The sequence below is a fragment of the Streptomyces sp. NPDC026575 genome, from assembly GCF_055567415.1.
Genome location: NZ_JBVHQM010000028.1, coordinates 1 through 57,360, shown reverse-complemented (window position 1 = coordinate 57,360; position 57,360 = coordinate 1). Strand labels below are relative to the sequence as shown.

General features: G+C 72.5%; 48 protein-coding genes, 1 tRNA gene and 1 rRNA gene (1 of these 50 only partly in view). 19 read left to right on the top strand and 31 right to left on the bottom strand.

Going from position 1 to position 57,360, the window contains the following annotated elements:
- The 5 genes from ACZ4NB_RS30975 to miaA all read right to left on the bottom strand — a co-directional run.
- Nucleotides 1-1,061 carry the 5' portion of a M1 family metallopeptidase gene (locus ACZ4NB_RS30975; protein WP_467666354.1) on the bottom strand. 490 nt of this gene lie to the left of the window's left edge, so 1,061 of the gene's 1,551 nt are visible here — the first part of the coding sequence; it begins with the start codon at nt 1,059-1,061; the stop codon falls past the left edge of the window.
- Between the two features lie 154 nt (nt 1,062-1,215).
- A complete protein-coding gene (locus ACZ4NB_RS30970; RefSeq protein WP_467666353.1) occupies nt 1,216-3,408 on the bottom strand; it encodes a RelA/SpoT family protein in 2,193 nt (730 codons plus the stop codon).
- 194 nt (nt 3,409-3,602) lie between these two features.
- Nucleotides 3,603-4,478 carry a diaminopimelate epimerase gene (gene dapF / locus ACZ4NB_RS30965; RefSeq protein WP_467666352.1) on the bottom strand — a complete coding sequence of 292 codons (876 nt, stop codon included), beginning with the start codon at nt 4,476-4,478 and terminating at the stop codon, nt 3,603-3,605.
- A 112-nt stretch (nt 4,479-4,590) separates the two neighbouring features.
- Nucleotides 4,591-5,115, bottom strand: coding sequence for a hypothetical protein (locus tag ACZ4NB_RS30960; RefSeq protein WP_467666392.1), 525 nt, complete (start codon nt 5,113-5,115; stop codon nt 4,591-4,593).
- A 108-nt stretch (nt 5,116-5,223) separates the two neighbouring features.
- The gene (gene miaA / locus ACZ4NB_RS30955) at nt 5,224-6,162 is read right to left on the bottom strand and encodes a tRNA (adenosine(37)-N6)-dimethylallyltransferase MiaA (protein ID WP_467666351.1); all 939 of its coding nucleotides are present in this window, start codon (nt 6,160-6,162) and stop codon (nt 5,224-5,226) included.
- Nucleotides 6,163-6,410: 248 nt separating this feature from the next.
- Between miaA and ACZ4NB_RS30950 the strand changes: the two genes are divergently transcribed.
- Complete coding sequence (locus tag ACZ4NB_RS30950; RefSeq protein WP_467666350.1) at nt 6,411-6,845, top strand: hypothetical protein; 435 nt, start codon at nt 6,411-6,413, stop codon at nt 6,843-6,845.
- Between the two features lie 87 nt (nt 6,846-6,932).
- On the opposite strand, the gene ACZ4NB_RS30945 is transcribed toward ACZ4NB_RS30950, so the two are convergent.
- On the bottom strand, nt 6,933-7,643 hold the full coding sequence (locus ACZ4NB_RS30945) for a class III extradiol dioxygenase subunit B-like domain-containing protein (RefSeq protein WP_467666349.1): 711 nt from the start codon (nt 7,641-7,643) through the stop codon (nt 6,933-6,935).
- Between the two features lie 271 nt (nt 7,644-7,914).
- Nucleotides 7,915-9,435 (bottom strand): tRNA (N6-isopentenyl adenosine(37)-C2)-methylthiotransferase MiaB, encoded by a 1,521-nt coding sequence (gene miaB, locus ACZ4NB_RS30940; RefSeq protein WP_467666348.1) that lies wholly within the window; start codon nt 9,433-9,435, stop codon nt 7,915-7,917.
- Between the two features lie 130 nt (nt 9,436-9,565).
- Between miaB and ACZ4NB_RS30935 the strand changes: the two genes are divergently transcribed.
- On the top strand, nt 9,566-10,561 hold the full coding sequence (locus ACZ4NB_RS30935; RefSeq protein ID WP_467666347.1) for a TAXI family TRAP transporter solute-binding subunit: 996 nt from the start codon (nt 9,566-9,568) through the stop codon (nt 10,559-10,561).
- Nucleotides 10,562-10,602: 41 nt separating this feature from the next.
- Here ACZ4NB_RS30935 and ACZ4NB_RS30930 read toward each other — a convergent pair whose 3' ends face one another.
- From ACZ4NB_RS30930 to ACZ4NB_RS30915, 4 genes are all read right to left on the bottom strand, one after another.
- A complete protein-coding gene (locus ACZ4NB_RS30930) occupies nt 10,603-12,012 on the bottom strand; it encodes a DEAD/DEAH box helicase (RefSeq protein WP_467666346.1) in 1,410 nt (469 codons plus the stop codon).
- A gap of 161 nt (nt 12,013-12,173) precedes the next feature.
- Nucleotides 12,174-12,377 carry a cold-shock protein gene (locus tag ACZ4NB_RS30925; protein ID WP_033267390.1) on the bottom strand — a complete coding sequence of 68 codons (204 nt, stop codon included), beginning with the start codon at nt 12,375-12,377 and terminating at the stop codon, nt 12,174-12,176.
- 197 nt (nt 12,378-12,574) lie between these two features.
- A complete protein-coding gene (locus ACZ4NB_RS30920) occupies nt 12,575-13,990 on the bottom strand; it encodes a sensor histidine kinase (protein ID WP_467666345.1) in 1,416 nt (471 codons plus the stop codon).
- 16 nt (nt 13,991-14,006) lie between these two features.
- Complete coding sequence (locus tag ACZ4NB_RS30915) at nt 14,007-14,744, bottom strand: response regulator transcription factor (RefSeq protein ID WP_467666344.1); 738 nt, start codon at nt 14,742-14,744, stop codon at nt 14,007-14,009.
- A gap of 273 nt (nt 14,745-15,017) precedes the next feature.
- Here ACZ4NB_RS30915 and ACZ4NB_RS30910 point away from each other — a divergent pair, with 273 nt between their 5' ends.
- From ACZ4NB_RS30910 to ACZ4NB_RS30870, 9 genes are all read left to right on the top strand, one after another.
- The gene (locus ACZ4NB_RS30910) at nt 15,018-15,803 is read left to right on the top strand and encodes an amino acid ABC transporter ATP-binding protein (protein ID WP_384434408.1); all 786 of its coding nucleotides are present in this window, start codon (nt 15,018-15,020) and stop codon (nt 15,801-15,803) included.
- Nucleotides 15,804-15,858: 55 nt separating this feature from the next.
- Nucleotides 15,859-16,770 carry a glutamate ABC transporter substrate-binding protein gene (locus ACZ4NB_RS30905; protein WP_467666343.1) on the top strand — a complete coding sequence of 304 codons (912 nt, stop codon included), beginning with the start codon at nt 15,859-15,861 and terminating at the stop codon, nt 16,768-16,770.
- 129 nt (nt 16,771-16,899) lie between these two features.
- On the top strand, nt 16,900-17,547 hold the full coding sequence (locus ACZ4NB_RS30900) for an amino acid ABC transporter permease (protein WP_399150055.1): 648 nt from the start codon (nt 16,900-16,902) through the stop codon (nt 17,545-17,547).
- A 73-nt stretch (nt 17,548-17,620) separates the two neighbouring features.
- Nucleotides 17,621-18,556 (top strand): amino acid ABC transporter permease, encoded by a 936-nt coding sequence (locus ACZ4NB_RS30895; protein WP_467666342.1) that lies wholly within the window; start codon nt 17,621-17,623, stop codon nt 18,554-18,556.
- A 185-nt stretch (nt 18,557-18,741) separates the two neighbouring features.
- Nucleotides 18,742-20,574: an FAD-dependent monooxygenase gene (locus ACZ4NB_RS30890; protein ID WP_467666341.1), complete on the top strand. Its 1,833-nt coding sequence runs from the start codon at nt 18,742-18,744 to the stop codon at nt 20,572-20,574.
- Nucleotides 20,567-20,653: a putative leader peptide gene (locus tag ACZ4NB_RS30885; RefSeq protein ID WP_311044721.1), complete on the top strand. Its 87-nt coding sequence runs from the start codon at nt 20,567-20,569 to the stop codon at nt 20,651-20,653. The genes ACZ4NB_RS30890 and ACZ4NB_RS30885 overlap by 8 nt, the downstream gene beginning before the upstream one ends.
- Before the next feature lie 81 nt (nt 20,654-20,734).
- Nucleotides 20,735-21,277 carry a cupin domain-containing protein gene (locus ACZ4NB_RS30880; RefSeq protein ID WP_467666340.1) on the top strand — a complete coding sequence of 181 codons (543 nt, stop codon included), beginning with the start codon at nt 20,735-20,737 and terminating at the stop codon, nt 21,275-21,277.
- Complete coding sequence (locus tag ACZ4NB_RS30875; protein ID WP_467666339.1) at nt 21,274-21,471, top strand: hypothetical protein; 198 nt, start codon at nt 21,274-21,276, stop codon at nt 21,469-21,471. The genes ACZ4NB_RS30880 and ACZ4NB_RS30875 overlap by 4 nt, the downstream gene beginning before the upstream one ends.
- Nucleotides 21,468-21,848, top strand: a complete 381-nt coding sequence (locus tag ACZ4NB_RS30870; RefSeq protein WP_467666338.1) for a rhodanese-like domain-containing protein — start codon at nt 21,468-21,470, stop codon at nt 21,846-21,848. The genes ACZ4NB_RS30875 and ACZ4NB_RS30870 overlap by 4 nt, the downstream gene beginning before the upstream one ends.
- 351 nt (nt 21,849-22,199) lie before the next feature.
- Here the strand turns inward: ACZ4NB_RS30870 and recX are convergent, their stop codons facing one another.
- Nucleotides 22,200-22,853 carry a recombination regulator RecX gene (gene recX, locus ACZ4NB_RS30865; protein WP_467666337.1) on the bottom strand — a complete coding sequence of 218 codons (654 nt, stop codon included), beginning with the start codon at nt 22,851-22,853 and terminating at the stop codon, nt 22,200-22,202.
- 6 nt (nt 22,854-22,859) lie between these two features.
- Complete coding sequence (gene recA / locus ACZ4NB_RS30860; protein WP_467666336.1) at nt 22,860-23,984, bottom strand: recombinase RecA; 1,125 nt, start codon at nt 23,982-23,984, stop codon at nt 22,860-22,862.
- A gap of 367 nt (nt 23,985-24,351) precedes the next feature.
- Here recA and ACZ4NB_RS30855 point away from each other — a divergent pair, with 367 nt between their 5' ends.
- Nucleotides 24,352-25,497, top strand: coding sequence for a GDSL-type esterase/lipase family protein (locus ACZ4NB_RS30855; protein ID WP_467666391.1), 1,146 nt, complete (start codon nt 24,352-24,354; stop codon nt 25,495-25,497).
- A gap of 131 nt (nt 25,498-25,628) precedes the next feature.
- The gene (locus ACZ4NB_RS30850; RefSeq protein WP_467666335.1) at nt 25,629-25,904 is read left to right on the top strand and encodes a hypothetical protein; all 276 of its coding nucleotides are present in this window, start codon (nt 25,629-25,631) and stop codon (nt 25,902-25,904) included.
- Between the two features lie 40 nt (nt 25,905-25,944).
- Here ACZ4NB_RS30850 and ACZ4NB_RS30845 read toward each other — a convergent pair whose 3' ends face one another.
- Together ACZ4NB_RS30845 and ACZ4NB_RS30840 are read right to left on the bottom strand one after the other, a co-directional pair.
- A complete protein-coding gene (locus ACZ4NB_RS30845; RefSeq protein WP_467666334.1) occupies nt 25,945-27,255 on the bottom strand; it encodes an AI-2E family transporter in 1,311 nt (436 codons plus the stop codon).
- A gap of 110 nt (nt 27,256-27,365) precedes the next feature.
- Nucleotides 27,366-27,560 carry a DUF3046 domain-containing protein gene (locus tag ACZ4NB_RS30840; protein ID WP_467666333.1) on the bottom strand — a complete coding sequence of 65 codons (195 nt, stop codon included), beginning with the start codon at nt 27,558-27,560 and terminating at the stop codon, nt 27,366-27,368.
- A gap of 78 nt (nt 27,561-27,638) precedes the next feature.
- Here ACZ4NB_RS30840 and ACZ4NB_RS30835 point away from each other — a divergent pair, with 78 nt between their 5' ends.
- Nucleotides 27,639-28,562 (top strand): hypothetical protein, encoded by a 924-nt coding sequence (locus tag ACZ4NB_RS30835; protein ID WP_467666332.1) that lies wholly within the window; start codon nt 27,639-27,641, stop codon nt 28,560-28,562.
- A gap of 88 nt (nt 28,563-28,650) precedes the next feature.
- On the opposite strand, the gene ACZ4NB_RS30830 is transcribed toward ACZ4NB_RS30835, so the two are convergent.
- The 3 genes from ACZ4NB_RS30830 to ACZ4NB_RS30820 all read right to left on the bottom strand — a co-directional run bounded on the left by ACZ4NB_RS30830 (nt 28,651) and on the right by ACZ4NB_RS30820 (nt 30,769).
- Entirely contained in the window at nt 28,651-28,959 is a 309-nt protein-coding gene (locus tag ACZ4NB_RS30830) for an AzlD domain-containing protein (RefSeq protein WP_467666331.1), read from the bottom strand.
- The gene (locus tag ACZ4NB_RS30825) at nt 28,956-29,795 is read right to left on the bottom strand and encodes an AzlC family ABC transporter permease (protein ID WP_467666330.1); all 840 of its coding nucleotides are present in this window, start codon (nt 29,793-29,795) and stop codon (nt 28,956-28,958) included. The genes ACZ4NB_RS30830 and ACZ4NB_RS30825 overlap by 4 nt, the downstream gene beginning before the upstream one ends.
- An 89-nt stretch (nt 29,796-29,884) precedes the next feature.
- Entirely contained in the window at nt 29,885-30,769 is an 885-nt protein-coding gene (locus tag ACZ4NB_RS30820; protein WP_467666329.1) for an AraC family transcriptional regulator, read from the bottom strand.
- Nucleotides 30,770-30,905: 136 nt separating this feature from the next.
- Here ACZ4NB_RS30820 and ACZ4NB_RS30815 point away from each other — a divergent pair, with 136 nt between their 5' ends.
- From ACZ4NB_RS30815 to ACZ4NB_RS30805, 3 genes are all read left to right on the top strand, one after another.
- A complete protein-coding gene (locus ACZ4NB_RS30815) occupies nt 30,906-35,702 on the top strand; it encodes an Lhr family helicase (protein ID WP_467666328.1) in 4,797 nt (1,598 codons plus the stop codon).
- A 69-nt stretch (nt 35,703-35,771) separates the two neighbouring features.
- Nucleotides 35,772-36,590, top strand: a complete 819-nt coding sequence (locus ACZ4NB_RS30810) for an Fpg/Nei family DNA glycosylase (RefSeq protein ID WP_467666327.1) — start codon at nt 35,772-35,774, stop codon at nt 36,588-36,590.
- Between the two features lie 59 nt (nt 36,591-36,649).
- Complete coding sequence (locus tag ACZ4NB_RS30805) at nt 36,650-37,426, top strand: SDR family NAD(P)-dependent oxidoreductase (protein WP_467666326.1); 777 nt, start codon at nt 36,650-36,652, stop codon at nt 37,424-37,426.
- Here ACZ4NB_RS30805 and ACZ4NB_RS30800 read toward each other — a convergent pair.
- From ACZ4NB_RS30800 to ACZ4NB_RS30755, 10 genes are all read right to left on the bottom strand, one after another.
- Complete coding sequence (locus tag ACZ4NB_RS30800; RefSeq protein WP_467666390.1) at nt 37,374-37,652, bottom strand: hypothetical protein; 279 nt, start codon at nt 37,650-37,652, stop codon at nt 37,374-37,376. The genes ACZ4NB_RS30805 and ACZ4NB_RS30800 overlap by 53 nt on opposite strands.
- A gap of 176 nt (nt 37,653-37,828) precedes the next feature.
- Nucleotides 37,829-38,302, bottom strand: coding sequence for a Dps family protein (locus ACZ4NB_RS30795; RefSeq protein ID WP_467666325.1), 474 nt, complete (start codon nt 38,300-38,302; stop codon nt 37,829-37,831).
- 240 nt (nt 38,303-38,542) lie between these two features.
- Nucleotides 38,543-38,926, bottom strand: coding sequence for a helix-turn-helix domain-containing protein (locus ACZ4NB_RS30790; RefSeq protein WP_046925688.1), 384 nt, complete (start codon nt 38,924-38,926; stop codon nt 38,543-38,545).
- Nucleotides 38,927-39,020: 94 nt separating this feature from the next.
- Nucleotides 39,021-39,557 carry a CinA family protein gene (locus ACZ4NB_RS30785; protein WP_467666324.1) on the bottom strand — a complete coding sequence of 179 codons (537 nt, stop codon included), beginning with the start codon at nt 39,555-39,557 and terminating at the stop codon, nt 39,021-39,023.
- A complete protein-coding gene (gene pgsA, locus ACZ4NB_RS30780; RefSeq protein WP_467666323.1) occupies nt 39,554-40,222 on the bottom strand; it encodes a CDP-diacylglycerol--glycerol-3-phosphate 3-phosphatidyltransferase in 669 nt (222 codons plus the stop codon). Before pgsA ends, ACZ4NB_RS30785 begins: the two co-directional genes overlap by 4 nt.
- Entirely contained in the window at nt 40,219-41,709 is a 1,491-nt protein-coding gene (gene rimO, locus ACZ4NB_RS30775) for a 30S ribosomal protein S12 methylthiotransferase RimO (protein WP_467666322.1), read from the bottom strand. The genes pgsA and rimO overlap by 4 nt, the downstream gene beginning before the upstream one ends.
- A gap of 105 nt (nt 41,710-41,814) precedes the next feature.
- Nucleotides 41,815-42,624, bottom strand: a complete 810-nt coding sequence (locus tag ACZ4NB_RS30770) for a helix-turn-helix domain-containing protein (RefSeq protein ID WP_467666321.1) — start codon at nt 42,622-42,624, stop codon at nt 41,815-41,817.
- 223 nt (nt 42,625-42,847) lie between these two features.
- Nucleotides 42,848-45,619: a DNA translocase FtsK gene (locus ACZ4NB_RS30765; RefSeq protein WP_467666320.1), complete on the bottom strand. Its 2,772-nt coding sequence runs from the start codon at nt 45,617-45,619 to the stop codon at nt 42,848-42,850.
- Between the two features lie 92 nt (nt 45,620-45,711).
- The gene (locus tag ACZ4NB_RS30760; RefSeq protein WP_467666319.1) at nt 45,712-46,368 is read right to left on the bottom strand and encodes a response regulator; all 657 of its coding nucleotides are present in this window, start codon (nt 46,366-46,368) and stop codon (nt 45,712-45,714) included.
- 256 nt (nt 46,369-46,624) lie between these two features.
- The gene (locus ACZ4NB_RS30755) at nt 46,625-52,141 is read right to left on the bottom strand and encodes a HAMP domain-containing protein (RefSeq protein WP_467666318.1); all 5,517 of its coding nucleotides are present in this window, start codon (nt 52,139-52,141) and stop codon (nt 46,625-46,627) included.
- A gap of 258 nt (nt 52,142-52,399) precedes the next feature.
- On the opposite strand from ACZ4NB_RS30755, the gene ACZ4NB_RS30750 reads away from it, so the two are divergent.
- On the top strand, nt 52,400-55,072 hold the full coding sequence (locus tag ACZ4NB_RS30750) for a SpoIIE family protein phosphatase (RefSeq protein ID WP_467666317.1): 2,673 nt from the start codon (nt 52,400-52,402) through the stop codon (nt 55,070-55,072).
- Nucleotides 55,073-55,226: 154 nt separating this feature from the next.
- Nucleotides 55,227-56,270 carry a YncE family protein gene (locus tag ACZ4NB_RS30745; RefSeq protein WP_467666316.1) on the top strand — a complete coding sequence of 348 codons (1,044 nt, stop codon included), beginning with the start codon at nt 55,227-55,229 and terminating at the stop codon, nt 56,268-56,270.
- Nucleotides 56,271-56,337: 67 nt separating this feature from the next.
- Here ACZ4NB_RS30745 and ACZ4NB_RS30740 read toward each other — a convergent pair.
- From ACZ4NB_RS30740 to rrf, 3 genes are all read right to left on the bottom strand, one after another.
- Nucleotides 56,338-56,413: transfer RNA gene (locus ACZ4NB_RS30740), tRNA-Thr, on the bottom strand.
- Nucleotides 56,414-56,474: 61 nt separating this feature from the next.
- A complete protein-coding gene (locus tag ACZ4NB_RS30735) occupies nt 56,475-57,152 on the bottom strand; it encodes a DegT/DnrJ/EryC1/StrS family aminotransferase (RefSeq protein WP_467666315.1) in 678 nt (225 codons plus the stop codon).
- Nucleotides 57,153-57,268: 116 nt separating this feature from the next.
- Nucleotides 57,269-57,360 (bottom strand): 5S ribosomal RNA (gene rrf / locus ACZ4NB_RS30730); the annotation flags it as partial.

The following is a 57,360-nucleotide window of genomic DNA, read 5'->3' as shown; positions in this document are numbered from 1 at the left end:
CGCCGCGGGCTGACGCTGTTGCCGAACCACTGGTGGGCCAGCTCGTGCACCATCACGGACTCGACGTACCACGTGGGCAGCTGCGCGTTGGTGAACAGGCCCTTCTCGAAGAGCGAGAGGGTCTGGGTCTCCAGCTCGAAGCCGGTCCGGGCGTCGGCGATCAGCACCCCGTACGCCTCGAAGGGGTACGGGCCGAGCTTGCGCTCCATCCAGGAGACGTGGTTCGGGGTCTTGGCCAGCCACTTCTCCAGATGGCGCCGGTCCACGGTCGGTACGACGTCGCGGATCGGCAGGCCGTGCGGCCCGTGCCGCAGCAGCACGCTGGACTTGCCGATGGAGACCTGCGCCAGCTCGGTGGCCATCGGGTGGCCGGTGCGATAGGTCCAGGTGCGCCGCGCCGACCGGCGGGCCGAGCCCTCCGGCAGCCCGTTGGCGACGGCGGTCAGCTCCTGGGGCACGGTGATGTGGAAGGTGAAGAGCGCCTTGTCGGAGGGGTGGTCGTTGCAGGGGAAGACGCGGTGCGCGGCGTCCGCCTGGTTGGCCATCGCCAGCCCGTCGGAGGTGCGGATCCAGCCCCCGTCGCTCTTGCCGCGCGGGTCGCTGGTGTGCTGGATGGCGATCTTCACCTGCTGGCCCCGGGACAGGTGGGAGGCCGGGGTGAGCACGAGGTCCTCGCCGTGCTGCTCGTGCTGGGCGGGCTTCCCGTCGATCTTCACATCGCTCACGGCGCCACGGGCGAAGTCGAGGTTGAGGTGGTCGAGCTCGGTGGTGACCTGGGCGGTGATCTCGGTGGTGGCCTTCAGCGGCTGGTCGTTGCGGCCCGAGTAGTCCAGGGAGACGTCGTAGGACGTGACGTCGTAGCCGGTGTTGCCGAGCGTGGGGAAGAGCCGGTCGCCCAGGCCCTGCGGCCCCACGGGCTGCGGCGCGGCCACGCCGAGGGTGGCGACGGCGGCCAGCCCCAGGGCGGCGGCCCGGCGGCCGGTCCAGCGGACCCGGCCGCTCGGGGCCGGGGGCAGGGGGCGGTCGGAGTCGGCGGACGGTCGACGCGAGTCAAGGGACATGCACTACGGCTACCAACGCGGCCGCCTCCGCCGTGGGCAAGGCGGCAAACGACACCCGAACGGGCGGCGGATCGTGCGTCCGTCTCAGGGTCTGTCCGAGGGTCGGGCCCCAGGGCGCGTTCCCCGCGGCCGGTCACCGGGCGGGCGGTGGGCCTCAGGGGCGCAGGGCGGCGGCCTGGCGGGTGCGGCCGGCCCGCAACACGTCGAAGACGCCGGGCACTTGGCGCATGGCCCGCATCAGGGACGGCAGGCCGGCGGCGTTGGGCAGATGGAGCGTGTACGTATGGCGGACCCGCTGCTCGTGCGGGGGTTCGACGGCGGCCGACACCACCGCGGCGCCCTGGGAGGCGATCGCTTCGGTGAGGTCGGCGAGGAGGTGCGGGCGGCTGAATGCCTCGGCCATCAGGGTGACCCGGCAGCCGTGGCCGCCCTGGCCGGCGCCCCGCCAGCGCACCTTGACCGGCTGACGGCCGGTGGCCGCCATCCGGGCCACCACGGGGCACAGGGCGCGGTGGACGGTGACCGTGCCGCCGCGTACCGCGAATCCGGTGACGGTGTCCGGTGGCACCGGGGTACAGCAGCCGGCCAGCCGGACCGCGGCGCCGGGCAGCTCCGCCACCGCCAGCACCGAGCCGGGGGTGGCCTGGGCCGCCTCGGAGCGGTCCGGGCCGGCGGCGGGGCGGTCGGCGGGGGGCTCCGCCGCGGGGACCGCCGGGCGGACGGCCGACTCCCGCTCCCCGGCGAGCCACCGGGCGATGGCCAGCCGGGCGGCGGGGGTACGGGTGTGGTCGAGCCATTCGGGCGAGGGGCCGGCCGCGGAGTCCGGGGCCATCAGCAGCTGCAGGCTGTCGCCGTCGTGCAGGACGGTGGCGAGCGTGGCGAGCCGGCCGTTGACGCGGGCGCCGATGCAGCAGTGCGCCGCCTCGCCGTGCCGCTCGTACGCCGCGTCCACGCAACTCGCCCCGGCGGGCAGGCCGATGGCGCCGCTGCCGGTTCCGGGCGAGCCCGCGGCGCGGCCCGTATCGGCGTCGACGCAGAAGACCGTGATCTCCCGGTCCTGGGCGAGGTCGTCGCGCAGTGACGTCCAGAACGCGTCCGGGTCGGGGGTGGTGCGCTGCCACTCCAGCAGCCGGGAGAGCCACCCGGGGCGGGTCGGGTCGGCGCGCTCGCCCTCGGGGGCGTCCGCGCCGTCGGTGGGGGCGTACGGATTGCCCAGTGCGATCACCCCGGCCTCGGCGACCCGGTGCATCTGGTGGGTGCGGATCAGCGCCTCGGCGATCTCCCCGGACGGGCCGGTGACGGCGGTGTGCAGCGACTGGTAGAGGTTGAACTTGGGCGCCGCGATGAAGTCCTTGAACTCGGAGACGACCGGGGTGAAGCAGGTGTGCAGCTCCCCCAGGACGGCATAGCAGTCCGCGTCCTCCGCCACGAGCACCAGCAGCCGCCCCAGGTCCGCGCCGGTCAGTTCGCGGCGGGCCAGCCGGACGCGGTGCACGGAGACCAAGTGCCGCGCCCGGACGAGGACTTCGGCGTCGATGCCGGCCTCGGCCAGGACCGTGCGCACCCGCTGCGCGATGGCGGCGAGCGGATCGGTCCGGGTGGCGTACTCCTGCACCAGGGCCCGGGTCGTGGAGTACTCCTCCGGGTGCAGGATCGCGAAGACCAGGTCCTCCAGCTCGGCCTTGAGCGCCTGGACTCCGAGGCGCTCGGCGAGCGGGATCAGCACATCGCGGGTCACCTTGGCGATCCGGGCCTGCTTCTCGGGCCGCATCACCCCGAGGGTGCGCATGTTGTGCAGCCGGTCGGCGAGCTTGATGGACATCACCCGGACGTCGTTGCCGGTCGCCACCAGCATCTTGCGGAAGGTCTCCGGTTCGGCGGCCGCGCCGTAGTCGACCTTCTCCAACTTGGTGACGCCGTCGACGAGGTAGCTGACCTCGGCGCCGAACCGTTCCCGCACCTGATCGAGCGTCACCTCCGTGTCCTCGACGGTGTCGTGGAGCAGGGAGGCGGTCAACGTGGTGGTCTCCGCGCCCAGTTGGGCGAGGATCAGGGTCACCGCCAGCGGGTGGGTGATGTACGGCTCGCCGCTCTTGCGGAGCTGGCCGCGGTGCGAGGACTCGGCGAGCTGGTAGGCCCTGGCGAGGGTGTCCAGGTCGGCGTCGGGGTGATGGCCGCGGTGCACCTTGGCGACGTGCTCCAGGGCGTGCGGGAGGCCGTCGCGCGGGGCCGGGCCGAGCAGCGCGGCCCGGCCGATGCGGCGCAGACCTCTGAGTTCCAGTCGGCGACGGCCGCGCCTGCGGCCCGCGGCTCCAGCGTTACCAGGGTCAGTGGCCTCTGCGCTCATGGGCACCTCCGGCAGCGTCGACCGGCGGCCGGACGCGTCAGTTCGGGCGCCCGGGCCGGTGCTTGATGCTATCGAGCCCATCACGCAGCGCTGTCCGCCTCTCGCTCAGAGTGATACGGATCACCCGTTCGAGCGAATCTTTTGGCTGGAACCGTTGCCGGTGGGGTGGTCGGGCCGGATCCGTTCCGGTCCCGTCAGGCGAGCGCGCCGGTCAGCCAGGCGGGCTCGAAGGTGCCCTCGGCGACGATCTCGGCCGGTCCGGTCATCTCGACCGTGCCGTCGGGCAGCTCGGTGATCGCCAGGCTGCCGCCGAGCACGTCGACCGTGTACGTGACGGGCGTGCCGGTCCGCGCCGGGTCCAGGCCGTCCCTGCGGGCGGTGGCGACGGCGACCGCGCAGGCGCCGGTGCCGCAGGAGCGGGTCTCGCCCGAGCCGCGCTCGTGGACCCGCATGGCCACGTGGCGCGGGCCGCGGTCGACGACGAACTCGATGTTGACGCCGTCGGGATAAACCGCCGCTGGGCTGAACGGCGGTACGGCCAGCAGGTCACCGGCGTGCGCCAGATCCTCGACGAACGCGACGGCGTGCGGATTGCCCATGTTCACGTTGCGGGCCGGCCAGCTGCGGCCGCCGAGGGTCACGACGACGCCCTCCTCGGGCAGCTCGGCGCGGCCCATGGAGACCGTGACATCGCCGGTCTTGGCCAGATGCACACGGCGGACGCCGGCGCGGGTGGCGAGGGCGAGGTCGCCGGCCTCGACCAGGCCGGCGTGCAGCAGATAGCGCGCGAAGACCCGGGTGCCGTTGCCGCACATCTCGGCGATCGAGCCGTCGCCGTTGCGGTAGTCCATGAACCACTCGGCCTCGTCGGCCTGGGCGCGCGCCTCCGGGTGCGCGGCGGACCGTACGACGCGCAGCAGCCCGTCGCCGCCGAGCCCGGCCCGCCGGTCGCAGATCCGGGCGACGGCGCTCGCGGACAGATCGAGGCGGCCGTCCGGGTCGGGGACGATCACGAAGTCGTTCTCGGTGCCGTGGCCCTTGAGGAAGGCGATGCGCTCGGTGCTGGTCACTCCTGCATGGTACGGGGGTGACGGGGGGAACGGCTTGACGGGGGCGGGGAGAGCGGCGTCCCAGAGGGAGCCGGGGCCGGGATCGGCGGGAGCCGCGCGGTACCGCGGCCGCTCAGCGCAGTCGGGCCACGCGCAAGATGGCGAGCGCGGCGGGGACGGCCACCACCAGGGCATACAGGAGGACCACGCGCCAGTTGGCGCGGCGGCCGGAGCCGCGCGCCGGGAGGCCGGGCCAGGTGTGGCCGATGCGGCGGGCCGCCATCATGCCCCAGCCGGCGGCGCAGCAGCACAGCAGCAGGCCGAGCATCGCGATCACCGCGCCGCCGTCACCACCGAACTCGAAGGCGAGCGGGAAGGCGAACATCAGCGAGCCGACGGCTCCGAGCCCGACGATCGGCGCGAGCTGCCACAGGCGCAGCCGGCGCGGCGGGCGCAGCTCCCGGAAGGACTCGCCGCCCTCACCGGGTCCGTCGGCGCCGGCGTCCGGGCCGTCGGAGACGTCCAGGGCATCCGGGTCGGCGAGCGGGCCGATGCCGGCGGACAGGGCGTCCTGGGCGTCCGGCCCGTCGTCGGCGAGCCGTGCCGTGTCAGCGCCGTCGTCCGACTGCTGTGCTCTGTTGCGAGGGCCGGCCTCCATTGCCACGCGCCCTCCCCACTGCAGACTGCACGCCTCGATCGAAGGTCGATGATGACACGCCCTCAGCGGCCCGGATGACGGCCGGAGCGTCCCGATGCCATGACGTGATCAGGCTGTGACCGGTCGTTCGAGCAACGCCAGGGCCCGCCGGGGAAGCTCCGCGCGGTGGTCGGCCGCGCCGCTGAGCCAGTGGACCCGGGGGTCCCGGCGGAACCACGAGTCCTGGCGGCGCGCGAAGCGCTTGGTCGCGCGCACCGTCTCGTCGCGCGCCTCCTGCTCGGTGCACTCCCCCGCCAGCTGGGCGAGCACCTGCTGGTAGCCCAGCGCCCGGGAGGCGGTGAGGCCCTCGCGCAGCCCCTCGGCCTCCAGCCGGCGCACCTCCTCGACCAGTCCCGCCTCCCACATCCGGTCGACCCGCCGCGCGATCCGCTCGTCCAGCTCGGGGCGCTCGACGTCGACGCCGATCTGCAGGGTGTCGTAGACCGAGTCGTGGCCGGGGAGATTGGCGGTGAAGGGGCGGCCGGTGATCTCGATGACCTCCAGGGCGCGCACGATGCGGCGGCCGTTGCTGGCCAGGATCGCCCGGCCGGCCTCGGGGTCGGCGGCGGCCAGGCGGGCGTGCAGGGCGCCGCTGCCCCGTTCGGCCAGTTCGGCCTCCAGCCTGGCGCGCACCTCCGGGTCGGTGCCGGGGAACTCCAGGGCGTCGATGGCGCCGCGTACATACAGGCCGGAGCCGCCTACCAGGACCGGCGTGCGGCCCTCGGCGAGCAGCCGGTCTATCTCGGCGCGGGCCAGCCGCTGGTACTCGGCGACGCTGGCGGCGCGGGTGACGTCCCAGATGTCCAGGAGGCGGTGCGGTACGCCCTGCTGCTCCTCGGGCGTGAGTTTGGCGGTGCCGATGTCCATGCCCCGGTAGAGCTGCATGGAGTCGGCGTTGATGACCTCGCCGCCCACGTGTTGTGCGAGCGCGACGCCCAGATCGGACTTTCCGGCCGCGGTGGGGCCGACGACGGCGATGACCCGCGGAGCGGGAACAGCGGTGTTCACCCCGTCAGTCTCGCAAACATCACGCCCCCATCTCGAACGAGCGACGTGACGGGCCACCGATGAGGGTCGTTGCCTGTTGCGAGGTCCCGAGAGCCGGTGCAGCACCGGCGCCCGCGGGCGGCACAACGGTCCGCTCCGGGCGGCCTGGGATTTCGCCCAACATGAAGAGCGTAGGAGCAGTTATGGGCGTGTTTTCGCGGTTTCGCCGCCGCAAGTCCGAAGCATCGACGGAGGAGGCTGCCGCTGCGGTGGTGACGGCTGAGGCGGAGGAGCCGGCGGAGTCGGCGGAGTCGGCCGCTGAGAACGCCGAGAGCGCCAAGAACGCCGAGGAGACCGCGGACGCGAGGGAGACCGCGGACGCCGGGGAGGCCGGAGGCACGCAGGGCGCCGGGCGGAGTGGCGCCGCGCAGGCCGGGCAGACCGAGGAGGCCGAGGAGGCCCCGGGTGGCGGCGAAGCCTCGCAGGACGCGGCGGCCACGGCGGAAGCAGGGGACGTGGCCCAGGATGCGGCTCCCGAGGCTTCCGGGGACACGACCGGGGACGCGGCCCCCGAGGACGGCCCGGAGGCCGCCGGCGACGGCGAGCCCCGCGCCGAGAAGGCCGCCGAGAGCGCCGGCATCCCCCGGCAGCAGTCGGCACAGGCCGTGGCGGACCGGGAGTCCGGCGAAGGCGCACGGCAGTAGACCCGCCGGGCCCGGAGCGGGCCCGGTACGGCGGCCGCGGGGTGGCTCGACCCCGCGGCCGCCGTCGTGTCCGCGGGGCGTCGCCGGCTACGACCAGGTGGCGACGGAGTAGCCCACGCCGTACGGGGCCTCCTCGCGCAGCAGGCGGCCGGTCAGGCCCGCGCCCTCGGCGGCGCCCGCCAGGACCTGCCAGGAGGACCGTCCGGACGCCTGCAGGGCGGCGGCGAGCTCGGCGTCGAGCGCGGTCAGCGCGGGGAGGTCGGCGGCCCCCAGCGCGCGGCTCGCCGCGGCGTCGAAGCCCTCGGCCCGCTCGTCGAAGTAGCCGGGCGCCTTCACCGTCCGGCAGGAGCTGCCGTCGCCCATCACCAGCAGCGCCACCCGGGGCGCGGCGGCGGCGATGTCCCGGCCGGCGGCCAGGCACCGCTCAGGGGGCAGCGACTCCCCCACGCCCAGGCCCTCCACGGGCGCGTCGTCCCAGTCCGTACGGGACAGCAGCCAGGCGCCGACGGCCAGCGACGGCGGGAGCTCCCCCTCGGGCGCGTGCTCGGCGGCTCCCAGGGAGACCTGGAGGTCCACCCCGAAGCCGCGGAAGGAGCCGACGGCGCCCTGCGGGTGCGGGCCCCGGCCGGACTCCCGCGCGGGGCCGAGGACCACCAGCCGGTCCGGGCGGGCCGCCGCCAGTACACCGATCGCGTCCAGGCAGGAGGCGCGCAGCGCGTCCAGCTCGGGTGCGGCGCCGGCGGCCACCTCCGGGACGAGCAGGGGCGGGCAGGGGCAGATGGCGGCGGCTACGAGCATGCCACGCAGCGTAACGCCCCTCGGGGTGTCTTCCCGCTCTCCGTGGGCCTGCGACGCTCCCCCAGCTCACGCCGCGAGGTGCCCCCAGGCGCCGCACCTCGCGGCGTTGTCGCCTCACCCCCGGACACCCAGTCCGAGAGCGACGCTCCGCCTCGCGCTCCGCCTCGGCTCTTCATGCGACCTCCGGATGCCGAGCCGCACGGCACCAGACGCCGCGGGCTCATCCACGCAGGTCGGAATGACAGCCCCAAGGCCGTTCGTTCTCGGCGGGTCAGTCGCAGCCGCAGCCGGCCGCGGGTGCCGGGCCGGGCGCCGGGGCCCCGATGGTGGGCAGGCCCAGCAGCACGCCCTTGGGCTTCTCCGCCGGGGCGGCGTTGCGCTTCTCCCAGGCGTCGCCGGCGCGCGTGCGGCGGACGGCCTTGGCCTGGCCCTCGGCGAGGAGGTGGTGCGGGGCGGCGTAGGTGACCTCGACGGTCACCACGTCGCCGGGCCGGACCGGCTCCTCGGGGCGGGTGAAGTGCACCAGGCGGTTGTCGGGCGCCCGGCCGGACAGCCGCCGGGTCGCGTCGTCCTTGCGGCCCTCGCCCTCGGCGACCAGGACTTCCAGCGTGCGTCCGACCTGCTTCTTGTTCTCCTCCCAGGAGATCTCCTCCTGGAGGGCGACCAGGCGCTCGTAGCGCTCCTGGACGACGGCCTTGGGGATCTGGCCCTCCATGTCGGCCGCGGGGGTCCCGGGGCGCTTGGAGTACTGGAAGGTGAAGGCCTGCGCGAAACGGGACTCGCGGACCGTGTGCAGGGTCTGCTCGAAGTCCTCCTCGGTCTCGCCCGGGAAGCCGACGATGATGTCCGTCGAGATCGCGGCGTCCGGCATCGCGGCGCGCACCTTGTCGATGATGCCGAGGAAGCGCTCCTGGCGGTACGAGCGGCGCATGGCCTTCAGCACGCGGTCGGAGCCGGACTGCAGCGGCATGTGCAGCTGGTGCATCACGTTGGGCGTCTCGGCCATGGCGGCGATCACGTCGTCGGTGAAGTCGCGCGGGTGCGGCGAGGTGAAGCGGACCCGCTCCAGGCCCTCGATGGAGCCGCAGGCGCGCAGCAGCTTGCTGAACGCCTCGCGGTCGCCGATGTCGGAGCCGTAGGCGTTGACGTTCTGGCCGAGCAGGGTGATCTCGCTGACGCCCTCGGCGACCAGGGCCTCGACCTCGGCGAGGATGTCGCCGGGCCGGCGGTCCTTCTCCTTGCCGCGCAGCGCCGGGACGATACAGAAGGTGCAGGTGTTGTTGCAGCCGACCGAGATGGAGACCCAGGCCGCGTACGCGCTCTCGCGGCGGGTGGGCAGGGTCGAGGGGAACGCCTCCAGCGACTCGGCGATCTCGACCTGCGCCTCCTCCTGGACGCGGGCGCGCTCCAGCAGGACCGGCAGCTTGCCGATGTTGTGGGTCCCGAAGACCACGTCGACCCAGGGGGCCTTCTTGACGATGGTGTCGCGGTCCTTCTGGGCGAGGCAGCCGCCCACGGCGATCTGCATGCCGGGGCGCGCGGCCTTCTTCGGGGCGAGCTGCCCGAGGTTGCCGTAGAGGCGGTTGTCGGCGTTCTCCCGCACCGCGCAGGTGTTGAAGACGACGACGTCGGCGCCCTCGCCGCCCTTGGGCGCCGGTACGTACCCGGCCTCCTCCAGCAGCCCGGACAGCCGCTCGGAGTCGTGGACGTTCATCTGGCACCCGTAGGTGCGGATTTCGTAGCTCTTGGGTTCCTGAACGTCCACTGCCTGGCTCCGGTCACTGCTGGTCATACGACAAGGGTAGGCGGTGCCGGGAGTACCCCGGTCCCCGGCGGCCCGGAGGGCGGCGCGGCCGGCGGTGACCCTTCGGATACCGGCCCGCCCCTCCCCAGAAGGCCGCGCGGCTGGCAGGATCCCGCCCATGTTCACAGCACTCTCCCGTACCGGCCGCCGGTCCCTGGTGGCGGCGATCGCGGCGCTGGTCGCCCTCGGACCGGCGCTGTGGTGGCTGGTGTCGATGGGCGGCGAGCCCACCCCGGGCGGGCGGGTGACGCTGGCGACGGGTGTGCCGACCGGGGTGTACGCGCGCTACGGGGAGCTGCTGAAGCAGGATCTGGCGCACGACATGCCGGAGGTGGATCTCCGGCTGGCCCGCAGCGAGGGGTCGATCGACAATCTGCGGCAGTTGGTCGCCGGGCGCGCGCAGTTCACCATCGCGACGGCGGACGCGGTCGCCACCTACCGCGGCCGGGGCGAGCCCGGCGCGGACCGGCTGCGGGCCTGTGCGCGGCTGTACGACGACTACATACAGCTGGTGGTGCCGAAGAAGTCCGCGGTGCGCTCGACGAAGGACCTGCGACGGCTGCGGGTGGGCGTGGGCGCCGACGGCTCCGGCGTCCAGCTGATCACCCGGCGGCTGCTGACCGCGGCCGGGCTGGACTTCGACAAGGACATCACGCCCGTGCGGGTGGGCATCGACCGGATGCCGAAGCTGCTGGAGCGGGGCGAGCTGGACGCCTTCTTCTGGTCGGGCGGGCTGCCGACGACCGCGGTGCAGCTGCTCGCGCAGCGGTTCCCCATCCGGCTGGTCCAGCTCGGCGATCTGGCCGAGGGGCTGCACCGGCAGGGCGAGCGCACCCGCTACTACCGCGCGGCGGTGATGCCCGCCGACGCCTATCCGGGTGTCCAGGACGGACAGGCGGTGAAGACGATCGCGGTGGCGAACCTGCTGGTCACCACGGACCGCGCGGACGCCGCCCTGACCCAGGGCATCACCCGGACCGTCATCGACAGCCGGGACCGGATCGGGCGCGAGGTGCACGCCGCGCAGAAGGTGGACCTGCGGACGGCGGTGTTCACCGATCCGCTGCGGCTGCACGAGGGCGCCCGGCGCTATTACGTGTCCGTCAAGCCCTGACACCCGCCCCGGGCGCCGCCTCGTGCGGCCCGCGCGGCCGGTCAGGCGCGCGGGGCCCCCGCGGTACGGCGCGCGGGCCTGCTCCGGCGGGGACGGCGCCGGCGACCGCCACCGGCGCCACTGCCACTGCCACTGCCACTGCCGCCACCCGCACCGTTCGCTCCGGTGCGGGCACCCGAGCCGGGCGCCGGGGCCGGTGCGGCCGGCTGGACCGGGACGCCGCTCGGGGTCCGCGCGCCGGTGATCCGCGCCAGCTCGGCGTCTCCGGGCCGGACCTTCGCGGTGGCCGGGGTGATCTTCGCCTGGCGCATCAGCCGGGTCATCTCGCGGCGCTCCCCCGGTGTGACGAGGGTGACGACGGTGCCGGACTCGCCGGCCCGCGCGGTCCGGCCGCCGCGGTGCAGGTAGTCCTTGGCCTCGGTCGGCGGATCGACGTTCACGACGAGGTCGAGGCCGTCGATGTGGATGCCGCGGGCGGCGACGTTGGTGGCGATCAGCGCGGCGGCCTGGCCGGTGCGGAACTGCTCCAGGGTGCGGGTGCGCTGCGGCTGGGTCTTGCCGCCGTGCAGCGCCGCGGCGCGCACGCCCTGGGCCAGCAGGTGCTTGGTGAGCCGGTCGGCGCCCCGCTTGGTGTGCACGAACATGATCACGCGTCCGTCGCGGGCGGCGATCTCGGCGACGGTGGCGCGCTTGTCGGCGTCGTCCACGTACAGGACGTGGTGGTCCATGGTGGTGACGGTCGCCGCCGACGGGTCCACGGAGTGGGTGACCGGATCGGTCAGGAAGCGACGTACGAGCTTGTCGACGTTGCGGTCCAGGGTGGCGGAGAACAGCATCCGCTGCCCGTCCGGGTCGACCTTCTCCATCAGCCGGGTGACCTGCGGCAGAAAGCCCATGTCGGTCATCTGGTCGGCCTCGTCGAGGACCGTGACGGCGACCTTGTCGAGCCGGCAGGCGCGCCGGTCGAGCAGGTCGGCGAGCCGGCCGGGCGTGGCGACGAGCACCTCGGCGCCCTTGCGCAGCGTGTCGGCCTGGCGGTTGATCGAGGTGCCGCCGACGACGGTGGCCGTGCGCAGCCCCAGGGCCTCGGCGTACGGGGCGAGCGCCTCGGTGACCTGGCCGGCGAGTTCGCGGGTGGGCACCAGCACCAGCGCCAGCGGGCACTTGCTCTCGGCGCGCCGGCCCGCCGTGCGGCTGAGCAGCGCCAGCCCGAAGGCGAGGGTCTTACCGGAGCCGGTCCGCCCGCGCCCGAGCACATCGCGGCCGGCGAGGGTCGCGGGGAGGGTGGCGGCCTGGATGGGGAACGGCCGGGTGACGCCCTGGGCGCGCAGCGCGGTGAGGAGGGCCGGTGCCAGCGGGAACTCGTCGAAGGAGCCGGCCGGCGTGGGTGCGGACTCCGGTGCGGACGTCCGGGGGGCGGCGCTCGGTCGCGATGCGGTCGCTCGTGTCACGGAAAACCCTTCAGGGGAGGGAGTGGTGGGGTCGTGCCGGCCTCGCACTCTCCCGTGGGGCGGCACTCGGTGACCGAGGGGACGGGGATGCGCTGCCTCATACGGGACGGGGCCCGCACCGGGCTGGCCGGTGCGGGCCCCGTCCGCGGGACGCGAGGGCGTCAGGCGGGGATGATGTTCTCCGCCTGCGGGCCCTTGGGGCCCTGGGTCACGTCGAAGGTGACCTTCTGGCCCTCAAGGAGCTCACGGAAGCCCTGAGCCTGGATGTTCGAGTAGTGGGCGAAGACGTCGGGGCCGCCGCCGTCCTGCTCGATGAAGCCGAAGCCCTTTTCCGAGTTGAACCACTTGACGGTGCCGGAAGCCATGTTTCTCTCCATTCATGGGGCAGAGGACCGCACTTCGCGGCCTCCTCGTCGCCGAGATGATCGCCCCACACCGGAAACCTCCGGAAAACAAGGAACGCCCGGGGCTACAAGCCTCCGGGCGCACACAAAGTTCATGGGTACCACAACTGCAACTCCGTTCACGGTAGCACAGGTGCGCGGAGCCCGCGGCCGCCCGGTCAGGGGGCGCTGCGCGGCACGGTGACGGTGACCTTCAGCCCGTGCGGCGGGTGCGGGGCGTAGGCGATGGACGCGCCGCCCGCGGCGAGCAGGGCGCGGGTGATCGACAGCCCGAGCCCGGAGCCGGAGACGTTCTGATGGCGGCTGCTGCGCCAGAAGCGGTCGCCGACCCGTGCCAGCTCGTCGTCGGTCAGGCCCGGCCCGCGGTCGGCCACGGTGATGTGCACGACCTCCCCGTCCGGCGCCACGCCGACGGTGACGGGCTGGTCGGCCGGCGTGAACTTCAGGGCGTTGTCGACGACCGCGTCCAGGGCGCTGGAGAGGGCGACCGGATCGACCCAGCCGGTGACCGCGCTGTGCCCCTCGTAGGTGAGGCGGACGCCCTTGTCGTCGGCCAACGGGCGCCAGGCGTCGACGCGTTCGGCGGCCAGCGCCGCGACATCGGTGAGCTGGAGGTCGGCGGCGGTGTGCTCGGCGAGCGCGAGGTCGAGCAGGTCGTCCAGGACCCGGGCCAGCCGCTTGCCCTCCGTGCGGACCGAGGCGATCTCCTCGTTGCCGTCGGGGAGTTCGAGGGCCAGCAGCTCGATCCGCAGCAGCAGTGCGGCCAGCGGGTTGCGCAGTTGGTGGGAGGCGTCGGCGACGAAGGCGCGCTGCTGCTCCAGCACGTCCTCGACGTTGTCGGCCATCTCGTTGAACGAGCGGGCCAGCCGGCGCAGTTCGGGCGGGCCCGCGGTGCCGGCCACCCGGGACTTCAGCCGGCCGGTGGCGATGTCGTGGCTGGCCGCGTCCAGGACCCGTACGGGGCGCAGCACCCAGCCGGTGAGCCGGATGGCCGCGGCGACCGCGACCAGCATCGCGGCGCACTCGCCGGCCGCGATCAGCAGCCAGCCGTGCAGGATGCGCGCCCGCATCTGCCCGGTGGGCGAGTCGGTGACGACGACGGCGACGACATCGCCGTCTCGGATGACCGGTGAGGCGACCGGGATGCGGCCGTCCTCGTCCCAGGGCCAGATCTGGTGCGGATCGTGGCTGCGGCGGCCGGCCAGCGCCTCGCTGAATGCCTGGGCGCCCTCGCCGTCGCGGGGCACCGGCAGGCCGTGCGGGGCGGCGGCCATCGGGGTGCGGTCGCGGTAGAAGACGCCGGCGCGTATCCCGTAGAGGCCGTGGTAGCGGGCCAGTTCGGTGCCGAGGGTGGTGCGCCGCTCGTCCTCCTCGGGGGTCTTGTTCCGGTCGTCCGCGTCGGGGCGGGCGGTGACGAACTGGGCGAGGGAGGCGAAGCGGGCGGCGTCGTCGATCCGGTCGACGACCACCCGCTGCTGCTCCACACCGGCGGTGATGACGGCGAGCGGGATGCCGAGCGCGAGCAGCACACCGGCCATCAGGACGATGAGGAGCGGGAGGAGTCGGGTGCGCACGGGTCGGCGGCGGCCTTCAGGAGGCCGGGGAGGCGGGTCGGCCGGGGGCGGGGACGACGAGGCGGTAGCCGACGCCGCGTACCGTCTCGATCAGGGCGGGCATGCGCAGTTTGGCGCGGAGCGAGGCGATATGCACCTCCAGCGTCCGGCCGGTGCCCTCCCAGCTCGTCCGCCACACCTCGCTGATGATCTGCTCCCGGCGGAAGACCACCCCTGGGCGCTGGGCGAGCAGCGCCAGCAGGTCGAACTCCTTGCGGGTGAGCGGGACCGCGGCGCCGTCCACGGAGACCTGGCGGGTGGGGAGTTCGACGGTGACGGCGCCCAGGTGCAGCGCGTGGCCGGCGGTGGACTCGTCGGCCGACGGCTCACCGCCGCGCTCCGACGGGGAGACCGTGCGCCGGCTGACCGCGTGGATGCGGGCCAGCAGCTCGCCGGTGTCGTACGGCTTGACGACATAGTCGTCGGCGCCCAGGTTGAGGCCGTGGATGCGCGAGCGCACATCCGCCCGCGCGGTGACCATGATCACCGGGGTGGTGCAGATCTTGCGGATCCGGCCGCACACCTCGAAGCCGTCCTGGTCGGGCAGCCCGAGGTCGAGCAGCACCACCGCGAAGGGCTCGGCGTCGTCGGGCAGCAGGGCCTTGAGCGCCTCCTCGCCGTTGCGTGCGTGGACGACGGCCAGGCCGTGCCGGGCCAGCACCGCGGACAGGGCCGCGGCCACATGATCGTCGTCCTCGACGAGCAGCAGTCTCATCAGGCCTCCTCCCGGGTGCGTGCGTACAGGCCAAAGGGCATCTACGGCGATAAGCGGCATGCCCGTCAAGAGGGGGCCGCCTCCGGGCCGCCATCCGTTATCCAGCCGGTACGACCCCGGCGCCTTCCCCCGCCGCCGACCGTCACACGTCTTCACGCAGAGTACTTCCGCTGCGACCGTTTCGTTATCCTCAAGTTCCCCTCAGATGTAATGACGCTGGTCGTAGGGCGTCCTAGGGTCCTCCCCAACCGAGGAGGACGGAGCTGTACGCCGATGAGCGAAGTATCGGTGACCAAGAACGCCGAGGGTCCCGCGCAAGCGGGAGACCAGCTGGTCGTGCTGGACAACGTGAACAAGCACTTCGGCGCGCTGCACGTGCTCCAGGACATCGACCTGACGATCAACCGGGGTGAGGTGGTCGTCGTGATCGGGCCCTCGGGGTCCGGCAAGTCGACGCTCTGCCGCACGATCAACCGCCTGGAGACCATCGACTCCGGCAGCATCACCATCGACGGGAAGCCCCTGCCGCAGGAGGGCCGCGAGCTGGCCCGCCTCCGCGCCGACGTGGGCATGGTCTTCCAGTCCTTCAACCTCTTCGCACACAAGACGGTGCTGGAGAACGTGATGCTGGGCCAGACCAAGGTCCGCAAGACGGACAAGGCGGCCGCCGAGCAGAAGGCCCGCGCCCTGTTGGACCGGGTCGGCGTCGGCACCCAGGCGGACAAGTACCCCGCACAGCTCTCCGGCGGTCAGCAGCAGCGCGTGGCGATCGCCCGCGCGCTGGCGATGGACCCCAAGGTGATGCTGTTCGACGAGCCGACGTCCGCGCTGGACCCGGAGATGATCAACGAGGTGCTGGACACGATGCAGCAGCTCGCCCGGGACGGCATGACGATGGTCGTGGTCACCCATGAGATGGGGTTCGCGCGCTCCGCGGCGAACCGGGTCGTCTTCATGGCGGACGGCCGCATCATCGAAGAGGCCGAGCCGAACCAGTTCTTCAACAACCCGCGCAGCGACCGCGCCAAGGACTTCCTGTCGAAGATCCTTCATCACTGAGCCCGCAGTTGGGCCTCATCATTGCCAACACTTGTTGAACCAAAGGATGTTCACCATGAGGATGCTTAAGACGGCTGCGGCAGGTGCGGTGGTGCTCGCACTGGCGGCTACGGCTACCGCGTGCGGCGGCGAGAAGGGTTCGGCGGGCGACAAGCCGGCCGGCGGCGAGGTCTACAGCGGTACGTACAAGGTCGCTTCGGACGTCAAGGTCGACTCGGCGGTGCTGAAGAAGGCCCAGAAGGCCAAGAAGATCGTCGTCGGCGTCAAGGCCGACCAGCCGTTCCTGGGTTTCAAGGACCCGGCCACCAACAAGTACTCCGGCTTCGACATCGAGATCGCCAAGATGGTCGCGGCCGACCTGGGCTTCTCCGAGAAGCAGATCGAGTTCAAGACGATCGACTCCAACGTCCGTGAGACCACCATCTCCAAGGGCGACGTCGACTTCTACGTCGGTACGTACACGATCAACGACGAGCGCAAGAAGCAGGTCGGCTTCGCGGGCCCGTACTACACCGCCGGCGCGGACCTCCTGGTGCGCAAGGACGACAAGACCATCACCGGACCGGAGACCCTCAAGGGCAAGAAGGTCTGCTCGATCGCCGGCTCCACTCCGCTGCAGGAGATCAAGAAGGAGAAGTACGGCGCCAAGACCACCGAGCTGTCCAAGTACTCGGACTGCGTGAAGTACCTGCTGGACGGCCAGGTCGACGCGGTCACCACCGACGACGCGATCCTCAAGGGCTACGCCGCCCAGCGTCCGCAGAAGCTGCGGGTGGTGGAGAAGCCCTTCACCAAGGAGCCCTACGGCGTCGGCATGAACAAGGACGACAAGGCCCTGCGCGACGCGATCACCACCGCGCTGGAGAACCACATCAAGAACAAGGACTACGAGAAGGCGTACAAGGGCACGCTCGGCAAGTCCGGCTCGAAGTACACCGCCCCGGAGACGCCGCTGCCGCGGTACTGAGGCGCTCGCGCACTCACCGGACCGCGCCGCCCCGTACGCCCGCCGCGGCGGGTGTACGGGGCGCGGTGTCTTCCCCGCCCGTGACCCTCTTCCCGCCGTCGACCCGATGACCGCTACCGCGGAGACCCCATGAACGTACTCCTCGATTATCTGCCCGAGTTCCGGGACGGATTCCTCGGAACCCTGGCGATCACCGCGTCCAGCGGCCTGCTCGCGCTGGTGCTCGGCGTGCTCATAGCCGGCTTCCGGGTCTCCCCGATCCCGCCGCTGCGCGCCTTCGGGACGGCCTGGGTCACGGTGCTGCGCAACACGCCGCTGACGCTGCTCTTCCTGGTCGCCTTCTTCGTCGTACCGCAGATCCTCTTCCAGGGTGCGAGCCCGTACGTGCTCGCCACACTGGCGCTCGGCTTCTACACCTCCTCCTTCGTGTGCGAGGCGGTGCGGTCCGGTATCAGCACCGTGCCGATGGGGCAGGCGGAGGCCGCGCGCAGCCTCGGCATGACGTTCACCCAGACGCTGCGCATGATCGTGCTCCCGCAGGCCACGCGCACCGTGCTCCCGCCGCTGAGCAGCATCTTCATCGCACTGACGAAGAACTCCGCGATCGCCGGCGCCTTCAGCTACGGCGAGCTGTTCAACGTCTCCAAGCTGCTCAACGACAAGGGCTACGCGATCGCCTGGATCTTCCTGTGGACCGCGCTCGCCTACCTCATCATCACCTTCGCCATCAGCGGCCTCTTCCGGCTGCTGGAGCGCCGGATGGAGGTGGCCCGATGAGCGGACGCGACGGGTGGAACAGCACGACGGGGATGCCGCGCGCGGGCGGGGCGGAACGAAGCGAGGTAGTGGCATGAGTGGGGCCAGCGTTCTCTACGACGTACCGGGACCGAAGGCAAGGGCACGCAACCGTGTCTACACCGTCGCCGGATCGCTCGCGGTACTGGCGCTGATCGCGTTCGTCGTCATGCGGTTGAGCGCCAAGGGCCAGCTGGAGCCCGAGGTGTGGAACATCTTCAACTACGCCGGTGTGCGGACCGGCATCCGCGACGGCGTGCTGACGACGCTCCAGGTCTTCGCGGTCGCGGCGGTGCTGTCGCTGGCGCTGGGCGTGCTGCTCGCGGTGGCCAGGCTGTCGGACCACAAGCCCGTCCGCTGGTTCGCGACCGGGTTCATCGAGCTCTTCCGCGCGGTACCGCTGCTGATCACGATCTACGCGCTGTGGGTCATCCTGCTCAGCAACCGCGAGAGCCTCGGCCTGACCGGCAGCCAGCCGCAGTTCTGGGCACTGGTCATCGGGCTGACGGTCTACAACGGCTCGGTGCAGGCCGAGGTGCTGCGAGCCGGCATCAACGCCGTGCCGAAGGGCCAGCGCGAGGCCGCCTACGCCCTGGGCATGAGCAAGACCCAGGTCATGACGACGGTGCTGATCCCGCAGGCCGTCCGGGCGATGCTGCCGACCATCATCAGCCAGCTCGTGGTGACCCTGAAGGACACCTCCCTCGGCTACATCATCACGTTCGAGGAACTGCTCTTCACCGCCCGCCAGATGAGCACCAACATCATCGTCAACGGCAACGACACCTACGTCCCGGTCATCATCGTCACCGGCACCATCTACGTGGCGATGTGCCTGGCGCTGTCCGGCCTCGCCAACTGGATCGAGCGGCGCGGCCGGCGGGCCAAGACCGGCATCGGCGTGGCCTCGGCCGCCGAGCCGGTGGCCGCCACCGACGCGATGGAGGTCGCCGACGCGGCGCCCGACGGCCCGGCGGCCAAGAAGGACTGACGGGACGAGCGGCCACCGCGTGGCTCATAGGGGACCGTCCGGAGGCGGTGGCAACGGCGCCACCGCCTCCGTCACTTGACGCGAGCGGCCGCAGTGGGTTGCATACGCTGTGTGATCACGCACCGGGCTCCAACTGCCAGTTCCCGCATGTCCCGTACGTACCAGCGGTCCCGGGGAGCTGCGCCGTGGACCCGGTGATCGTCGTCGGGGCCGGGCCGGTGGGGCTCTCGCTCGCCCTCGCTCTCGCCCGGCTCGGCGTCCCCTCCGTCGTCCTGGACGAAACCGCGGGCCAGGAGGACACCCGCCCCGCCCGCACGGCCGTGCTCCGGCCGGACACCGCAGCCTTCGTCGGCCGGCTCGGCTGTGCCGACGCCCTGGAGAGCGCCGGCACCCGCTGGGCGGCCTGGCGCATCATGCGCCGCCGGCGCCTGGTGGAACGGGTCGCGTTCGCCGCACGCACCCCGGACGACGCGGCCGGACCCGCGCCCGTCTCCCCCGTGCACCTCCCCCAGCACGCGCTCACCCGTGCCCTGCGCGCCGCGCTGGCCCACGAGAAGCTCGCCGAGATCGTCACCGACAGCCGGCTCGTCGACGTCGAGCAGGACGAGCACGGCGTGAGCGCACACACCCGCGGCACCAACGGGACGTGGTGGCGCGGGAGTTACCTCGTCGGCTGCGACGGTCCCCGGTCGACGGTCCGCAAGCTGCTGGACATCCGCTTCCCGGGCCGTACGGCCGTCGAGCGGCATGCGGTGGCCGCGCTGCGCTGCGAACTCCCCTGGCCCGGCGAGGCGCTGCTGCACCGCTCGCCGCCCCGGCACGGCGGCGGGCCAGGGCCGGAGGTCTCGGCCCGCCCACTGGCCGACGGCATGTGGCGGCTGGACTGGCTGCTGCCGCCGGGGCGCGAACTGGTCACCCCGGACGCCCTGGTCGCCCGGATCCGCGACTCCCTGGCCGGCTGGACCACCGAGTCGCCGGCGGAGCCCGGCACCCCTGCGGGCCCGGGAGAGGACGGGACACGGGGGCACGGCCACGGCCGGCTCGTCCCGCCGTACGAACTCCTCGACACCGGCGTGCACACCGTCCACCACCGGCTGGCCCGCTGCTGGCGGCAGGGCCGCGCCTTCCTCGCCGGGGATGCCGCGCATCTGCTGGGCGCGCTCGGCACCCAGGGCCTGGACGAGGGCCTGCGGGATGCCGAGAACCTCGCCTGGAAGCTCGGCCTGGCCTGGCACCACGGCGCCTCGGAGCTGCTGCTCGACAGCTACCAGGCCGAGCGCCGGGGCGCGGTCGCGGCCCGGCTGCGCGCCGCCGACCAGGCGCTGCCGCTGCTGCGGGACGGCCGGTCGGCCCGCTGGCGCACCGTCCTGCCGGGCGCGGCGCGCGGCCGCAGCACCCTGCTGACCGACGGCCATCTGGGCCGCGGCCCGCTGGGCGCACCACCGGTCTACGCCCGCACCCCGCTGGCGCCGCCCGTCGAGCACGCCGACGGCCCGCTGGCCGAGACGCTCCCCGGGGCGCCGGTCGCGAATGTCGCGGTGACCGCCTCCGACGGCTCGGTGGTCAGGCTGCGCGACCGCCTCGGCCGCGGCCTGCTGGTGGTACTGGTGGCGCCCGGCACCACCGTCTGGGACCGTCGGCACTGGCAGTCGGCGGGCCTGATGCCCAGCCTGACCAGCGCGGTCGCCGGCCTGCCGATGCCCGCCGAGATCCTGGTCACCGAGTCCTACCCGGGCTCGGCCGCCCACACCGTCCTGCTCGTACGCCCGGACGGCCATCTGGTCACGGCGCTGGCCGGCGTCCGCCCGGCGGAGCTGACCGCGTGCGCGGAGGCCGTACGGGGCGGGGCTCATGGGCACGGATCGGGCGCGGGCCGCCGGGCCCGCCCGGCCGGGGACCCGGAGGCGTCGGGAACTTCTCAGGTGTCGCAGGCGTCGCAACCGTCGCAGGCGTCCGAGGGAGAGCCGTCCCCTGTTGACCCTGTGGGATCCTCCATGCTTCACTCCGAGAGTGACTGATCACAGCTCGCGATTCTGGCGGAGGGTCCATCTGGACCTGGTCCGCTATGCGGGCTGCATGTGTCGTCCGTCCTGCTGATCCGCAGTTTCCCTTCCACGCGGCCGCCCGCCTCTGCCCGGCAGCCGCGCCTCTTCGCGATCATCACCCAGGACGGTTTCCGTGCCCGACGTACGTGCCTTTGCGCACCCGCATGCCGCCGCCGATGCCGACGGCCCCAGCGCATCCGAACTCCTCGACTTCGTCCGCCGCACCGCCGAGGACGCGGCGCTCATCGCCTCCCTCCCGCTCGACCCCGAAGGCCGCACCTGGATCCGGCTGAACGGGCCGGGCAGAGCCGAGTCCTGGCTGATCGGCTGGCCGCCGGGCACCGGCACCGGCTGGCACGACCACGGCGGCTCACGCGGCGCCTTCGCGACGGCCACCGGCGAGCTGACGGAGCAGTCGCTCGCCGCCCAACTGCCCACCGAGGGCTGGAAGACCCTGGAACTCGCCGATGGCGTGGACCGGGAGCGCAGGCTCGGCGACGGCCGGGGCCGGGCGTTCGGCCCGCACCATGTCCACCAGGTCCTCAACCTCTCCCCTGACACCCATGCGGTGTCGGTGCACGCCTACTACCCGCCACTGCCGCTGATGCGCCGCTACAGCCGCACCGGTCAGGTACTGCGCCTCGAAGAGGTCGAGCGCCCGGAGGAGTGGACATGAGCGAGCGGTTCGGGAGCGGCGAGCGGTTCGGGGGCAGGGAGCGGTTCGGGAGCAGGGAGCAGTTCGGGAGCAGGGAGCAGTTCGGGAGTAAGGAACCTGTCGGAGGCGGCGAGCGGTTCCGGGCCGGCGAGCGATTCGGGGGTGCGCCGCGCGGGGGCGCGGGCGCGGTCGAGTACGGAGAGGTGCCGGTATGAGTGCCGTCGACGAACTGCTGGCTCGTGCCCGACGCGAGCTGGGCCGACGGGCGGAGCCCGAGGACGCCGCCGCCGTCCAGGAGGCCGGCGGTCTACTGGTGGACATCCGGTACGCCGAACTGCGGGAGCGTGACGGCACCATCCCCGGCGCCCTGGTCGTGGAACGCAACGAACTCGAATGGCGCCTGGACCCCACCGGCGCACACCGGGCCCCGGAGGCCACCCACCACGACCTGCCGGTCATCGTCATCTGCAACGAGGGCTACGCGTCCACGCTCGCCGCCCTCTCCCTCCGCCAACTGGGCCTCCACCGGGCAACCGACCTGGCAGGCGGCTTCCAGGCCTGGCGAGGAGCGGGCCTACCGGTACAGGCGTGACCTTGGGGGCTGGGCTGGGCTGGGCTGGGCTGGGCTGGGCTGGGCTGGGCTGGGCTGGGCGAGCTTGCCTAGTGGGGCTGGCTTGGTGGGTCGGGCTCGCCGGACTGGGCTAGCGGGGCGGACTGGCCTGGCTACGCTGGCGGGTCGGCCTGGGCGGGCTGGGTTGGCGGGGTCGGCCTTGCCGGGCGGCTGGCGGGGCCGGCCCGTCGGCCGGCTTGGGCCCCGCTCCCCTACCCCCTGGGCTCCGGTGACATCGTCGTCGGGCTGCCTGGTCCATGGCCCCGACCGCCCGGTCACCCCCGTCACCCCGTCACCCGGCGGTCACCCGGTCGCCCGCACCTGATCACCCGGTCAATCGTCCGGCAGGTGGTACTCCAGCAGTTCCGGATCCTCGCCTTCCTCCTCCAAGGCCCGTTTGACGACGCGGAGGGCGAGGCCCTCCGGGTAGCCCTTGCGGGCCAGCATTCCGGCCAGGCGGCGGAGGCGCTTCTCCCGGTCCAGCCCCCTGGTCGCGCGCAGCTTGCGGTCGACCAACTCGCGGGCGGTGGACTCCTCCTGCTCGGAGTCGAGGCGGCCGACGGCCACATCGATCAGGGCGGAGTCCACCCCCTTGGTGCGCAGTTCGCGGGCCAGGGCGCGCCGGGCCAGGCCGCGACCGTGGTGGCGGGACTCCACCCAGGCGTCGGCGAAGGCGGCATCGTCGATCAGCCCGACGTCCTCGAAACGCGACAGCACCTCTTGGGCGGCCTCGTCGGGGATGCCCCGCCGGCGCAGGGCGTCCGCCAGCTGCTTGCGCGTACGCGGATTCCCGGTGAGCAGGCGCAGGCAGATGGCCCGCGCCTGCTCCTCGGGCGTACGCGGTGGTCCCGGCTCGGCCCTCGACGAGGCGGAACCACCGCTGTTCTCATGGCCATCACGGCCTCTGCGGCCGCTACGGGTCTCGGCGTCACCGGCAACGCGGCTGGTGCCGTCCTCGCTGTCCGGCCATTCCGTTCGCCGTGTCATGGCGGGCTAGCTCTTGGCCGCGGCGGCCTTGGAACCCTTGGCGCCCTTGGCCGCCGGTGCCGGGGCGGCGGCGGCGAGCGGCTCGGCGGCCGCGCCCGCGGCGTCCGCACCGGCCTCCGCAGCCGGGTCCTGCGGCTTGACGCCGATCCCGAGCTTCTCCTTGATCTTCTTCTCGATCTCGTTGGCGAGATCCGGGTTGTCCTTGAGGAAGTTGCGGGCGTTCTCCTTGCCCTGGCCGAGCTGGTCGCCCTCGTAGGTGTACCAAGCACCGGACTTGCGGATGAAGCCGTGCTCCACGCCCATGTCGATCAGGCCGCCCTCACGGCTGATGCCCTGGCCGTAGAGGATGTCGAACTCGGCCTGCTTGAAGGGCGGGGAGACCTTGTTCTTGACGACCTTGACGCGGGTGCGGTTGCCGACCGCTTCCGTGCCGTCCTTGAGGGTCTCGATACGGCGGATGTCGAGTCGCACCGAGGCGTAGAACTTCAGCGCGCGGCCACCGGTCGTGGTCTCCGGCGAGCCGAACATCACGCCGATCTTCTCGCGGAGCTGGTTGATGAAGATCGCGGTGGTCTTGGACTGGTTGAGCGCGCTGGTGATCTTGCGGAGGGCCTGGCTCATCAGCCGGGCCTGGAGGCCGACGTGGGAGTCGCCCATCTCGCCCTCGATCTCGGCCCGCGGCACCAGGGCGGCGACGGAGTCGATCACGATGAGGTCGAGCGCGCCGGAGCGGACCAGCATGTCCACGATTTCCAGGGCCTGCTCGCCGTTGTCCGGCTGGGACAGGATCAGGGCGTCGGTGTCCACACCGAGCTTCTTCGCGTACTCCGGGTCCAGGGCGTGCTCGGCGTCGATGAACGCCACGGAGCCGCCGGCCCTCTGCGCGTTCGCGACGGCGTGCAGGGTCAGGGTCGTCTTACCGGAGGACTCCGGTCCGTAGACCTCGATGACGCGGCCGCGGGGGAGGCCGCCGACGCCGAGCGCGACGTCGAGGGCGGTGGATCCGGTGGGGATGACCTCGATGGGCTCCTTCGACCGCTCCCCCATGCGCATCACGGCGCCCTTGCCGAATTGCCGTTCAATCTGTGCGAGCGCGGCGTCCAGCGCCTTCTCGCGGTCAGTGCCTGCCATGGGTTCCACCCGATTTGCTTGAGTCGATCGCTTCACGTCCATGACGCTAACGCCTGCCACTGACAATGCGCCCGGACCCGGCTCCAGCCTGTGGATAACTCCGCGAAAACCCCGGAATCACGGGCCGGACACCCCATAAGAATGGATGTTCGATTTTGCTGTCAAGCGGCACCGCCACTCCGCACGCCGCTACCCGGCGCCCCGTACCGACGGCGGTTGATCGTTGTCATCGGGGCTGACGGCGGTGCGCTCATGGCGGCGAAACCCGGTGGCGCGCAGACCTGCTGTGCCAGGGTTGCGGTGGGGGAAGTCGCGGGTGCGCACCCGCATCCGGACCCGAGAGCGCTGAGGAGCGGTGACGGTGACGATGCGGGCGGTTCCGCTGGTGGGCGGGCCGGTGGAGGTGCGGGGTGCGCTGGACCTGGAGAGCACGCAGGCGGGGGTGATGCCGCGCCGGTTGCCCGCCTGGACCAAGGAGCAGTATCAGGACCCGTCGGTCTACGGGGTGACCTTGATGCCCTCGGGGGTGCGGCTGGTGTTCCGCACCGATGCGCGGGAGCTCGAATTCGAGGTGCTCACCTCCACGGGGCAGCTCGACACCGAGCCCGGGCCCCGCCCGACGGGGATGCTGGAGCTGGTGGTGGACGGCGCCCCGGCCGGGCGGCAGGAGGCGCCGGTGGGCAATGTGCTGCGGATGGCGGGCCCTGGGGACGTGCGGCAAGTGATCCCGGGGAAGCCGGGGACCGTACGGTTCGCCGGGCTGCCGGCCGGCATGAAGAACGTCGAGCTGTGGCTGCCGCAGCAGACCCCCACGGAACTGGTGGCGCTGCGCGCCGACGGCGAGGTGCTGGCGCCGCTGCCGGACGGGCGGCGCCGCTGGGTGCACCACGGCAGCTCCATCAGCCACTGCCTGGAGGCCGACGGCCCGACCGGCACCTGGCCGGTGGTGGCGGCCGCGCGCGCAGGAGTGGAGGTGATCAACCTCAGCCAGGCGGGCAACGAGATGCTGGACCCGTATGTCGCCCGGACGATCCGCGATATGCCCGCCGACCTGATCAGCCTCAAGGTGGGGATCAACATCGTGGGCCTGGCCGCCTTCCGGCTGCGGACGTTCGGCCCGGCGGTGCACGGCTTCCTGGACACGATCCGGGACGGGCACCCGGACACCCCGCTGCTGGTGATGTCCCCGGTGAGCTGTCCGGCGCTGGAGGAGTCCCCGGGCCCGACGACGATGGGCCCGGACGGGAAGATCGCGGCGCTGGGCGACCCGGCGGAGGTGGCCGACGGGGCCTTGTCGCTGACGGTGGTCCGCGCCGAGCTGGCCCGGATCGTGGCGGCCCGGCGGGCCCGCGATCCCCGTCTCCACTATCTCGACGGACGCGAGCTGCTCGGCCCCGACGAGGCGGACGACCTGGCCGACGGCCTCCACCCCGGCGCCGCCGCATACCGCCGGATGGGCAGGCGCTTCGCCGCCCGTGCCTTCGCGGACGACGGGCCCTTCCGGCCCTGCTGAACCCGTGGGAGCCGCTCCCGGCTCGGACGCGCGCCCCTCGGCGGTGCCGGGCGGCGCCATCGGGAGGATCCGGTCGGCCGGACGCGGTGCGGTTGAGCGCGCCCGGGCACGCGGACGCCTAGCGTGTGACCGTGGCGCTGGACGACGATCTGGACCGGCTGAGCCGGGACGAACTGGCGGCCGAGGTGCGGCGGTTGCGCAGCGGCATCCGTGCGCACCGGGACAGTTCGGGGCACGACCTGTGCTGGCACCACCCCGGGCTGTGGGGCCTGCTGCCGGAGGGCGTGGAACCGGAGGTGGCGGTGCCGCCGTGGCCGCGCTTCCTGCGCGGCTGCGTCCGCTACCGGGAGTCCCTGGACAGCCAGCTGCCGAACGCCCCGGTCGACGACCGGGAGTACGGCGGGTAGGCGCCGGCCCGCGCACGCCCTCCGCCGTCAGCAGGGGGCCTCAGCGAGCGCTCCGGCCGTCCTGCCCGTCCTGGGCGGGGGTGGTCTCCGCGTCCCCCTGGGCGACCGCCGTCGCTGGGGCCTCCTGCGAGGACGAGGACGAGGGCGGTGCACCGTGCGGGCCGCGGCGGATGCGGGCGAGGAGGCGGGCGCCGCGCCTGCGGCGGGTTCTGCCGTGGACCCGCAGGTCGTCGGGGACGTCGTAGCGCTTGACGTAGGCGCCGAGGAATGCCTGCAGGGTCGCCGTCGCCGGGATGGCGATGAGCGCGCCCACCGCGCCCATCAGGGCCGTACCGGCGACGACCGATCCGAAGGCGACGGCGGGATGGATGTCCACCGTCTTGGCGGTGATCCTCGGCTGGAGGAGGTAGTTCTCGAACTGCTGGTAGATCACGACGAAGCCGAAGACCCACAGGGCGTGCCAGGGATCGACGGTGAACGCGATCAGGATGGGCAGCGCGCCCGCCAGATACGTGCCTATGGTCGGTATGAACTGGGAGACCAGGCCCACCCACATGCCCAGGGCGGGGGCGTACGGGACGCCCATCAGCTCCAGCAGGACATAGTGCGCGACGCCGGATATCAGCGCCATCAGACCGCGGGAGTAGAGATATCCGCCGGTCTTGGCCACGGCGATCTCCCAGGCGCGCAGCACCTCCGTCTGGCGGCGCGGCGGCAGCACCGAGCACAGCGCGCGGCGCAGCCGGGGGCCGTCGGCGGCGAAGTAGAACGAGAACAGCGCCACCGTCAGGAGGTTGAACAGGCTGCCCAGCACCGTCGCGGAGACGGCCAGGACGTTGTTGGCGCTGTCCTGGACGTACTTCTGCAGCCAGTCGGACCGCAGCAGGTTGTTCTGCACCTCGACCCGTGACAGGTGGGTGTGCAGGGTGTTGTTGATCCAGCTGATGACGGAGTCCAGATACTGCGGGAACTCCTCGACCATCGTGGCTATCTGGCCGGCGAGCATGGAGCCCAGCAGCGCGAAGAAGCCGGCCGCGGCGACGAGGATGCCCAGGAACACCAGCCCCGTCGCCAGCCCGCGCCGCATGCCGCGGGCCGCCATCCAGTCGACGGCGGGCTCGACGGCCAGCGCGAGGAAGAACGCGATCAGCACGTTCAGCAGCAGCGTGATCAGTTGGTGGAATCCCCAGATGGCGAGCTGGTAGCACCCCACGAGGGCGAGCGCGAGCACCATGGCGCGCGGCAGCCAGCGCGGCATCCGCGCATCGGACCACGCGGCCTCGGGCGGGTCCGCGCGCCGGCCCTCGGGCCGTGGAACGTCGTTGCTGGTGATCTCATCAGACACGGGCACGCAGCCCAGTGTCGCGTACCGCGCCGACAATCACGGTTCCGGGCCGTGGCCGCGTCCGCGATGCCCGGCCTTCGGGGCCTTCCCACCAGGCCGGAGCCCGGCCCGTCCGCTCAGCGCTTGTCGTGCGGTACGTCCATCGCCGAGCAGACCACCCGCCACACCTCTTTGGCGCTCCAGCCCGCGTCCAGCGCCTCGTGGACGGTTCGGCCGCCGAGGCCGGACATCACATGATCGCGCGCGAAGGAGTCGGCGTAGCCCGCGCCGAAGTGATCCGCCATCCGCTGCCAGAAGACCGTCAACCGCATGCCTCCAGTATCCCGCCCTGGGAGGGCAGCAGTACGCGAGCCGGTGCCACCGGGAGATTTCGGCCCTACCGTCGGGCCATGGCCGAAAACGCAAGCCCCACCTCGACCCCCCTGGCGCGCGCCGAGCGCTTCGTCTGGCTGACCGCCCGGGTACTGGAGCAGCGGCTCTTCGAGTACCACTTCCTCGGCGGCGGGGCGGACCCGGTCGAGACCGCGCTCGCCGCGTACCGCAACGACGACGACGGCTTCGGCCACGCCCTGGAGCCCGATCTGCGCGGCCCCGTCAGCCAGCCGCTGCACACCGCGCACGCCCTGAAGGTCCTCGACCAGATCGGGCGCTGCGACGGCCGCCAGGTGGAGCGGATCTGCCGCTATCTGACGAAGATCTCGACGCCGCAGGGCGCGCTGCCCGCGCTGGACCCCTCGCTGCGGGGCTATCCGGCCGCGCCGTGGATCCCGGTGGTCGACGATCCGCCGAGCGCGTTGCTGGCCACCGGGCCCGTGGTGGGGACGCTGCACCGCAACGAGGTGTGGCACGCCTGGCTGTTCCGGGCCACGGACTACTGCTGGGCGGCCGTGGAGTCCTTGACGGAGACCCATCCGTACGAGGCGGAGGCGGCGGTGGCCTTCCTGGACGGTGCCCCGGACCGGCCGCGGGCCGCCGCGGCGGCCGAGCGGCTGGGCCGGCTGGTACGGGAGCAGGGCCTGGTGCTGCTGGACCCGGAGCGCGCCGCGGACGTCCCGGTGGCGCAGGGGTACGCCCCCGGGGAGCACCACCTGGCATGCGACTTCGCGGCGGCGCCCGGCTCGCTGGCCCGCGGCTGGTTCACCGACGAGGAGATGGACCGGGCCCTGGACCACCTCGCCGCGCTCCAGGAGGAGGACGGCGGCTGGCCGGTCAACTGGCGGGTCTGGGCTCCGGGGACGGCGCTGGAGGGCCGCCCGATGGTGACGCTCAAAGCACTGCTGACCCTGCGGGCCTACGGGCGGCCCCTCGGCTGAGCGCCCCGCCCAGGGGTGCCGGGCCGCCGGTGGTGGGCCTCCGGGCCCCGACCCGCCCCCTCCACGGCAGGCCCCCGGCCGAGATCGATCAGCCGGTCAGTGCCCGCACCCCGGCCGTGACCACCACGGCGGCGCCGACGACCAGCAGGAACGGCGCCCGAAGGACGAGCGCGACGGCCGCGGCGGCCAGGCCCGCGGCCCTGGCGTCGAGCATCAGGTACCGGTCGTCGCTGAAGGTCTGCTGGGCGGTGAGCGCGGCCAGCAGGGCCACCGGCAGCAGCGCGGCCAGCCGCTTGACGAGCGGGCGCTCCAGTACGCCGGCGGGCGCCGACAGGCCGAGGAACTTGACCAGGTAGCAGCCGACGGCGGTGGCGGCGATCGCGATCCAGACGCTCATGCCCGGTCCTCCTCGGTGGTGGCGTCGCTGCCCGCGCCGCCGTTGCGGTGCGCGGCGGCGCCGTCCCGGTCGGCACCCGGCCCCCGCGCCGCCCTCGTTTCGTTCGCCCGCTCGCGGCGCCCCTGTACGGCAAGGACGGCGGGTGCGGCCAGCGCCGCGAGCAGGACCGGGACGCCGGCGGGCAGCAGCGGCAGCGTCGTCAAGAGCACCACCACGGCCAGCCCGGCCGCGGCCCGCTCGACGGCGGTCTTGAGCATCGGCGCGAGGAGCGCCAGGAAGACCGCGGGGCCGGCCGCGTCCAGTCCCCAGGCGTCGGTATCGCCGAGCGCCTCGGCGCCCAGTGCGCCGAGGAAGGTGGTGAGGTTCCACAGGGCGTAGAGGCTCAGCCCGGTGACGGTGAAGCCCAGCCGGGCGCTGCGGCGGTCGGGCTGGGCCAGGGCGACGGCGGAGGTCTCGTCGATGACCCAGTGGGCGGCGAAGGGCCTGACGCCCGCCCGGTAGCCGAGGACGGTGGACAGCCGCAGTCCGTAGAACGCGTTGCGGGTCCCCAGGAAGAAGGCGCCGGCCGCAGCGGTGAGCGGGTTGCCGCCCGCGGCGAGCGCGCCCACGAGGGCGAACTGCGAGGCGCCGGTGAACACCAGCAGGCTGAGCGCGCACGTCTGCAGCAGGCTGAGGCCGGCGCCGGCCGAGGTCACGCCGAAGGCGAACCCGGAGAGTCCGACGGCGATACCGACGCCGAGGGCGTCCCTGATGACGGCGGAGTCGGGCTTCGCGGCGGCCGCCGCGTCCGGTGGCGCGCACGGGCCCGCGGGGCGAATCTCTGTCTGTTCTGGCACGCCCCGGACCTTAGGAGTGCGCGCCCTCGGTGGTCTTGTACGTTCTTGCGGCCCGGGGCGCACCTGGGGCCTGTCCGATCGGTCAGGTCCTAGGCCGACCGCTCCCTGCGGTACGCACCGGGTGGCACTCCGACGATCCGGGTGAAGTGCCGGTTCAGATGCGGCTGATCGCTGAAGCCGACCTCGACGGCGGTCTCCGCGGGTGTGCGGCCCGCCTCCAGGAGCCCGCGGGCCCGGCGCACCCGGGCATCGGTGAGCCAGGTGTGCGGCGGCATTCCGTACGCGCCTTTGAAGGCCCGCAGCAGCGCGAACGGGCTGGTGCCGAGCTCCTGCGCCAGCTTCTCCAGGGAGGGCGGGTCGGCCATCCGCTCCTCCAGGAGGGCCCGGGCCAGGCCGGCGGTCCGGGCACCCGCGCTGCGCGGCGTACGTACCGGGAGCGGGCCTCCGTAGCGGCGCAGCAGACGGGCGACGGCGATCCGCAGCAGGCTGTCGGCGGCGAGCGCGTTGCCCGCCTCGGCGGCCCGGTGGACCTCGGTGATCATGCGGCCGAGGTGCGGGTCATCGGCGGTGGTCCGGGTGAATCCGGCCGTACCGCGCAGCGCCGTGGTCTCCTCGGCTATCTCGGCGACGACCTCGGGCGACGGGTAGAGGGTGGCGTAGGCCCAGCCCTCGGGCGCACCGGCCCGCGCGGTGTGCGCGACCTCCGGGTTGATCATGACGATGCCGCCGTGGCCGGCCCGGACGGTGCCCTGCTGGAGCCCGATCTCCTCGATGCCGGAGGTGACCGCGCAGACGACGTAGCCGTCGTGGGCGTGGCGGGGGAAGGAGTGCCGGACGTAGCGGGCGCGCAGCAGGTCCAGACCGGGCAGCCCGGCGTACCGCCAGTGGCGCGCCCACTCCCCGCGCGCCTGCGGCGTGGCGTTCGTCCCGGGGGTGCCGCCGATGGCCGCGCCGTCCCCGCTGCCCGTGACCATGCCCCCATTCTGGCTGCTCGGCAGCGCTCCCGACGTGGGCGTCCGCAGCGTGGACGGGTACCGCGGGCCCCGCCGGGGACGGCCGGCGGCACGCGCGGGGGCCGCGTTGTCAGTGGCGCGGTGCACGATGGGGGACATGGCCAAGGCAGCGCTCGACTCGTTCTCTCCCGCGACCCGCGGTTGGTTCGCCGGGGCGTTCAGCGCGCCCACCGCCGCGCAGGAAGGCGCCTGGCAGGCGATCGGCGCGGGCTCGGACGTCCTGGTGGTGGCGCCGACGGGATCCGGCAAGACCCTCGCCGCCTTCCTCGCGTCGCTGGACGCGCTGGCGAGCACTCCCCCGCCCGCCGAGCCGAAGAAGCGCTGCCGGGTGCTGTACGTCTCGCCGCTGAAGGCGCTGGCCGTCGACGTCGAGCGCAATCTGCGCAGCCCCCTGACGGGAATCCGGCAGGAGTCGGTCCGGCTCGGGCTGCCGGAGCCCGACATCACGGTCGGCATCCGCTCGGGGGACACTCCGCCCGCGGAGCGCCGCTCGATCGCCAACCGCCCGCCGGACATCCTCATCACGACCCCCGAGTCGCTGTTCCTGATGCTGACGTCCTCGGCCCGGGAGGCGCTGGCGGGCGTCGAGACGGTGATCGTGGACGAGGTGCACGCGGTCGCCGGCACGAAGCGCGGCGCGCATCTCGCGCTGTCCCTGGAGCGGCTGGACGAGCTGCTCGACCGTCCCGCGCGCCGGATCGGACTGTCGGCGACGGTGCGCCCGGTGGAGGAGGTGGCCCGCTATCTGTCCCCCCGGCGCCGGGTGGAGATCGTCCAGCCGCCGTCCGGGAAGCGCTTCGACCTGTCGGTGGTCGTCCCGGTGGAGGACATGGGCGAGCTGGGCGGCTCACCGGTCCAGGAGGGCGACACGGGCGAGAAGCCCTCCATCTGGCCGCAGGTCGAGGAGAGGATCGCCGACCTCGTCCAGGCCCATCGCTCCACGATCGTCTTCGCCAACTCCCGCCGCCTGGCGGAGCGGTTGTGCAACCGCCTGAACGAGATCGCCTACGAGCGCACCACGGGCGCTGTGCTCGCTTCGCGCGACTCCGCCACGACGCTGCCCGAGCACCACTCCCCGGCGGAGCTGATGGGCGGGTCCGGTGCCGCCAAGGGGGCGCCGCCGCTGCTGGCCCGCGCGCACCACGGCTCGGTGTCCAAGGAGCAGCGCGCCCAGGTGGAGGAGGACTTGAAGGCGGGCCGGCTGCCGGCCGTGGTCGCCACCTCCAGTCTGGAGCTGGGCATCGACATGGGCGCGGTCGATCTGGTCGTCCAGGTGGAGTCGCCGCCGTCGGTCGCCTCCGGGCTGCAGCGGGTCGGCCGGGCCGGGCATCAGGTCGGCGCGGTCTCGACGGGCATCGTCTTCCCCAAGTACCGCGGCGATCTGGTGCAGGCGGCCGTGGTGACCGAACGGATGCGCTCGGGCGCCATCGAGGCGCTGCGGGTACCCGCCAATCCGCTGGACGTGCTCGCCCAGCAGATCGTCGCCATGGCCGCGATGGACACCTGGGACGTCGAGGAGCTGCTGGCCGTCGTCCGGCGGGCGGCCCCCTTCGCGGCGCTCCCCGAGTCGGCGTTCACGGCCGTGCTCGACATGCTCGCCGGCCGCTACCCCTCGGACGCCTTCGCCGAGCTGCGGCCGCGCCTGGTGTGGGACCGCGTCGCGCAGACCGTCGCGGGCCGCCCCGGGGCCCAGCGCCTGGCCGTCACCTCCGGCGGCACGATCCCCGACCGCGGTCTGTTCGGCGTGTTCCTCGCCGGCGACTCCGGCAAGGGCGGCCGCCGGGTGGGCGAGCTGGACGAGGAGATGGTCTACGAGTCCCGGGTCGGCGATGTCTTCACCCTCGGCACGACGTCCTGGCGCATCGAGGACATCACCCGCGACCGGGTGCTGGTCACCCCCGCCCCGGGGGTCCCCGGCCGGCTGCCGTTCTGGAAGGGCGACCAGCTGGGCCGCCCCCTGGAACTGGGCCGTGCGCTGGGCGCGTTCCTCCGGGAGATCGGTTCGCTCGGCCCAAAGGACGCCGGGGCCCGGCTGGCCGCCGCCGGGCTGGACGCCTGGGCGGTGTCCAACGTGCTGGGCTATCTGGCAGAGCAGAAGCAGGCATGCGGCCATGTCCCCGATGACCGCACGATCGTCGTCGAGCGGTTCCGCGACGAGCTCGGCGACTGGCGGGTGGTCGTCCACTCCCCCTTCGGCGCGCAGGTCCACGCCCCCTGGGCACTGGCCCTCGGCGCCCGCCTCGCCGAGCGCTACGGCATGGACGCCCAGGTGATGCACGCCGACGACGGCATCGTGCTGCGGCTGCCGGACGCCGATCTGATGGGCCTCGACCTCCTCGACGGGGACGGCGCCTTCGACCCGTCGGCCGACCCGGGCCTGGCGGCCCGCGGCGCGGAGTACGACCCGGAGCAGTCCCCGGTGGGGGCCGCCGACGTCGCCTTCGACCAGGGCGAGGTCGATCAGCTCGTCACGGACCAGGTCGGCGGTTCGGCGCTGTTCGCCTCCCGCTTCCGCGAATGCGCCGCCCGTGCCCTGCTGCTGCCGCGGCGCAGCCCCGGCAAGCGCACACCGCTGTGGCAGCAGCGCCAGCGCGCCGCCCAGTTGCTCCAGGTGGCCAGCGAGTTCGGGTCCTTCCCCATCGTGCTGGAGGCCGTCCGCGAATGCCTCCAGGACGTCTTCGACGTACCGGGCCTGACGGAGCTGATGGGCGACATCGAGGCCCGCCGGGTCCGCCTGGTGGAGGTCACCACCCCCGAGCCCTCCCCGTTCGCCCGCTCGCTGCTGTTCGGCTATGTCGCGCAGTTCCTGTACGAGGGCGACTCCCCGCTCGCCGAGCGCCGCGCCGCCGCGCTGTCGCTGGATTCCCGGCTGCTCGCCGAGCTGCTGGGCCAGGCCGAACTGCGCGAACTGCTGGACGCGGAGGTGCTGGCCGAGCTGGAGCGCGAGCTGCAGTGGCGGACGGAGGACCGCCGCGTCAAGGACGTCGAGGGCGTCGCCGACGTACTGCGGCTGCTGGGTCCGCTGACCGATGCCGAACTGGCCGAGCGCGGTGCGGATCCGGCGTGGACCGGGGAGCTGGCCGCCGCCCGCCGCGCCATCTCGGTACGGATCGCCGGCGCCGAGCACTGGGCCGCCGTCGAGGACGCCGGCCGGCTGCGCGACGCGTTGGGTACGGCACTGCCGGTCGGCGTCCCGGAGTCGTTCACCGAACCGGTCAAGGACCCGCTCGGCGATCTGCTGTCCCGCTACGCTCGTACGCACGGCCCGTTCACCTCCGAGCAGGCGGCCGCCCGCTTCGGCCTCGGCACGGCCGTCACCGACGGCGCGCTGCACCGCCTCGCGGCCGCCGGCCGGGTCGTCCAGGGGGAGTTCCACCCCGCGGGCATCGGCCAGGAGTGGTGCGACGCGCAGGTGCTGCGCAGGCTGCGCCGCCGCTCGCTCGCCGCGCTGCGCGAGGAGCTCGAACCGGTCCCGCCCGCCGCGCTCGCCGCCTTCCTCCCCCAGTGGCAGCATGTCGGCGCGCCCCGCCCGGCGCCGCCCGCCGGTCATCCGGCGCCGTCCTCCGGCGCGTCGTACGGCCTGCGCGGTATCGACGGCCTGGTGCGCGCCATCGAGCAGCTGCAGGGCGCGCCGGTGCCGGCCTCCGCCCTGGAGAAGCTGGTGCTGCCGTCCCGGGTCGGCGGCTACACCCCCGCCCTGCTGGACGAACTCACTGCCACCGGCGAGGTGTTGTGGGCCGGTGCCGGCGCGCTCCCCGGCAAGGACGGCTGGCTCTCCCTCCATCTGGCCGACTCCGCCCCGCTGCTGCTCCCGCCGCCCCTCCCCCTGGAACTGACCGCGCTGCACGAGTCGTTGCTCGCCGCCCTCGCCCCGGGGTACGGCCTGTTCTTCCGCCAGCTCGCCGACCAGGTCCGGGCCACCACCCACCCCGATGCCACCGACCCCCAACTGGCCGACGCCCTATGGGATCTGGCGTGGTCGGGTCGGCTGACCAACGACACCCTCGCCCCGATGCGGGCCCTGCTGGGCTCGGGCCGCACGGCCGGCTCGACGGCCCACCGCGCCCGGCGGGCCGTCCCGCGCGGCAGATACGGCTCGCTGACCGGGGCGGCGGGCCGCGGCCGCCCCACCGCCTCCCGCTCCGGCCCGCCGACGGTGGGCGGCCGCTGGTCGCTGCTGCCCGCCCCCGAGGCGGACGCCACCCACCGCGCCCACGCCCTGGCGCGGACGCTCCTGGACCGGCACGGCATCGTCACCCGCGGAGCGGTCGCCGCCGAGGGGGTCGAGGGCGGTTTCTCCGCGGCGTACCGCGTGCTGGCCGCGTTCGAGGAGTCCGGTCAGGCCCGTCGCGGCTATGTCGTGGAAGGGCTGGGCGCCGCCCAGTTCGCGATGGACGGCGCGGTGGACCGGCTGCGCGCGGTGAGCACCCAACGGGAGCGGGCGGGCGACGTCGAGGACGCGCTGCCGGGCCGCAGCCGTGGGCCGTCCGGCGGCGGCCCGCAGCGCGCCGTCGTCCTGGCCGCCGCCGATCCGGCCAACGCCTACGGTGCCGCCCTGCCCTGGCCCGATCCACCGGAGGGCTCCACCCACAAGCCCGGCCGCAAGGCGGGCTCCCTGGTCGTCCTGGTCGACGGTGAGCTGACGCTCTACATGGAGCGCGGCGGCAAGACCCTGCTCGCCTGGCCGCTCGGCACTGACCCGACCCAGGTCTCCACCGACGCCCGCCTCCGGCTCGCGGTCGAGGCGCTCGTCGACGCCGCCCGCGCCGGCGCGGTGGGCACTCTCACCACCGAACGCATCAACGGCACCGCGGCGCTCACCTCCCCCTTCGCCGCCACCCTGGAGTCGGCCGGCTTCCACCCGACTCCCCGGGGGCTGCGGCTGCGGGGCTGACGACCCCAGCCGGCCGCCCGGTCGCCGCCGGGACGCCCGGCCGCCGCCGGCTCCCGGCATGATGGTGGCATGCCCGAAGGCGACACGGTCTGGCGCTTGGCGCAGCGGCTCCACGAAGCGCTGGCCGGCCGCCCGCTGACCCGCTGCGACCTGCGCGTTCCCCGGCTGGCGACGGTGGACCTCACTGGCCGCGAGGTGCTGGCGGTGGTCTCCCGCGGCAAGCACCTCCTCACCCGCTTCGGGGGCGGCCTGACCCTGCACTCCCATCTGCGGATGGACGGCGCCTGGAAGATCTACCGTCCCGACGAGCGCTGGCGCGGCGGCCCGGCCCACCAGATCAGGGCGATCCTCGGCACCGCCGAGCACACCGCCGTCGGCTACCGCCTCCCCGTCCTCGATCTGCTGCCCACCGCCGAGGAGCCCCGCGTCGTCGGGCATCTGGGGCCCGACCTCCTCGGCCCCGACTGGGACCCCGCCGAGGCCCTGCGCCGGCTGCTCGCCGCCCCGGAACGGCCGCTCGGCGAGGCCCTGCTCGACCAGCGCAATCTGGCCGGGATCGGCAACGTCTACAAGTCCGAGCTGTGCTTCGTCCTGCGGGCCTCCCCCTGGCTCCCCCTCGGCGAGCTGCCCGCCCCGGAACGGGTGCCCGCGCTCGCCCGCAAGCTCTTGGAGGCCAACCGGCGGCGCCCGGCCCGCACCACCACTCCCAGCGCGCGCCCCGACCGCCGACTGTGGGTCTACGGCCGGGCCGGCCGCCCCTGCCTGCGCTGCGGTACGGCGGTCCGCGCCACCGGCCAGGAATCCGGCGCGGAGGAACGCGTCACCTACTGGTGCCCCGTCTGCCAGCCGGGCCCGCCGGTCAGCGACCGGCCCACCGCCGCCCCCTGATGCACATTCCCGCCCCGCACTAATTGACGACCCGTCAGATCTCTCCCTACCCTCGCGCCATGCCCCTCACCGCGTACGACCTCACGGGCCGCACCGCGATCGTCACCGGCGCGGCGAGCGGTATCGGCCGAGCCACCGCCACCCTCCTCGCCGAGGCCGGCGCCACCGTCCACTGCGCGGACCTCGACGAGCCGGGAGCCCGCGCCACCGCCGCTGCCATCACCGCGTCCGGCGGCGCCGCGCACCCGCACCACCTCGACGTCACCCACCGCGACCAGGTCGCCGCCGTGGTCGCCGCCGCCCGCGAGGCCACCGGCCGCCTCGACGCGATGGCGAACATCGCCGGGATCATGCACTCCTCCCCCGTACTGGAGACCGCGGACGAGGATCTGGACCGGGTCTTCCACACCAACTTCAAGGGCGTGCTGTACGGCTGCCAGGAGGCGGCTCGCGCCATGATCGCCACCGCCACCCGGGGCTCCATCGTCACCATGGCCTCCGGCGCGATCGACACCGGCGCACCCGGCCTGCTCTGCTACGGCGCCGCCAAGGCCGCCGTCGTACAGCTCACCAGGACGCTGGCCACGGAGGTCGGCCGACACGGCATCCGTGTGAACGCGGTCGCCCCGGGCTGGATACGCACGCCGATGACCGACCGCCACGGCGCCGAGGCCCAGCAGCAGGCGGAGCGCCCGATGATCCGGATGTCACCCCTGGGGCGGGTGGGCGAGCCCGAGGACGTCGCACACGCCGTGCTCCACCTGGTCAGCGACGCCTCGTCCTTCACGACCGGCCAGATCCTCCGCCCGAACGGCGGCGTCGCGATGCCCTGGTGAACGCCGCCCGGGCCCCGCGAGCCCCACGGGCCAGGGCGCTGCGGCATATGCCCTCGCTCCGCCCCGTCCACGGGACGCAGTGCACCGGCAGCAGGCTCAGCCCCCAGCCGCCCAGCGCCACGGCCCCCTCGACCGCCCCCGCCGACTGCGGCCACACCGCCAGCCGGACCACCGCCCACCACCACAGCCCCCCGACGAGGGCCGCGGATATCCAGCGCCCCGGCACGGCCCGGGGTCGCCGGGCGACGGGCTCACGGGTGGTGAGCCGGCCGCCCGGTCCGCGGGCCGCGAATCCACGCCTCGCCATGGGTGCCTCCTCCGGCCGACGCTAGACGGGGGCGCCGTCTACGGGGAGAGCGCACCGGCGCACTTCCGGCGCGCGGGCACCACCGCAAGCCCCGCTCAGTGGTGGGCCTCGGCCTGGAACATCCAGTGGTGCTTCTCCAGGTCGGCGGTGAGGCCGATGAGGATGTCCTGGCTGACCGGGTCCGGGTCGGCGGTGGCGATGATCCGCTCGCGCATCCGGCCGATGATCGCACCCAGCGCGGTCACCATGGCCCGCACCACCTCACCGTCCTTGATCCAGCCGTCCTGCACCTCGTTGATGCCGCTGGTCTTGGCGACGGTGGCGGCCCGCCCGTCGGGGGACACCCCGATCGCGGAGGCCCGCTCGGCCACCGTGTCGGCGTGCAGGCGCGCACTGGCGACCACATCGTCGAGCTGGAGGTGCACGGAGCGGAATCGCGGACCGATGACGTTCCAGTGCACCTGCTTGGCGACGAGGGAGAGGTCCACGAGGTCGACGAGGGCTCCCTGCAGCGCATGCCCGACCGTGGTGCGGTCTGCGTCGGACAGCGTGCTTTTGACGACGGACATCCGGATGCTCCTGTTCAGACGGGGTACGGCGAGGGATCGTGTGGGGCCGGGCACGATCGACAGGGCGTCAATCGGGCGATTTGTATTACTTCGCCATCGTATAGACGAATCGCCCGCTCCGTGCTGCCGGGACGGACCACCCGCCGGCGCCCACCGGCACCGCCCGCCCCCTGCCCCCGGACAGCACCGAGCCCCGGCGGACTGCTGCCCGCCGGGGCTCGGTACGTACGAACAGGGGTGTCAGGCCGCGACGACATCCACGACGTCGGCCGGGGACTTGATGGTCACACGATCCTCCGGCACACCGGCCAGGGACGTGACGGACACCGAATTGAGCTTCGGCCGCACCGGTGCCGGCACCGGGTCACTCGCGGCCGCGGACGCTGCCAGCTCGGCGAGCGCGAGCTCGTCGCTGACCTCCCGCATGAGCTCGGACATGCGCACGTCCAGTGCGTCACAGATCGCCGAGAGCAGCTCGGAGGACGCCTCCTTCTGCCCCCTCTCGACCTCGGACAGATAGCCGAGCGAAACCCGAGCGGAGGACGAGACCTCGCGCAGGGTTCGGCCCTGGCGCTGACGCTGACGGCGCAGCACGTCACCCAGCAGGCGACGAAGCAGAATCATCGCTGGCTCCCTCCTCGGACCTCGGATCCGGATCCTTCTCGCCCCACCGTACCGCCTCGGGCCGTACGCGTGCCGGGCGCAAGTACGTGTTCACTCAGGGCTGCAAACATCCATTCCCCCCGTGTTGTTCCGTATCCTGTGCCCGCGCATTTTCTGTCAGTTCGCTCAACAGCAGTGCGAGCACGGCGTCGATGGTGTCCCGGCGGATGCGTTCACGATCACCCGACAGCGCCAGCCGGCGCACGGCTCCGGCCCCTCCCGGGCCCCGGACCGCCACGAAGACGGTGCCCACCGGCTGCCCGTCCTGCGGGTCCGGCCCGGCGACGCCGGTCGTGGCGATGCCCCAGTCGGCGGCCAGCACCCGCCGCACCCCGTCCGCCATCTGGCACGCGACCTCGGCGTCCACCGCTCCGCGCGCCGCCAGCAGGGCCCCGTCGACGCCCAGCACATCCCGCTTGACCTCGGTGGCGTACGCCGTGACCGAGCCCCGCAGGGCCCGCGAGGCCCCGGGGACGGCGGTCAGCGCGCCCGCCACCAGGCCGCCGGTCAGCGACTCGGCCACCGCCAGGCTCTGCCCGCACCCCGCGAGCAGCTCCAGCGCCCCGGCCGCGGCAGAACCCGGCCCGGTCACCGGCCCGTGTCCCTTGCCGCCCGCTCGTCCCGCTGCGCCCGCTCGGCCCGCTCCCGGGCCAGCCCGGCCCGGCGCAGCATGACGGCCTGCCGGACGTAGTCGAGCCCGGTGGCGACGGTCAGCACGACGGCCACCGCCATCACCCACCAGCGGAAGGTCGCCAGTGGACCGGTCAGCACCAGGACGTACATCCCGACCGCGGTCCCCTGCGCCAATGTCTTGATCTTGCCGCCACGACTGGCCGGAATGACCCCATGCTTGATCACCCAGAACCGCATCAGCGTGATGCCCAGCTCACGGAAGAGGATCACGCCGGTCACCCACCAGGGCAGGTCGCCCAGCACCGAAAGGCAGATCAGCGCGGCCCCCATGATCGCCTTGTCCGCGATCGGGTCGGCGATCTTGCCGAAGTCGGTGACCAGGTTGTACGTGCGGGCCAGATGCCCGTCGAAGACATCGGTGATCATGGCGATGGCGAAGGCGGCCCAGGCGAAGGCGCGCCAGGCCCGGTCGGTTCCGTCGTCGTGCATCAGCAGCATGACGAAGGCCGGCACCAGCACCAGCCGCAGCATCGTCAGGACGTTGGCGATGTTCCACAGCCCGGCCTGCCGGACGGCCGGCGCCGTGCGCGGCCCACCAGCTGCGGAAGCCGGGACTCCGGTCATCTGCCCGCCTCCTCGGTACACCCCGTGCCGTCCACCGACAGCACCTCGGCCACGAGGTCCACGCCCTCGCTCCCCACGACCTTTGCTTCGACCATACGACCGGGCAGCAGCTCCTGGCCGGTCGACAGCAGGGTGCTGCCATCGGTCTCCGGCGCCTGGTGCGCGGCCCGCCCGACGACGCCGTCCTCGTCGTCGATCCGGTCGACCAGCACCCGCACCGTCTCGCCGATCCGCTCCTCGGCGCGCTGCGCGGTCAGCTCCTCGGCCAGCCGCGACACCCGCGCCAGCCGCTCGGCGACCTCGTCCGGATCGACCTTGTCCTCGTACGAGGCGGCCTCGGTGCCGTCCTCGTCGGAGTAGCCGAAGACGCCGATGGCGTCGAGCCGGGCCTCGGTGATGAAGCGCTCCAGCTCCGCCAGGTCGCTCTCGCTCTCCCCGGGGAAGCCGACGATGAAGTTGGAGCGGGCACCGGCCTGCGGCGCCTTCGTCCGGATCGTCTCCAGCAGCTCCAGGAAGCTGTCGGTGCCGCCGAAGCGCCGCATCGCCCGCAGCACACCGGGCGCGGAGTGCTGGAAGGACAGGTCGAAGTACGGCGCGACCTTGTCGGTCCCGGTCAGCACGTCGATCAGCCCGGGCCGCATCTCGGCCGGCTGCAGATAGCTGACCCGGATCCGCTCGATGCCGTCGACGGCCGCCAGCTCCGGCAGCAGCGTCTCCAGCAGCCGGATGTCGCCGAGGTCCTTGCCGTAGGACGTGTTGTTCTCGGAGACCAGCATGATCTCCTTGACGCCCTGCTCGGCCAGCCAGCGCGTCTCCCCGAGCACGTCGGAGGGCCGGCGGGAGATGAAGGAACCGCGGAAGGACGGGATGGCGCAGAACGTGCAGCGGCGGTCGCAGCCGGAGGCCAGCTTCACCGAGGCGACGGGATTGGCGTCCAGGCGGCGGCGCAGCGGCGCCCGCGGGCCGGACTTCGGCGCGACGCCCTCGGGCAGGTCCTCGGGGGCCGAGGCCAGCGCGTCCCCGTGACCGGGCAGCGCCACCCCGTCGGCCTGCTGGCGCTCGGCCGGGCTGATCGGCAGCAGCTTGCGGCGGTCGCGCGGCGCATGGGCCTCGACGTTTCCGCCGCTCAGGATCGTCTGCAGGCGGTCGGAGATGTCGGTGTAGTCGTCGAAGCCGAGCACGCCGTCGGCCTCGGGCAGCGCCTCGGCCAGCTCCTTGCCGTAGCGCTCGGCCATGCAGCCGACGGCCACCACGGCCTGGGTTCTGCCATGATCCTTCAGATCGTTGGCTTCCAGCAGGGCATCGACGGAGTCCTTCTTGGCGGCCTCGACGAAGCCACAGGTGTTGACGACGGCGACATCGGCATCGGCGGCTTCCTCGACGAGCTCCCAGCCGTCCGCCGCCAGGCGGCCGGCGAGTTCCTCCGAGTCCACCTCGTTACGGGCGCAGCCAAGGGTGACAAGGGCGACGGTACGGCGTTCGGGCATAGGGCTCAGCCTACTTCGTCCCGGACGTACCCTTGGCGCGCAGGTCTCCGCCGCCGACCCCGGGCACCCCGGGCCGGGCGGCGGAGGCCCTCGCGGCGGGCGCTCTCAGCCCGCCTGAGGGTCTCCCGGCGTGTAGCTGAGCCGCTCCACCGGGCCCTTCTCGCCGATCTCCTTGACTTCCTTGCCGTTGACGTACAGCTGTACGACCGGGGCGTTGCCGAGGACCAGGTCGATCCGCTTCTTGTCCGTGATCGTCTTGGACTCGCCCTGCTTGAGCAGGCTGTCCTCCAGCAGCTTTCCGCTGGCGTCCTTGGCCGAGACCCAGCTCTGGCCGTCGCGGGCGGTGACCTTGATCGTGACCTTGTCCTTCGGCAGGCCGGCGACCGCGCTGTCGGAGGGCTCGGGCTTGAGGGGCGGCTTGATCGTCGAGGGGTGGCGGGTGGGTGCCGGCGCCGGCTTGGCATTGGCGTCACCGGCCGTGATCGGACCGTTGTCGCTCCGCTCCCCGCCGCTGAAGAGCGTGAAGCCGACGAAGCCGACCACGGCGACGATCGCCGCGACCATGGCAGCGGTCCAGTTCGGCCGCCGCGGCTCGGAGCGGATCCGCTCGGCCTCGAAGATCGGGGCGGCGAGATCGGTCGGCGTGGGCCGGCCGCCGTGCTCGGCGTCGAACTGGTCGATCAGCGGATGGGGGTCGAGGGAGACGGCGCGAGCGAGCGCTCTGATGTGTCCCCGGGCGTAGACGTCGCCGCCGCAGCGCGAGAAGTCGTCCTGCTCGATCGCCTGAACGATGGGGATGCGCACCCGTGTCGTCGTACTGACCTCTTCGACGGTCAGTCCCGCCGCGATACGGGCCTGCTGGAGGGCATGACCGACGGAAGGCCGGTCTGATTCGGGGGAGTTGCCGATGGACACGGGGGCGCCTTTCGAGCGTGTAGCCACCTGCTGGAAGTTCAGTCTAGGGGTGGGGCGAAAGGGTCGGGCAAGCGGGAGGGCGGAGTTTGTACGCCATCGGAACGCCCGCGGCGGTGCCAAGGGGTTGATGACGAAGCATCGTTCCCTCGCCTCCCTCAACTTGACGTGTCGGCAGGAGAAACGGTTGCGTGCTTCTCTCGTACGAGTGACCCGGATGTGTGTGCTACTCAGTAGCCTCCCCCCGGATCACCGCCAGCACTCCGTCCAATTCGTCCGGCTTCACCAGAACGTCGCGCGCCTTGGAGCCCTCGCTCGGCCCGACGATGTTCCGGGACTCCATCAGGTCCATCAGCCGCCCGGCCTTGGCGAACCCCACCCGCAGCTTGCGCTGGAGCATCGACGTCGACCCGAACTGGGTGGAAACCACCAGTTCAGCGGCTTGACACAGCAGATCGAGGTCATCGCCGATGTCCTCGTCGATCTCCTTCTTCTGCTTGCTGCCCACGGTGACGTCGTCGCGGAAGACCGGCGCCATCTGGTCCTTGCAGTGCTGGACGACGGCCGCCACCTCGGCCTCGGTCACAAACGCGCCCTGCATACGGACCGGCTTGTTCGCACCCATCGGCAGGAACAGCCCGTCGCCCTTGCCGATCAGCTTCTCGGCACCCGGCTGGTCGAGGATGACCCGGCTGTCGGCCAGCGAGGAGGTGGCGAACGCGAGCCGGGAGGGCACATTGGCCTTGATCAGGCCGGTGACCACGTCGACGGACGGCCGCTGGGTGGCGAGCACCAGATGGATACCGGCCGCCCGGGCGAGCTGGGTGATGCGGACGATCGAGTCCTCCACGTCGCGCGGCGCGACCATCATCAGGTCGGCCAGCTCGTCGACGATCACCAGCAGATACGGGTACGGCGCCAGCTCCCGCTCACTGCCCTCGGGTGAGGTGACCTTTCCGCTGCGCACCGCCTCGTTGAAGTCGTCGATGTGCCGGAAGCCGTAGGCCGCGAGGTCGTCGTAGCGCAGATCCATCTCGCGGACCACCCACTGCAGCGCCTCGGCGGCCCGCTTGGGGTTGGTGATGATCGGCGTGATCAGATGCGGGATGCCCTCGTACGCGGTCAGCTCGACCCGCTTGGGGTCGACCAGCACCATCCGTACGTCCTCCGGCGTGGCGCGCACCATGACCGAGGTGATCAGGCAGTTGATGCAGGACGACTTGCCGGAGCCGGTGGCGCCCGCGACGAGCACATGCGGCATCTTGGTCATGTTGGCCATGACATAGCCGCCCTCGACGTCCTTGCCGAGCGCCACCAGCATCGGATGGTCGTCGCCCGCGGCGTCCGCCAGCCGCAGCACATCGCCGAGGTTGACCATCTCGCGGTCGGTGTTGGGGATCTCGATGCCGACCGCGGACTTGCCCGGGATCGGGCTGATGATGCGGACGTCGGGGCTGGCGACGGCGTAGGCGATGTTCTTGGCCAGCGCGGTGATCTTCTCGACCTTGACGGCGGGGCCGAGCTCGACCTCGTAGCGGGTGACCGTCGGGCCGCGGGTGAAGCCGGTGACCGCGGCGTCGACCTTGAACTCCTGGAAGACCGTGGTCAGCGCCGTCACTATGGCGTCGTTCGCGGCGCTGCGGGTCTTGCCGGGGCCGCCCCGCGAGAGCAGCTCCAGCGAGGGCAGCGAGTAGGTGATGTCCCCGGACAGCTGCAGCTGCTCGGCGCGCGCCGGCAGATCGCCGGACGGCTCGGGCGGGGCCTTGGTGAAGTCCGGCACGGACGAGGTCCGCTCGGCGGCGGCCGGCGCCGGCTCCGCCTCGCGGGCCGGCGGCACCGTGCCGCCCTCCACCGCGGTGTCCTCGCGGCCGTACTCCCCGCGCTCCCCGGAGATGCCGCTGCTGAGCCCGGCGACGAGCGGTGAGGGGTGGACCCCGTGCAGCACCGCGCCGTCCAGCGCCGCGGCGGCCGCGGCGGCGACGTCCACCGCGTCCATCGGCCGGTCCGGGTCGGCCTGCGCGGACGCCCGCCGCGGGCGGCGCCGCTTGGCCAGCGCCGCCTCCTCTATGGCGTCCGGGTCGGGCGCGGCGGGCGCCGCGGCGGCGCTGCGCCGCGGCTTGCGCACGGGCCGCTCGCGCCACTCCTGCGCGTACTCCTCGACCTCGTCGAAGCCGGTCTCGGGCTCGGCGGGGTGCACCACGCCCAGCCGCACGCCCAGCGCCCGCAGCCGCTGCGGAATGGCGTTCACCGGCGTCGCGGTGACCACCAGCAGCCCGAAGAGGGTCAGCAGCGCCAGCAGCGCGACGGCCAGGGTCTGCCCGACGGTGAAGATCAGCGGCTTGGACGCCACCCACCCGACATAGCCGCCGGCGTCCTGTATGGCGGGCAGCCCGTCGTTGCGGCCCGGCGATCCGCACGCCATCGCCACCTGCCCGAGGACGCCGACGACCAGCGCGGACAGCCCGATGACGATGCGGCCGTTGGCCTCCGGCTTCTCCGGGTGCCGGATGAGGCGTACCGCGATACCGCCCAGCAGTATCGGGACGACCAGGTCGAGCCGGCCGAACGCGCCGGTCACCAGCAGTTCGACGAGGTCCCCGACCGGACCGGAGAGGTTGGACCAGGTGCCGGCCGCGATCACCAGCGCGAGGCCCAGCAGCCCCAGCGCCAGGCCGTCCTTGCGGTGCGCCGGGTCGAGGTTCTTCGCGCCGCGGCCCATACCGCGGAACACCGCCCCGATGGCGTGCGCGAGGCCCAGCCAGCAGGCGCGGGCGAGGCGGTAGACACCGCCGGTCGGTGACGGGGCCGGTTTCGGCGCGGCCTTCTTGGCCGGTGCCTTCTTCGCCGGGCCCTTCTTCGCCGCCGCCTTCTTGGCGGCCGGCTTCGCGGGCGCCTTCTTCGCGGCGGTCTTCTTGGCCGCGCCCCCGGACCGTCCGGCGCGCTGCTTCGAGGGGCCCGCCGCGCTCTGGGTTCCCTTGCCGGACGTACGTGAGGCCATGGCGACGAGATTACAGGCGATCGCGGGCATGACACGAGCGCGCGGCGCTTCACCCATCCGTGTCGCGCGCCCGCCTCATGAAAGGCAGTCAGCTATCCGGCGGTACCCGCCCCCGGCTCCAGGGCGTCCAGTGCCCTGCGCAGCCCCGTGAGCTTGCGCTCCAGATGCGCGGCGGTGGCCACCGCCGCGGCGTCCGCGGTCTCGTCCAGCTGTTTGGAGAGCGCCTCGGCCTGCTCCTCGACCGCGGCCAGCCGCGCGGAGAGCTCGGCGAGCAGCCCCGCGGACTCCCGCGCCTCGTCGGCGCTCGGCCGGCCGCCCTCCAGCTGGAGCCTCAGCAGGGACGCCTGCTCCCGCAGTTGGCAGTTCTTCATGTACAGCTCGACGAAGACCGAGACCTTCGCGCGCAGCACCCACGGATCGAACGGCTTGGAGATGTAGTCCACCGCGCCGGCCGCATAGCCGCGGAAGGTGTGGTGCGGGCCGTGGTTGATGGCCGTGAGGAAGATGATGGGGATGTCACGGGTGCGCTCGCGCCGCTTGATGTGCGCGGCGGTCTCGAAACCGTCCATACCCGGCATCTGCACATCGAGCAGAATGACCGCGAAATCGTCCGTGAGCAGTGCTTTGAGCGCTTCCTCCCCGGACGATGCCCGCACCAGTGTCTGATCGAGCGCGGAGAGGATCGCCTCCAGCGCCAGCAGATTCTCCGGCCGGTCATCGACCAGGAGGATCTTGGCCTTCTGCACCATGGCCCGTCCTCCTCGCCCCGGCATGGAACCGGACGCCGCCCCAGGGGACGACTCCGTCACGCCGCCCGTCCTTGTGCCGGTCATGGTAGCTGCACCCCGCCTGTCGCCACACCCTGTCACCGCGATGTCACTGTGCACGTAGCAGAAACGCAGACAGAGACCAGAAGGTTCCCCGGATCCTGCACTTCCACACGTGCCCGGCGACACTCAGTCAGCACGCGATGATCCTCTTTCGGCCCCCATACTGGACGCCCCGTCACTCCGCGCGCATCCATTGCTCCATGACCGACAGCAGATGATCGGTATCCACCGGCTTGGTCACGTAGTCGGACGCCCCGGAGTCGATGCTCTTCTCCCGGTCCCCCTTCATCGCCTTCGCGGTCAGCGCGATGATGGGCAGACCGGCGAACTGCGGCATCCGGCGGATCGCGGCCGTGGTCGCGTACCCGTCCATCTCCGGCATCATGATGTCCATCAGCACCAGGACGATGTCGTCGTGCTGTTCGAGCACCTCGATGCCCTCCCGGCCGTTCTCCGCGTACAGCACCGACAGCCCGTGCTGCTCCAGGACGCTGGTGAGCGCGAAGACGTTGCGGATGTCGTCGTCGACGATCAGCACCTTCTCGCCGTGGAAGCCGCCGTCGAAGCCCGGATCCACCAGATCCTGGCCGTTGCCGATCCAGGGCTCCTCGGCGGGCTGCTGGGCGCTCGGCTGCGCCGGGGGCGGGGTGGGCGGCGTGGGCGGCTGCGCCACGGACGTCTGCCGGCTGGGCAGCTCGAACCGGCGCTGAGCGCCCGAAACCGCCCGGCGGCGACGCCGGTTGAGGCTGCCGCCGGCGCCCGCCTCGCGGTGCTGCGCCTCCTCGGCCTCCTGCAGCCCGACCTCGGTCTCGCGGGCCTCCGCGTCCATCGCCAGCCCGCCGGCGACCAGCTGCGGGTAGCCCTGCGGCGGCAGCCCGCCGGGGTTGTGCGGCAGGTAGAGCGTGAAGGTGGAACCGCGGCTGGGCTCGCTGGCCGCGTGGATCTCACCGCCCAGCAGGCGGGCGATCTCCCGGCTGATCGACAGGCCCAGGCCGGTGCCTCCGTACTTGCGGCTGGTCGTGCCGTCCGCCTGCTTGAACGCCTCGAAGATGACGCGCATCTTGCTGGACGCGATACCGATGCCGGTGTCGGTCACCGAGAAGGCGATCATGTCGGCGTCCGGGTCGCGCAGCGAGCCGTGCTCCAGCAGCTGCTCGCGGATGGCCACCGGGACGTCCGCGCCGGCCGGCCGGATGACCAGTTCGACGGCGCCGCTGTCGGTGAACTTCACCGCGTTGGACAGCAGGTTGCGCAGCACCTGCAGCAGCCGCTGCTCGTCGGTGTGCAGCGTGGCCGGCAGCTCCGGCGAGACCCGTACGGAGAAGTCGAGTCCCTTCTCCGCGGTCAGCGGCCGGAACGTGGCCTCCACATAGTCGACGAGCTGGACCAGCGCGATCCGCGTCGGGCTGACGTCCATCTTGCCGGCCTCGACCTTCGACAGGTCCAGGATGTCGTTGATCAACTGGAGCAGGTCGCTGCCCGCACCGTGGATCGTCTCGGCGAACTCGACCTGCTTCGGGGAGAGGTTCCCCTCGGCGTTGTCGGCCAGCAACTTGGCGAGAATCAGCAGGGAGTTCAGCGGCGTCCGCAGCTCGTGCGACATGTTCGCCAGGAACTCCGACTTGTAGCGCATCGAGACCGCGAGCTGCTCGGCGCGCTCCTCCAGGACCTGGCGCGCCTCCTCGATCTCGGTGTTCTTCACCTCGATGTCGCGGTTCTGCGCCCGCAACTGCTCGGCCTTCTCCTCCAGTTCGGAGTTGGACAGCTCCAGTGCCCGCTGCCGGCTCTCCAGCTCCGCGGAGCGCTCGCGCAGCTGCTCGGTCAGCTCCTGCGACTGCTTGAGCAGCACCTCGGTCTTGGTGTTGACCGAGATGGTGTTGACGCTGGTCGCGATCATCTCGGCGATCTGGCTGAGGAAGTCCTTCTGGATCTGGGTGAACGGGTGGAAGGACGCCAGCTCGATCACGCCGAGCACCTTGTCCTCGAAGAGCACCGGCAGCACGATCACGTTCGCCGGCGGCGCCTCGCCCAGCCCGGAGGCGATCTTGAGGTAGCCGGAGGGCACGTTCTCCACCAGGATCGTGCGGCCCTCCTCCGCCGCCGTGCCGATCAGCGTCTCGCCGGGCCTGAAGGTGGTCGGCATCCCGCCCATCGCGTAGCCGTACGAGCCCATCAGCCGCAGCTCGTACGCGCCCGGCTCGCCGCCGTCCGCGCCGATCTCCTGGCTGTCGGGCTGCGCCGCGAGGAAGAACGCGCCGTGCTGCGCGGAGACCGCGGGCGACAGCTCGCTCATGATCAGCGTGGCGACGTCCTTGAGGTCGCGCCGGCCCTGCATCAGACCGGAGATCCGGGCCAAGTTGCCCTTGAGCCAGTCCTGTTCCTCGTTGGCGAGGGTGGTCTCGCGGAGCGTGGAGATCATGGTGTTGACGTTGTCCTGGAGCTCCAGGATCTCGCCGGCCGCGTCCACGTCGATCCGGACGTTGTGGTCGCCGAGGGTGACCGCCGCGGCGACCGCGGCGATGGCGCGCACCTGGCGGGTGAGGTTGCCGGCCATCTCGTTCACCGACTCGGTCAGGTCGCGCCAGGTGCCGGCGACGCCCCGTACCTGCGCCTGGCCGCCCAGCTGGCCCTCCGTACCCACCTCGCGGGCCACCCGGGTGACCTGCTCGGCGAAGGACGACAGCTGGTCGACCATGGTGTTGATGGTGGTCTTCAGCGCGAGGATCTCCCCGCGCGCATCGATGTCGATCTTCTTGGTCAGATCGCCCTTGGCGATGGCGGTGGTGACCATGGCGATGTTGCGGACCTGGCCGGTCAGGTTGTTGGCCATGGAGTTCACGGACTCGGTGAGGTCCTTCCACGTGCCGGCGACGCCGGGGACGCGGGCCTGACCGCCCAGGATGCCGTCGGTGCCCACCTCGCGGGCCACTCGCGTGACCTCGTCGGCGAACGACGACAGCGTCGTGACCATCGTGTTGACCGTGTCGGCGAGCTGCGCGACCTCGCCGCGCGCCTCGACCGTGACCTTCTTGGTCAGGTCTCCGTTGGCGACCGCCGCCGAGACCTGCGAGATGTTGCGCACCTGGATGGTCAGGTTGTTGGCCATCAGGTTGACGTTGTCGGTGAGGTCCAGCCAGATACCGGTCGCGCCCGGCACCCGCGCCTGGCCGCCCAACTGGCCCTCGGTGCCCACCTCACGGGCCACCCGGGTCACCTGCTCGGCGAACGACGACAGCTGGTCGACCATCGTGTTGACGGTCGTGACCAGTTCGAGGATCTCGCCCTTGGCGTCGACGGTGATCTTCTTGGACAGATCGCCGCGGGCCACCGCCGTCGTCACCTCGGCGATGTTGCGCACCTGCGACGTCAGGTTGTTCGCCATGAAGTTGACGGACTGGGTGAGGTCCTTCCACGTACCGCTGACGCCCTGCACCTCGGCCTGGCCGCCCAGGATGCCCTCGGTGCCCACCTCGCGGGCGACCCTGGTGACCTGCTCCGCGAACGAGGAGAGCTGGTCGACCATCGTGTTCAGGGTGTTCTTCAGCTCCAGGATCTCGCCCCGGGCGTCGGCGTCGATCTTCTGCGACAGGTCGCCGCGCGCGACCGCCGTGGCGACCTGCGCGATGTTGCGGACCTGGGCCGTCAGGTTGCCGGCCATGCCGTTGACGGAGTCGGTCAGATCGCGCCAGACGCCCGCGACGCCGGGCACCTGCGCCTGGCCGCCCAGCCGGCCGTCCGTACCGACCTCCCGGGAGACCCGGGTGACCTGCTCGGCGAACGCGGAGAGCTGGTCGACCATCGTGTTGATGGTGTTCTTCAGCTCCAGGATCTCGCCGCGCGCGTCCACGTCGATCTTCTGCGACAGGTCACCGCGCGCGACCGCCGTCGTCACCTGCGCGATCTGCCGCACCTGCGAGGTGAGATTGCCCGCCATGAAGTTGACGGAGTCGGTCAGTTCCTTCCAGGTGCCGCTGACGCCGTCCACCCGGGCCTGACCGCCCAGCCGGCCCTCGGTGCCCACGTCCCTGGCCATCCGCGTGACCTGGTCGGCGAAGGAGGACAGCTGGTCCACCATCGTGTTCACGGTGTTCTTCAGCTGGAGCATCTCGCCGGAGACGTCGACGGTGACCTTCTGCGACAGGTCGCCGTTGGCGACCGCGGTCGTCACCTGGGCGATGTTGCGCACCTGCCCGGTCAGGTTGCGGAAGGCGGTGTTGACGGAGTCCGTCAGGTCCTTCCACGTGCCCGCGGCCCCGGGGACCGCCGCCTGGCCGCCCAGCTCGCCCTCGACGCCGATCTCCCGTGCCACGCGGGTGACTTCGGCACCGAACGCCGAGAGCTGGTCCACCATCGTGTTGACGGTGTTCTTCAACTCCAGCATCTCACCGGCGACATCGACGGTGACCTTCTGCGAGAGATCGCCGTTGGCGACCGCGGTCGTCACCTGCGCGATGTCCCGCACCTGCCCGGTCAGGTTGCGGAAGGCGTTGTTCACCGAGTCGGTGAGGTCCTTCCACGTGCCGGCCGCGCCCGGTACCTGCGCCTGGCCGCCGAGCTGGCCCTCGGCCCCGACCTCGTTCGCCACCCGCGTCACTTCGTCCGCGAAGGTGCGCAGCGTCTCGGTCATGGTGTTGATGGTGTCGGCGAGCTGCGCGACCTCGCCGCGCGCGCTGACGGTGACCTTCTGCGACAGGTCGCCGTTCGCGACGGCGGTGGTGACCTGGGCGATCCCGCGCACCTGCGCGGTGAGGTTCCCGGCCATCAGATTGACCGAATCCGTCAGGTCCTTCCACACGCCGGCGACGCCGGGGACCTGAGCCTGCCCGCCGAGCTCACCCTCCGTACCGACCTCGCGGGCGACCCGGGTCACCTCGGAGGCGAAGGAGGACAGCTGGTCCACCATCGTGTTGACGGTGTTCTTGAGTTCGAGCATCTCGCCGGCGACATGGACGGTCACCTTGCGCGACAGATCACCCTTGGCGACCGCGGTGGTCACCAGAGCGATATCACGCACCTGAGCCGTCAACCGGGAGGCCATCGTGTTGACGGACTCCGTCAGGTCCTTCCACGAGCCGGACATTCCGCGCACCCGGGCCTGCCCGCCGAGCTTGCCCTCCGTACCGACCTCACTGGCCACTCGCGTGACCTCGTCGGTGAACGCGGAGAGCTGGTCGACCAGCCCGTTGACCGTACGGCCGACCTTGAGGAACTCACCGCGCAGCGGATGCTCCGAGGAGCTGTCCGAGCTGCGCGAGCGCAGGTCCATCCGCTGCTCCAGGTCTCCCTCGGAGACCGCCGAGAGCACCCGCCCCACCTCGGAGACGGGCCGCACCAGGTCGTCGACCAGGGCGTTCGAGGCGTCGATGGCCGCGGCCCAGGAGCCTTCGGCGGCCCCGACCTCCAGCCGTTCGGTGAGTTTTCCCTCACGTCCGACGACCCGGCGCACCCGCGCCAGCTCACCGGTCAGATGCAGATTGCGGTCCGCGACCTCGTTGAAGACCGCCGCGATCTCCGACATGACGCCGTCGCCGGACACCGTGAGCCGTTTGCGGAAGTTCCCGTCCCGCATCGCGACCAGAGCGACCAGCAGCCGATTCAGCGCAGCCGTATCCACCTCGGTCGTCCCGTTGCTCCGGGATCGTCCGCCTTTCGCGCGCGTGCTTGCGCCCCGCGCCGCTGCGCCAGACTCCACCGTGTCCCTCCCGAAGGGTCGACCGTTCCACCCGGGCTTTCTCTTGATACTTGCCCAGTGTTTCACCATGGCCCAACCAGGCCATAACAGTTCGGCAGCATCGCACACGTCCCAGGGAACGATTGGGGCGGAAACACACGTGACCGGCATCCTCGGGTGCGGCGAAGGTAAGTAACCTGGCATACGGCTGTCCACCCCCCGGTCTCGCTCCCGGGCGGTGGTACGAGCACGACAGGTATTCGGAGGGGCGCCGCGACCATGGGGGAGCAGATCACCGACACACGCATGAGGAGACCAGTGATCACCGCGCGGGCCACCGCAACCTTCGACCCGGTGGGGCGCTCGGTCGCCACTGCCCGTGCGTTCGTCCGTGACACCCTCCAGGGCTGGGGCTGCGCCGACATCGTCGACGACGCCGTCGTCCTCACCAGCGAGCTGGTCACCAACGCCGTGGTCCACGCCGGCACGGCCGCCGACGTGCTGTGTCTGCGCAATGACGGAGGGGTACGGATCTCGGTCGCCGACCGATACCCCGAACGTGAGATCCCGCTCCAGAACGCCGGACAGGTCGTCGTCCACCCCGACCGCGAGGGCGGCCGCGGTCTGCTGCTGTGCGGCGCACTCGCCTCCCGGTGGGGCGTCGAGTACACCGCCGCGCAAAAGCACGTCTGGTTCCAGCTCGACCTCCCCGAGCGCCCCGCCGGCACCCGCTCCGCCGGCCCCGCCCTCCCGGTGGACGCCCTCCCGGTCACCGACACCCGCGTGCGGGTCGCGGTGGTCCAGATCGACCGCGGCGGCTGCATCAGCTTCTGGAACGAGGACGCCCAGGACCTCTTCGCCTACGACCGCGAGCAGGTCATCGGCAAACCGCTCACCGACTTCGCCGCCTGGCCGCACACCCCCGGCACCGGCACCGGCATCGCCGAGGCACTCCAGCTCTCCCGCTGGGAGGGCTCCTACGGCATGCGCGGCGCCGACGGCCGCGTCATCCCCGTATACGCCTCCCACCTGCGCGTACGCGATGCCGACGGCGAGGCGTCCACGGTCTGCCTCCTGGTGCGCGACCACGAGCGCGCGATCCTCCAGAGCCCCCAGCGCACGCCCGCACCGGACGCCGCCGCCCAGGCCGTGCAGTCCGAGGGACGCCCCTCCGACCCCTTCGAGGTCTTCATCGGCTCCCCGGCCCCCGACGACCTCGACGGCCTGCTCCAGCGCACGGTCGAACGCGCCCGCGACATGCTCGACGGCGACGCCGCCTACCTCCTGCTGGCCACCGACGACGAGACCGAGCTGGAGGTACGCGCCTCCACGGGCCTGCCCTCCGCCCGCCAGCGGTTCGCCCGCGTCCCCGTCGAGGCCGGATCCGGTCGCTACGGCTCCGCCCGGATGCCCGCCGTCCACGAAGACCTCACCGCCGTCCCGGGCGCCGTACCACTGCTCAGCGGCACGGGCATGCGCTCGGTCGTCACCGTCCCGCTGAAGGTCGAGGGCCGCCTCACCGGCTCCCTCGGCGTCGCCGCGGAAGGCCCCGGCCGCTATACGAACGAGGAGGCCCTCCGCCTCCAGTTCGCCGCCGACCGCATCGCCCTCGCCGTCGAACGCGCCCGCCTGACCGAGCTGGAGAAGCTGCGCCGCGGCTCCCTGTCCTTCCTCGTCGAGGCATCCGACCTCCTGGCCGGCACCCTCGACCGCGACCAGACCCTGGCCCTGATGGCCCAGATGACCGTCCCCACGCTCGCCACGTGGTGCGCCGTCTACACCGTCGCCGACCAGACATCCGAGCCCGAACTCTCCTACGTCCTGCACGAGGACGAGGACCGCATCGACGGCCTCAAGACCCTCCTGATGAAGGTCGACCCGCCCGAGCCGGTCCCGACCCCGGGCGCCCGCGTATGGACCGCCCCCGGCGACGCCGCGCACGACGCCGCCCTGCGCACCTCCATGCGCAGCCTGGGCCTGGGCAACTCCGCCCGCCCCTCCAGCGGCCCCGGCGCCACCCTCGCCACCGCCTCCGCCGTCGGCGGCGAGACCGTCGTGCTCCCGCTCGTCGCCCGCAACCGCGTCATCGGCATGCTCACCCTCGGCAAGCCCACCGAGGAGCACTTCCGCCAGGAGATCCTCGAACTCGCCGAGGACCTCTCCCGCCGGGCCGCCCTCGCCCTCGACAACGCCCGCCTCTACTCCGAGCGCACGGCCATCAGCCAGTCCCTCCAGCGCAGCCTGCTCCCCCCGGAGCCGCTGCCCGACATCGCCGGCGTCGAGATCGAGGTCATCTACCGCGCGGCCGGCGAGGGCAACGAGGTCGGCGGCGACTTCTACGACCTCTTCCCCATCCGCGACGGCGCCTACGGGTTCGCCATCGGAGACGTCTGCGGCACGGGCCCGGAAGCCGCGGCCGTCACCGGCCTCGCCCGCCACGCCCTGCGCCTGCTCGCCCGAGAGGGCTTCGGCGGCCCCGCCGTCCTGGAACGGCTCAACGCCGCCATCCTCGACGAGGGCGCCCGCAGCCGCTTCCTGACGCTGCTCTACGGCGAGCTGTGGCCGCAGGACGACGGCAGCGCCGTCCTCAAGGTCGTCTGCGCCGGCCACCCCCTGCCGCTCCGCCTGCGCCAGGACGGCACGGTCGAGCCGGCGGCCGAACCCCAGCCGCTCCTCGGCGTCATGGACGACCTCGAACTCTACGAGCAGACCGTCACCCTCGACCCCGGCGACGTCCTGCTGTGCGTCACCGACGGCGTCACCGAACGCCGCGAGGGCACCCGCATGCTCGGCGACGACGGCCTCACCGACGTCCTGACGACCTGTACGGGCCTGACCGCCGGTGCCGTCGCCGCCCGCGTGCTGCGCGCCGTGGAACGCTTCGCCGCCGAACCGGCCTCCGACGACATGGCCATCCTCGCCATGCGCGTCCCCGAGTTCCAGACGAGCTGACCACCCCGGAGCAGCGGCCGCCGCGGCCCGTGTGGGCTGCGTCACAGCCCACCGGCCGCTGCCCCGGCATCACCGGCAACCTTGCGCGCGGTGCACTGCACCCTTGCCCGACCTGCAGTGGAGTCGGCCCCAACGGCCGCGCACGATACGGCACATGACATCTCACACCGCGGGTTCGCCCGGCGATCAGCTCGCCGTCGTCAGCCAGTCCGGCTCCACCGTCACCTTCTTCGACGCCGCCACCCACGAACGCCTCGACGTCCTACGGGTGCCGCCGCAGCCGCACGAACTGTGCTTCGACCCCGACCACCGGCTGCTCTACTGCGCCAGCACCTACCGGTCCGGTTACTACCATGCCAACGCGGGCCGGTCCCACGAGGTCACCGTCATCGATGTCGACACCCGCACCATCGTCGCGACCCTCGACCTCTCCCCCGACCACGCCCCGCACGGCCTGGCCCTGGACCGCGCCCGCGCCCGGCTGTACGTGAGCGTCGAGGCCACCGACTCCGAGCCGGGCGGCGTCGTCGTCATCGACACCCGCACCCACGCGCGCCTCGGCCGGATCTCCACCATGGCGCCCGGCCCGCACTGGTTCGCCGTCACCCCCGACGGACGGCAGGGCTACGCCACCAACAAGGAAGCCCCGTTCGTCTCCGTCGTCGACCTCGACCGCGGGGTCTGCACGCACCGCATCCCCGTCCCCGGCAGCGAGGGCCTCGCCGTCGCCCCCGATGGCCGCCATGTCTACGTCGCCGCCCCCAAGGCCGAGTTCCCCACGCCGTCGCCGGCGCCCACGGCCCTCCACATCATCGACACCACCACCCACGAGACCGTCCGCACGCTCCCCACCAAGGGCCAGACCCTGCCCGTCCACGCCACCGCCGACGGCACCCTCCTCGCCGGCGAGCTGCGCCAGGACAGCACCTCCGGCGGCCCGCTCGGCACCCAACTCCCGGGAGCCCTGACCGTCTTCGCCCCCGACACCCTCACCCCTCGCGGAGAAGTACAGGTCGGGCGATTCCCCCTGACCATCACCTCCTCCCCCGACGGCCGCCTCGCGTACGTCTCCGGCCTCCTGGACAGCACGGTGACCGTCGTCGACCTCCAGAACCTGAGCCCCGTCACCACTCTGACGGTCGATCGCACCGACGTTTCCGGTGCCCACGGCCTGGCCTATATCCCCGCGAAGAGCTGACCCGCCACCGCACACCGGATCCGCATACGACAAAGGCCCCCGCCGAATGGCGGGGGCCTTTGCCCTCTGGAGCCCCAATACGGAATCGAACCGTAGACCTTCTCCTTACCATGGAGACGCTCTGCCGACTGAGCTATTGGGGCGCAGCAACGGAAAGAATATTACCCCAACTCCGCGGCGAGTTCGAACCGGACACCGCCGTGCCTAAAAGGCCGGCTGCAGCAATCCGCCCAGTGCATTGCAGGCACCGACCATCTTGTGCAGCTCCCGCCGCGACATCCCCATGTGCACGGGCAGCGCCAAGGTCTCGTCCACCGCACGCTCGGTCTCCGGCAGAAACACATCCCGCCGCAGCCCCGGCATCCGGTAGACCGGCGCCAGCACGGGCACCTTGCACGCAACTCCCTTGGCACGCAACGCCCGTCCGAACGCGTCCCGGTCCGGCCGCCCGTTCCCCGGCACCCGCACCACATACTGCTCGTAGGTGTGCCCCGCCGCGGGCTTCGGCGTCCAGACCCCGTTGAGCCGACTGTCCAGATACTCCGCATGCGCCCGACGCAGCTCGGCTCCCGCCGGGTCCGCCCCGGGCTCGTCCTCCACCAGCACCAACAGCCCGTGCCGCTGCCCCACTTCACGGATCCAGCCGACGTCGGCCCGCCGCCCGAACCGGTGCATCACGACGATGGCAGCGGTCCGGCTGGTCACCGCGTCCGCGACCGCGGCCGGGTCCAGGCAGTAGCTCTCGGCGTCCACATCGGCGAACACCGGCACCGCGCCCAGCTCCACCACGGACCGGGCCACTTCGGCGTTGCCGTACGCCGACAACACGACCTCGTCACCAGCGCGTACGCCGGCCGCCCTGAGTGTTCCCACTGTGCCCATGACGCGGATCATCGTCAGATGAGGTGAACGTCGCGTTACACCCACCACCCGAAAATCAGAACAAAAAAGCTCTGGTCCCTGAACCACGAGGATTCAGGGACCAGAGCTGAAGAATTGTTCGGCGGCGTCCTACTCTCCCACAGGGTCCCCCCTGCAGTACCATCGGCGCTGAAAGGCTTAGCTTCCGGGTTCGGAATGTAACCGGGCG

Bases quoted from the DNA above. Each gene is read 5' to 3' on its own strand.
- ACZ4NB_RS30830 (WP_467666331.1), bottom strand. From the start codon at position 28,959: ATGAGCGTCTGGATCGCGATCGCCGCCACCGCCGTCGGCTGCTACCTG.
- recX (WP_467666337.1), bottom strand. From the start codon at position 22,853: ATGACACGGCGAACGGAATGGCCGGACAGCGAGGACGGCACCAGCCGC.
- ACZ4NB_RS30855 (WP_467666391.1), top strand. From the start codon at position 24,352: ATGCGGGCGGTTCCGCTGGTGGGCGGGCCGGTGGAGGTGCGGGGTGCG.
- ACZ4NB_RS30840 (WP_467666333.1), bottom strand. From the start codon at position 27,560: ATGCGGTTGACGGTCTTCTGGCAGCGGATGGCGGATCACTTCGGCGCG.
- ACZ4NB_RS30760 (WP_467666319.1), bottom strand. From the start codon at position 46,368: ATGGTGCAGAAGGCCAAGATCCTCCTGGTCGATGACCGGCCGGAGAAT.
- ACZ4NB_RS30820 (WP_467666329.1), bottom strand. From the start codon at position 30,769: ATGGTCACGGGCAGCGGGGACGGCGCGGCCATCGGCGGCACCCCCGGG.
- ACZ4NB_RS30795 (WP_467666325.1), bottom strand. From the start codon at position 38,302: ATGTCCGTCGTCAAAAGCACGCTGTCCGACGCAGACCGCACCACGGTC.
- ACZ4NB_RS30875 (WP_467666339.1), top strand. From the start codon at position 21,274: ATGAGCGAGCGGTTCGGGAGCGGCGAGCGGTTCGGGGGCAGGGAGCGG.
- ACZ4NB_RS30745 (WP_467666316.1), top strand. From the start codon at position 55,227: ATGACATCTCACACCGCGGGTTCGCCCGGCGATCAGCTCGCCGTCGTC.
- ACZ4NB_RS30810 (WP_467666327.1), top strand. From the start codon at position 35,772: ATGCCCGAAGGCGACACGGTCTGGCGCTTGGCGCAGCGGCTCCACGAA.
- ACZ4NB_RS30925 (WP_033267390.1), bottom strand. From the start codon at position 12,377: ATGGCTTCCGGCACCGTCAAGTGGTTCAACTCGGAAAAGGGCTTCGGC.
- ACZ4NB_RS30765 (WP_467666320.1), bottom strand. From the start codon at position 45,619: ATGGCCTCACGTACGTCCGGCAAGGGAACCCAGAGCGCGGCGGGCCCC.
- ACZ4NB_RS30900 (WP_399150055.1), top strand. From the start codon at position 16,900: ATGAACGTACTCCTCGATTATCTGCCCGAGTTCCGGGACGGATTCCTC.
- ACZ4NB_RS30960 (WP_467666392.1), bottom strand. From the start codon at position 5,115: ATGGAGGCCGGCCCTCGCAACAGAGCACAGCAGTCGGACGACGGCGCT.
- miaB (WP_467666348.1), bottom strand. From the start codon at position 9,435: ATGACCAGCAGTGACCGGAGCCAGGCAGTGGACGTTCAGGAACCCAAG.
- ACZ4NB_RS30895 (WP_467666342.1), top strand. From the start codon at position 17,621: ATGAGTGGGGCCAGCGTTCTCTACGACGTACCGGGACCGAAGGCAAGG.
- ACZ4NB_RS30815 (WP_467666328.1), top strand. From the start codon at position 30,906: ATGGCCAAGGCAGCGCTCGACTCGTTCTCTCCCGCGACCCGCGGTTGG.
- ACZ4NB_RS30805 (WP_467666326.1), top strand. From the start codon at position 36,650: ATGCCCCTCACCGCGTACGACCTCACGGGCCGCACCGCGATCGTCACC.
- ACZ4NB_RS30870 (WP_467666338.1), top strand. From the start codon at position 21,468: ATGAGTGCCGTCGACGAACTGCTGGCTCGTGCCCGACGCGAGCTGGGC.
- ACZ4NB_RS30905 (WP_467666343.1), top strand. From the start codon at position 15,859: ATGAGGATGCTTAAGACGGCTGCGGCAGGTGCGGTGGTGCTCGCACTG.
- ACZ4NB_RS30945 (WP_467666349.1), bottom strand. From the start codon at position 7,643: ATGCTCGTAGCCGCCGCCATCTGCCCCTGCCCGCCCCTGCTCGTCCCG.
- rimO (WP_467666322.1), bottom strand. From the start codon at position 41,709: ATGCCCGAACGCCGTACCGTCGCCCTTGTCACCCTTGGCTGCGCCCGT.
- ACZ4NB_RS30935 (WP_467666347.1), top strand. From the start codon at position 9,566: ATGTTCACAGCACTCTCCCGTACCGGCCGCCGGTCCCTGGTGGCGGCG.
- ACZ4NB_RS30910 (WP_384434408.1), top strand. From the start codon at position 15,018: ATGAGCGAAGTATCGGTGACCAAGAACGCCGAGGGTCCCGCGCAAGCG.
- pgsA (WP_467666323.1), bottom strand. From the start codon at position 40,222: ATGACCGGAGTCCCGGCTTCCGCAGCTGGTGGGCCGCGCACGGCGCCG.
- ACZ4NB_RS30835 (WP_467666332.1), top strand. From the start codon at position 27,639: ATGGCCGAAAACGCAAGCCCCACCTCGACCCCCCTGGCGCGCGCCGAG.
- ACZ4NB_RS30750 (WP_467666317.1), top strand. From the start codon at position 52,400: ATGGGGGAGCAGATCACCGACACACGCATGAGGAGACCAGTGATCACC.
- ACZ4NB_RS30970 (WP_467666353.1), bottom strand. From the start codon at position 3,408: ATGAGCGCAGAGGCCACTGACCCTGGTAACGCTGGAGCCGCGGGCCGC.
- ACZ4NB_RS30790 (WP_046925688.1), bottom strand. From the start codon at position 38,926: ATGATTCTGCTTCGTCGCCTGCTGGGTGACGTGCTGCGCCGTCAGCGT.
- ACZ4NB_RS30735 (WP_467666315.1), bottom strand. From the start codon at position 57,152: ATGGGCACAGTGGGAACACTCAGGGCGGCCGGCGTACGCGCTGGTGAC.
- recA (WP_467666336.1), bottom strand. From the start codon at position 23,984: ATGGCAGGCACTGACCGCGAGAAGGCGCTGGACGCCGCGCTCGCACAG.
- ACZ4NB_RS30915 (WP_467666344.1), bottom strand. From the start codon at position 14,744: ATGAGACTGCTGCTCGTCGAGGACGACGATCATGTGGCCGCGGCCCTG.